The sequence below is a fragment of the Methylobacterium hispanicum genome (assembly GCF_022179285.1).
GTDB classification, from domain to species: Bacteria; Pseudomonadota; Alphaproteobacteria; order Rhizobiales; family Beijerinckiaceae; genus Methylobacterium; species Methylobacterium hispanicum.
This window is the reverse complement of sequence record NZ_BPQO01000021.1, coordinates 1-54,638: the sequence shown is the minus strand read 5'-3', so window position 1 is coordinate 54,638 and position 54,638 is coordinate 1. Positions and strand designations below refer to the sequence as shown.

55 protein-coding genes, 1 tRNA gene and 1 other RNA gene (1 of these 57 running past the window's edge) are annotated in these 54,638 nt (G+C 71.1%); 27 read left to right on the top strand and 30 right to left on the bottom strand.

Features of this window, described 5'->3' with window-relative positions:
- The 3 genes from MFF56_RS21540 to cysG form a co-directional block, all read left to right on the top strand.
- Window positions 1–793, top strand: partial view of a sulfite reductase subunit alpha gene (locus MFF56_RS21540; RefSeq protein ID WP_066920445.1) — the 3' end only. The gene continues 812 nt to the left of window position 1, outside the view; 793 of the gene's 1,605 nt are visible here — the last part of the coding sequence; its start codon lies off the left edge, out of view; it ends in the stop codon at window positions 791–793.
- Between the two features lie 310 nt (window positions 794–1,103).
- Window positions 1,104–3,770, top strand: coding sequence for a nitrate reductase (locus tag MFF56_RS21535; protein ID WP_066925136.1), 2,667 nt, complete (start codon window positions 1,104–1,106; stop codon window positions 3,768–3,770).
- Window positions 3,771–3,809: 39 nt separating this feature from the next.
- The gene (gene cysG / locus MFF56_RS21530; protein ID WP_238230994.1) at window positions 3,810–5,264 is read left to right on the top strand and encodes a siroheme synthase CysG; all 1,455 of its coding nucleotides are present in this window, start codon (window positions 3,810–3,812) and stop codon (window positions 5,262–5,264) included.
- Between the two features lie 299 nt (window positions 5,265–5,563).
- Here cysG and alaS read toward each other — a convergent pair whose 3' ends face one another.
- Window positions 5,564–8,254: an alanine--tRNA ligase gene (gene alaS, locus MFF56_RS21525; RefSeq protein WP_066923667.1), complete on the bottom strand. Its 2,691-nt coding sequence runs from the start codon at window positions 8,252–8,254 to the stop codon at window positions 5,564–5,566.
- Window positions 8,255–8,498: 244 nt separating this feature from the next.
- Between alaS and MFF56_RS21520 the strand changes: the two genes are divergently transcribed.
- From MFF56_RS21520 to MFF56_RS21505, 4 genes are all read left to right on the top strand, one after another.
- Window positions 8,499–9,683 carry a transglycosylase SLT domain-containing protein gene (locus MFF56_RS21520; RefSeq protein WP_066923669.1) on the top strand — a complete coding sequence of 395 codons (1,185 nt, stop codon included), beginning with the start codon at window positions 8,499–8,501 and terminating at the stop codon, window positions 9,681–9,683.
- A gap of 182 nt (window positions 9,684–9,865) precedes the next feature.
- Window positions 9,866–10,384, top strand: coding sequence for a response regulator (locus tag MFF56_RS21515; protein WP_066923704.1), 519 nt, complete (start codon window positions 9,866–9,868; stop codon window positions 10,382–10,384).
- Between the two features lie 74 nt (window positions 10,385–10,458).
- On the top strand, window positions 10,459–11,277 hold the full coding sequence (locus MFF56_RS21510) for a transglutaminase-like domain-containing protein (protein WP_066923670.1): 819 nt from the start codon (window positions 10,459–10,461) through the stop codon (window positions 11,275–11,277).
- A gap of 191 nt (window positions 11,278–11,468) precedes the next feature.
- Window positions 11,469–12,131 (top strand): L,D-transpeptidase, encoded by a 663-nt coding sequence (locus tag MFF56_RS21505; RefSeq protein ID WP_066923672.1) that lies wholly within the window; start codon window positions 11,469–11,471, stop codon window positions 12,129–12,131.
- A gap of 78 nt (window positions 12,132–12,209) precedes the next feature.
- Here MFF56_RS21505 and MFF56_RS21500 read toward each other — a convergent pair whose 3' ends face one another.
- From MFF56_RS21500 to MFF56_RS21480, 5 genes are all read right to left on the bottom strand, one after another.
- Window positions 12,210–12,629, bottom strand: coding sequence for a DUF2147 domain-containing protein (locus MFF56_RS21500; RefSeq protein ID WP_066923706.1), 420 nt, complete (start codon window positions 12,627–12,629; stop codon window positions 12,210–12,212).
- Between the two features lie 165 nt (window positions 12,630–12,794).
- Window positions 12,795–13,214, bottom strand: coding sequence for a DUF2147 domain-containing protein (locus tag MFF56_RS21495; RefSeq protein WP_066923674.1), 420 nt, complete (start codon window positions 13,212–13,214; stop codon window positions 12,795–12,797).
- Window positions 13,215–13,287: 73 nt separating this feature from the next.
- On the bottom strand, window positions 13,288–13,851 hold the full coding sequence (locus MFF56_RS21490; protein ID WP_156453803.1) for a hypothetical protein: 564 nt from the start codon (window positions 13,849–13,851) through the stop codon (window positions 13,288–13,290).
- A gap of 147 nt (window positions 13,852–13,998) precedes the next feature.
- Window positions 13,999–14,277 (bottom strand): hypothetical protein, encoded by a 279-nt coding sequence (locus tag MFF56_RS21485; protein WP_066923678.1) that lies wholly within the window; start codon window positions 14,275–14,277, stop codon window positions 13,999–14,001.
- Window positions 14,278–14,362: 85 nt separating this feature from the next.
- Window positions 14,363–14,767, bottom strand: a complete 405-nt coding sequence (locus MFF56_RS21480; protein WP_066923681.1) for an RrF2 family transcriptional regulator — start codon at window positions 14,765–14,767, stop codon at window positions 14,363–14,365.
- Between the two features lie 331 nt (window positions 14,768–15,098).
- Between MFF56_RS21480 and MFF56_RS21475 the strand changes: the two genes are divergently transcribed.
- Window positions 15,099–15,335, top strand: coding sequence for a DUF6894 family protein (locus MFF56_RS21475; protein ID WP_066923683.1), 237 nt, complete (start codon window positions 15,099–15,101; stop codon window positions 15,333–15,335).
- Between the two features lie 144 nt (window positions 15,336–15,479).
- On the opposite strand, the gene MFF56_RS21470 is transcribed toward MFF56_RS21475, so the two are convergent.
- Both MFF56_RS21470 and MFF56_RS21465 read right to left on the bottom strand, forming a co-directional pair.
- A tRNA-Ala gene (locus tag MFF56_RS21470) sits at window positions 15,480–15,555 on the bottom strand.
- 174 nt (window positions 15,556–15,729) lie between these two features.
- A complete protein-coding gene (locus tag MFF56_RS21465; protein WP_082773110.1) occupies window positions 15,730–16,113 on the bottom strand; it encodes a TIGR02300 family protein in 384 nt (127 codons plus the stop codon).
- 321 nt (window positions 16,114–16,434) lie between these two features.
- On the opposite strand from MFF56_RS21465, the gene aroA reads away from it, so the two are divergent.
- Genes aroA through MFF56_RS21450 form a run of 3 tightly spaced genes read left to right on the top strand, consistent with a single transcriptional unit; the run spans window position 16,435 to window position 19,652 of the window.
- The gene (gene aroA, locus MFF56_RS21460) at window positions 16,435–17,784 is read left to right on the top strand and encodes a 3-phosphoshikimate 1-carboxyvinyltransferase (protein WP_066923688.1); all 1,350 of its coding nucleotides are present in this window, start codon (window positions 16,435–16,437) and stop codon (window positions 17,782–17,784) included.
- A gap of 4 nt (window positions 17,785–17,788) precedes the next feature.
- Window positions 17,789–18,421: a (d)CMP kinase gene (gene cmk, locus MFF56_RS21455; RefSeq protein ID WP_066923690.1), complete on the top strand. Its 633-nt coding sequence runs from the start codon at window positions 17,789–17,791 to the stop codon at window positions 18,419–18,421.
- Window positions 18,422–18,476: 55 nt separating this feature from the next.
- Entirely contained in the window at window positions 18,477–19,652 is a 1,176-nt protein-coding gene (locus MFF56_RS21450; protein ID WP_280949087.1) for a multidrug effflux MFS transporter, read from the top strand.
- Between the two features lie 14 nt (window positions 19,653–19,666).
- Here the strand turns inward: MFF56_RS21450 and MFF56_RS21445 are convergent, their stop codons facing one another.
- From MFF56_RS21445 to MFF56_RS21425, 5 genes are all read right to left on the bottom strand, one after another.
- A complete protein-coding gene (locus MFF56_RS21445) occupies window positions 19,667–21,796 on the bottom strand; it encodes a M10 family metallopeptidase C-terminal domain-containing protein (protein WP_238230992.1) in 2,130 nt (709 codons plus the stop codon).
- A 234-nt stretch (window positions 21,797–22,030) separates the two neighbouring features.
- The gene (gene moaD, locus MFF56_RS21440; protein WP_066923695.1) at window positions 22,031–22,282 is read right to left on the bottom strand and encodes a molybdopterin converting factor subunit 1; all 252 of its coding nucleotides are present in this window, start codon (window positions 22,280–22,282) and stop codon (window positions 22,031–22,033) included.
- A gap of 29 nt (window positions 22,283–22,311) precedes the next feature.
- Window positions 22,312–22,911 (bottom strand): CDP-diacylglycerol--glycerol-3-phosphate 3-phosphatidyltransferase, encoded by a 600-nt coding sequence (gene pgsA, locus MFF56_RS21435; RefSeq protein WP_082773112.1) that lies wholly within the window; start codon window positions 22,909–22,911, stop codon window positions 22,312–22,314.
- 60 nt (window positions 22,912–22,971) lie between these two features.
- The gene (gene uvrC / locus MFF56_RS21430; RefSeq protein WP_066923698.1) at window positions 22,972–25,026 is read right to left on the bottom strand and encodes an excinuclease ABC subunit UvrC; all 2,055 of its coding nucleotides are present in this window, start codon (window positions 25,024–25,026) and stop codon (window positions 22,972–22,974) included.
- Window positions 25,027–25,071: 45 nt separating this feature from the next.
- Window positions 25,072–25,791, bottom strand: a complete 720-nt coding sequence (locus MFF56_RS21425; protein WP_066923700.1) for a protein phosphatase CheZ — start codon at window positions 25,789–25,791, stop codon at window positions 25,072–25,074.
- A gap of 253 nt (window positions 25,792–26,044) precedes the next feature.
- Here MFF56_RS21425 and MFF56_RS21420 point away from each other — a divergent pair, with 253 nt between their 5' ends.
- Window positions 26,045–26,920 (top strand): L,D-transpeptidase family protein, encoded by an 876-nt coding sequence (locus MFF56_RS21420; protein ID WP_066923710.1) that lies wholly within the window; start codon window positions 26,045–26,047, stop codon window positions 26,918–26,920.
- 48 nt (window positions 26,921–26,968) lie between these two features.
- Here the strand turns inward: MFF56_RS21420 and MFF56_RS21415 are convergent, their stop codons facing one another.
- From MFF56_RS21415 to pgeF, 3 genes are all read right to left on the bottom strand, one after another.
- Window positions 26,969–27,676 (bottom strand): DUF2076 domain-containing protein, encoded by a 708-nt coding sequence (locus MFF56_RS21415; RefSeq protein ID WP_066923702.1) that lies wholly within the window; start codon window positions 27,674–27,676, stop codon window positions 26,969–26,971.
- 234 nt (window positions 27,677–27,910) lie between these two features.
- Window positions 27,911–28,813 (bottom strand): outer membrane protein, encoded by a 903-nt coding sequence (locus tag MFF56_RS21410; protein WP_238230999.1) that lies wholly within the window; start codon window positions 28,811–28,813, stop codon window positions 27,911–27,913.
- 283 nt (window positions 28,814–29,096) lie between these two features.
- The gene (pgeF, locus tag MFF56_RS21405) at window positions 29,097–29,861 is read right to left on the bottom strand and encodes a peptidoglycan editing factor PgeF (protein WP_066927596.1); all 765 of its coding nucleotides are present in this window, start codon (window positions 29,859–29,861) and stop codon (window positions 29,097–29,099) included.
- Window positions 29,862–30,025: 164 nt separating this feature from the next.
- Between pgeF and MFF56_RS21400 the strand changes: the two genes are divergently transcribed.
- Window positions 30,026–30,226, top strand: coding sequence for a hypothetical protein (locus MFF56_RS21400; RefSeq protein ID WP_066927598.1), 201 nt, complete (start codon window positions 30,026–30,028; stop codon window positions 30,224–30,226).
- Here MFF56_RS21400 and MFF56_RS21395 read toward each other — a convergent pair.
- The 5 genes from MFF56_RS21395 to ffs form a co-directional block, all read right to left on the bottom strand.
- Window positions 30,223–31,320 (bottom strand): class I SAM-dependent methyltransferase, encoded by a 1,098-nt coding sequence (locus MFF56_RS21395; protein WP_066927600.1) that lies wholly within the window; start codon window positions 31,318–31,320, stop codon window positions 30,223–30,225. The two genes, MFF56_RS21400 and MFF56_RS21395, sit on opposite strands and share 4 nt — an antisense overlap.
- On the bottom strand, window positions 31,317–32,213 hold the full coding sequence (gene lgt, locus MFF56_RS21390; RefSeq protein ID WP_066927602.1) for a prolipoprotein diacylglyceryl transferase: 897 nt from the start codon (window positions 32,211–32,213) through the stop codon (window positions 31,317–31,319). Before lgt ends, MFF56_RS21395 begins: the two co-directional genes overlap by 4 nt.
- Window positions 32,214–32,307: 94 nt before the next feature.
- On the bottom strand, window positions 32,308–32,631 hold the full coding sequence (locus MFF56_RS21385) for a YbaB/EbfC family nucleoid-associated protein (RefSeq protein WP_066927604.1): 324 nt from the start codon (window positions 32,629–32,631) through the stop codon (window positions 32,308–32,310).
- Window positions 32,632–32,689: 58 nt separating this feature from the next.
- On the bottom strand, window positions 32,690–34,555 hold the full coding sequence (locus tag MFF56_RS21380) for a DNA polymerase III subunit gamma/tau (RefSeq protein WP_238230989.1): 1,866 nt from the start codon (window positions 34,553–34,555) through the stop codon (window positions 32,690–32,692).
- 82 nt (window positions 34,556–34,637) lie between these two features.
- An RNA gene (gene ffs / locus MFF56_RS21375) (signal recognition particle sRNA small type) lies at window positions 34,638–34,736 on the bottom strand.
- A gap of 119 nt (window positions 34,737–34,855) precedes the next feature.
- Here ffs and MFF56_RS21370 point away from each other — a divergent pair.
- Window positions 34,856–35,314, top strand: a complete 459-nt coding sequence (locus MFF56_RS21370; protein ID WP_238230987.1) for a DUF5991 domain-containing protein — start codon at window positions 34,856–34,858, stop codon at window positions 35,312–35,314.
- A gap of 233 nt (window positions 35,315–35,547) precedes the next feature.
- On the opposite strand, the gene MFF56_RS21365 is transcribed toward MFF56_RS21370, so the two are convergent.
- A complete protein-coding gene (locus tag MFF56_RS21365; protein ID WP_066925825.1) occupies window positions 35,548–35,808 on the bottom strand; it encodes a PepSY domain-containing protein in 261 nt (86 codons plus the stop codon).
- A 404-nt stretch (window positions 35,809–36,212) separates the two neighbouring features.
- On the opposite strand from MFF56_RS21365, the gene MFF56_RS21360 reads away from it, so the two are divergent.
- The 6 genes from MFF56_RS21360 (at window position 36,213) to MFF56_RS21335 (ending at window position 42,238) form a co-directional block, all read left to right on the top strand.
- Window positions 36,213–37,472, top strand: a complete 1,260-nt coding sequence (locus MFF56_RS21360; protein ID WP_238230984.1) for a tyrosine-type recombinase/integrase — start codon at window positions 36,213–36,215, stop codon at window positions 37,470–37,472.
- A 305-nt stretch (window positions 37,473–37,777) separates the two neighbouring features.
- Window positions 37,778–38,173, top strand: a complete 396-nt coding sequence (locus tag MFF56_RS21355; protein ID WP_238230982.1) for a hypothetical protein — start codon at window positions 37,778–37,780, stop codon at window positions 38,171–38,173.
- Window positions 38,174–38,296: 123 nt separating this feature from the next.
- On the top strand, window positions 38,297–38,548 hold the full coding sequence (locus tag MFF56_RS21350; RefSeq protein ID WP_238230981.1) for a hypothetical protein: 252 nt from the start codon (window positions 38,297–38,299) through the stop codon (window positions 38,546–38,548).
- Window positions 38,549–38,557: 9 nt separating this feature from the next.
- Window positions 38,558–39,178, top strand: coding sequence for a hypothetical protein (locus MFF56_RS21345; RefSeq protein ID WP_238230979.1), 621 nt, complete (start codon window positions 38,558–38,560; stop codon window positions 39,176–39,178).
- Between the two features lie 149 nt (window positions 39,179–39,327).
- Window positions 39,328–41,490 carry an AAA family ATPase gene (locus MFF56_RS21340; protein ID WP_238230977.1) on the top strand — a complete coding sequence of 721 codons (2,163 nt, stop codon included), beginning with the start codon at window positions 39,328–39,330 and terminating at the stop codon, window positions 41,488–41,490.
- A gap of 292 nt (window positions 41,491–41,782) precedes the next feature.
- The gene (locus tag MFF56_RS21335; protein ID WP_238230975.1) at window positions 41,783–42,238 is read left to right on the top strand and encodes a terminase small subunit; all 456 of its coding nucleotides are present in this window, start codon (window positions 41,783–41,785) and stop codon (window positions 42,236–42,238) included.
- Between the two features lie 6 nt (window positions 42,239–42,244).
- Here MFF56_RS21335 and MFF56_RS21330 read toward each other — a convergent pair whose 3' ends face one another.
- The 3 genes from MFF56_RS21330 to MFF56_RS21320 all read right to left on the bottom strand — a co-directional run bounded on the left by MFF56_RS21330 (window position 42,245) and on the right by MFF56_RS21320 (window position 43,583).
- Entirely contained in the window at window positions 42,245–42,457 is a 213-nt protein-coding gene (locus MFF56_RS21330) for a dodecin (protein WP_238230974.1), read from the bottom strand.
- Window positions 42,458–42,615: 158 nt separating this feature from the next.
- The gene (locus MFF56_RS21325; RefSeq protein WP_238230972.1) at window positions 42,616–43,209 is read right to left on the bottom strand and encodes a helix-turn-helix domain-containing protein; all 594 of its coding nucleotides are present in this window, start codon (window positions 43,207–43,209) and stop codon (window positions 42,616–42,618) included.
- Between the two features lie 158 nt (window positions 43,210–43,367).
- On the bottom strand, window positions 43,368–43,583 hold the full coding sequence (locus MFF56_RS21320; RefSeq protein WP_238230970.1) for a hypothetical protein: 216 nt from the start codon (window positions 43,581–43,583) through the stop codon (window positions 43,368–43,370).
- Window positions 43,584–44,425: 842 nt separating this feature from the next.
- On the opposite strand from MFF56_RS21320, the gene MFF56_RS21315 reads away from it, so the two are divergent.
- The 5 genes from MFF56_RS21315 to MFF56_RS21295 are packed head-to-tail and all read left to right on the top strand — an operon-like array spanning window position 44,426 to window position 51,299.
- Window positions 44,426–44,959, top strand: a complete 534-nt coding sequence (locus MFF56_RS21315) for a hypothetical protein (protein WP_238230967.1) — start codon at window positions 44,426–44,428, stop codon at window positions 44,957–44,959.
- Between the two features lie 3 nt (window positions 44,960–44,962).
- A complete protein-coding gene (locus MFF56_RS21310) occupies window positions 44,963–47,293 on the top strand; it encodes a hypothetical protein (RefSeq protein ID WP_238230965.1) in 2,331 nt (776 codons plus the stop codon).
- A 2-nt stretch (window positions 47,294–47,295) separates the two neighbouring features.
- Window positions 47,296–47,820 (top strand): hypothetical protein, encoded by a 525-nt coding sequence (locus MFF56_RS21305; protein WP_238230964.1) that lies wholly within the window; start codon window positions 47,296–47,298, stop codon window positions 47,818–47,820.
- Window positions 47,789–49,249 carry a hypothetical protein gene (locus tag MFF56_RS21300; RefSeq protein ID WP_238230962.1) on the top strand — a complete coding sequence of 487 codons (1,461 nt, stop codon included), beginning with the start codon at window positions 47,789–47,791 and terminating at the stop codon, window positions 49,247–49,249. Before MFF56_RS21305 ends, MFF56_RS21300 begins: the two co-directional genes overlap by 32 nt.
- Window positions 49,242–51,299, top strand: coding sequence for a hypothetical protein (locus tag MFF56_RS21295; protein ID WP_238230961.1), 2,058 nt, complete (start codon window positions 49,242–49,244; stop codon window positions 51,297–51,299). The genes MFF56_RS21300 and MFF56_RS21295 overlap by 8 nt, the downstream gene beginning before the upstream one ends.
- Window positions 51,300–51,447: 148 nt before the next feature.
- Here the strand turns inward: MFF56_RS21295 and MFF56_RS21290 are convergent, their stop codons facing one another.
- The 3 genes from MFF56_RS21290 to MFF56_RS21280 are packed head-to-tail and all read right to left on the bottom strand — an operon-like array spanning window position 51,448 to window position 53,438.
- Complete coding sequence (locus tag MFF56_RS21290; RefSeq protein ID WP_238230959.1) at window positions 51,448–51,993, bottom strand: hypothetical protein; 546 nt, start codon at window positions 51,991–51,993, stop codon at window positions 51,448–51,450.
- Between the two features lie 21 nt (window positions 51,994–52,014).
- Complete coding sequence (locus tag MFF56_RS21285) at window positions 52,015–52,572, bottom strand: hypothetical protein (RefSeq protein WP_238230957.1); 558 nt, start codon at window positions 52,570–52,572, stop codon at window positions 52,015–52,017.
- Window positions 52,569–53,438 carry a TIGR04255 family protein gene (locus MFF56_RS21280; RefSeq protein ID WP_238230998.1) on the bottom strand — a complete coding sequence of 290 codons (870 nt, stop codon included), beginning with the start codon at window positions 53,436–53,438 and terminating at the stop codon, window positions 52,569–52,571. Before MFF56_RS21280 ends, MFF56_RS21285 begins: the two co-directional genes overlap by 4 nt.
- Window positions 53,439–53,671: 233 nt before the next feature.
- Here MFF56_RS21280 and MFF56_RS21275 point away from each other — a divergent pair, with 233 nt between their 5' ends.
- Window positions 53,672–53,866, top strand: a complete 195-nt coding sequence (locus tag MFF56_RS21275; RefSeq protein WP_238230955.1) for a hypothetical protein — start codon at window positions 53,672–53,674, stop codon at window positions 53,864–53,866.
- A 35-nt stretch (window positions 53,867–53,901) separates the two neighbouring features.
- Here the strand turns inward: MFF56_RS21275 and MFF56_RS21270 are convergent, their stop codons facing one another.
- On the bottom strand, window positions 53,902–54,108 hold the full coding sequence (locus tag MFF56_RS21270) for a hypothetical protein (RefSeq protein WP_238230953.1): 207 nt from the start codon (window positions 54,106–54,108) through the stop codon (window positions 53,902–53,904).
- 79 nt (window positions 54,109–54,187) lie between these two features.
- On the opposite strand from MFF56_RS21270, the gene MFF56_RS21265 reads away from it, so the two are divergent.
- Window positions 54,188–54,427 (top strand): hypothetical protein, encoded by a 240-nt coding sequence (locus MFF56_RS21265; RefSeq protein ID WP_238230951.1) that lies wholly within the window; start codon window positions 54,188–54,190, stop codon window positions 54,425–54,427.
- 15 nt (window positions 54,428–54,442) lie between these two features.
- Here MFF56_RS21265 and MFF56_RS21260 read toward each other — a convergent pair.
- Window positions 54,443–54,638 (bottom strand): sunset domain-containing protein (locus tag MFF56_RS21260; protein WP_444543608.1); only part of this gene is annotated, 196 nt, incomplete at its 5' end.

The window sequence follows — 54,638 nt, the reverse complement described above, 5'->3', positions numbered from 1 at the left end:
GGCCCGCAAGAAGGCCCAGGCGCTCGCCTCCGGCGAGGATCCGGACGGCGACGCCCAGTATCTCGACGTGCTGGCCGCGCTCCACAAGTTCCCGGGCGCGCGCCCCGACGCCGAGGTCTTCCTCGAGGCGCTCGACGAGTTGCAGCCGCGGCTCTACTCGATCTCCTCCTCGCCGAAGATGGACGTCGGCAAGGTCTCGCTGACGGTCGATGCGGTGCGCTATAACCACCGCTCGCGGCTGCGGCTGGGCGTCGCCTCGACGCATCTGGGCGAGCGGCTCCCCGAGCAGACCAAGGTCCGGATCTACCTGCAGAAGGCGCACGGCTTCGCCCTGCCCGAGGATCTGTCGAAGGACGTGATCATGTGCGGCCCCGGCACCGGCATCGCGCCGTTCCGGGCTTTTCTCCGCGAGCGCGCCGCCACGCAGGCGCCGGGCCGCAACTGGCTGTTCTACGGCCACCAGCGCCAGGCCTCGGACTTCTTCTACCGGGACGAGCTGAACGGGCTGAAGGACGCCAAGGTGCTGAACCGGCTCTCGCTCGCCTGGTCGCGCGACGGCTCGGAGAAGACCTACGTGCAGGACCGCATGCGCGAGAACGGCGCCGAGCTGTGGAAGTGGCTGGAGGGCGGCGCCCACTTCTACGTCTGCGGCGACGCCAAGCGCATGGCCAAGGACGTCGAGCGCGCGATCATCGACGTGGCGGCCCAGCACGGTGGCAAGAACCCGGACGAGGCGGTGGCCTATCTGGCCGCGCTGAAGAAGGCCGGGCGGTATCAGGCCGACGTGTACTGATGGATGCCAACCCTCCCCCTCAGCGGGGGAGGGCCCACCAGACCGAGGACGGCGCGGGCTCGAACCGCGCCGCGCTCCCTCTCCCGTGCGGGAGAGGGTTGGGGTGAGGGATGAGAACTCGCAGGACAGAGCGAGACGCTGCCGCGGAACCGCAGCGCCTTTTCCGGATGGCTCCGGACCCCTCACCCTGTCCCTCTCCCGCACGGGAGAGGGGACCCACGCCTCGTCCGGCCCCGTTCGACCCGTCATGCACCGGCAGGCGGCCCGACTCTTGCTGCCGGCCACTCAACGACCGCCCGAGGAAGAGCCCATGACCGTGCCGGTGCCGGAGCAGACGGTTCGCACCACCTGCCCCTATTGCGGGGTGGGCTGCGGGGTGCTCGCGACGCCGGACGGGCAGGGGGGCGCCGGGATCGCGGGCGATCCGGAGCATCCGGCCAATCTCGGCCGGCTCTGCTCGAAGGGCTCGGCGCTCGGCGAGACCCTGTCGCTGGAGAACCGCCTGCTCCACCCGCAGGTCGATGGGGTGCGCCAGAGCTGGGAATCGGCGCTCGGCACCGTCGCGGGCGGCCTGCGCAAGGCCGCCGAGCGGCACGGGCCGGACGCCATCGCCTTCTACCTCTCGGGCCAGCTCCTCACGGAAGATTACTACGTCGCCAACAAGCTCGCGAAGGGCTTCATCGGCACACCGCACGTCGACACCAACTCGCGCCTCTGCATGTCGAGCGCCGTAGCGGCGCACCGCCGCGCCTTCGGCTCGGACACGGTGCCGGGCTGCTACGAGGACCTCGACGAGGCCGACCTCATCGTGCTCACCGGCTCCAACACCGCGTGGTGCCACCCCATCCTGTTCCGCCGCATGGTCGACGCGCGCACCAGGCGCGGCACCAAGCTCGTGGTGATCGACCCGAGGAAGACCCAGACCGGCGAGGAGGCCGACCTCTTCCTGGGGATCCGGCCCGGCAGCGACACCGCCCTGTTCTCGGGGCTCCTCGTGCATCTGGCGGATACCGGCGCGCTCGACGCCCGGTACGTGGCCGACCACACCGCGGGCTTCGACGCGGCCCTCGACCGCGCCCGGCTGATCGCGCCGAACCGCGCGGCGGTGGCCGCGCTCACCGGCCTCACGGATTCCGAGATCGGCAGCTTCTACGACCTGTTCACCCGCACCGAGCGGGTGGTGACCGCGTTCTCGATGGGCGTGAACCAGTCGGCGCAGGGCACCGACAAGGCCAACGCGATCCTGAACTGCCACCTCGCCACGGGGCGGATCGGGCGACCCGGCATGGGCCCGTTCTCGCTCACCGGCCAGCCGAACGCCATGGGCGGGCGCGAGGTCGGGGGGCTCGCCAACATGCTGGCCGCCCACATGCACTTCGCGCCCGAGGAGGTGGACCGGGTCCGCCGCTTCTGGCGCGCGCCCAACATCATCACGGGCGAGGGCATGAAGGCGGTCGCGCTGTTCGAGGCGATCCAGCGCGGCAAGATCAAGGCCCTCTGGGTCATGGGCACCAACCCGCTGGTCTCGATGCCGCGGGCCGACCTGATCCGGGAGGCGATCGTCAAGCTCGACCTCTACGTCGTCTCCGAGGTGATGGCCGATTCCGACACCGCCCGCGCGAGCGGCCGCAAGACCGTGCTGCTGCCCGCGCTCGCCTGGGGCGAGAAGGACGGCACGGTGACGAACTCGGAACGGCGCATCTCGCGCCAGCGCCGCTTCCTCAAGGCGCCGGGCGAGGCGCGGCCCGACTGGGCGGTGCTGGCCGATGTCGGGCGCCGCCTCGGGCACGGGCAGGCTTTCAGCTTCACCAGCGCGGCGGCCGTGTTCCGCCAGCATGCCGGCCTCTCGGCCTTCGAGAACAACGGCAGCCGCGACTTCGACATCGGCGGGCTGGCCGACATCTCGGACGCCGCCTACGAGGTGAACCGCCCGGTCCAGTGGCCGCTGCCGAAGCGCGGCGGCACCAAGGCCCGGCTCTTCGCGGACGGGCGCTTCTACACCTTCGACGGGCGCGCCCGCTTCGTCGCGGTGCAGCCGCCGGCGCTGGCGCAGGCCGTGAGCGAGGCCCGCCCGCTGGTTCTCAACACCGGCCGCATCCGCGACCACTGGCACACGATGACGCGCACCGGGAAGAGCCAGCGCCTCTCGGCCCACCGCGCCGTACCGTTCTGCGAGGTGCACCCGGACGACGCCGCCCGCTACGGCCTCGCCGACGGCGGCATCGCGGCGGTCTCGACCGAGCACGGCTCGGCGGAACTCGAGGTGATGGTGACGCCCTCGGTCGCCCCCGGCAGCCTGTTCATGCCGATGCACTGGAGCGATTCTACCGCCTCCAAGGCGCGGGTCGGCGCCCTGGTCCGCGGCGTGCCGGACCCGGTCTCGGGCCAGCCCGAGCTGAAGGCGACCCCGGCCTCGGTCGCTCCGGTCGCCTACCGGGCGCGCGGCTACCTGCTCACCCGCGAGGGCGTCGCCCCGCCCGAGGGCTGGTGGTGGGCCCGCGCGGCGGTCACCGGCGGCTGGGGCCTGCTCTTCGCCACCCAGGAGGGCTCACGCGCGGTCGCGATGCTGATGCGCGGCCTGTTCCAGGGCTACGAGCTCGCCGAGTACGCCGACCACGCCCGCGGGCGCTACCGCTGCGCGGTCTACGACGGCGAACGGCTCGTCGCCTGCCTGGCCTACGCGCCGGCAGAGCAGAAACCCGACTGGGAGGCCGCCAAGGCGCTCTTCGCCGCCGACGCGCCCGACGCCCCTGAGCGGCGCGCCCTGCTGTCGGGCCGGGCCGCCACCGCGGCGGCCGGCCCGGTGGTCTGCGCCTGCCACGGCGTCGGGCTCGACGCGATCACGGCGGCGATCGGGGCGGGCGCCCACAGCGTCGAGGCGGTCGGCGCGGCCTGCCGGGCCGGCACGAATTGCGGCTCGTGCATCCCAGAGATCCGCAAGCTGCTCCCCGCGGCGCTTGCGCGCTCGGCGGCCTGACCGCACTTTGGACGGATTCCCGTGTCGAAGCCCACACTCATGCGCACCTCCAGAGAACCCCGCGAGACCAAGGCCGGCCTGGAGCCGCTCGCCGTCCTGCCCGTCTTCGTGCCGCTCCAAGGCAAGCGCGCGGTGCTGGCGGGCTCGAACGGCGGCGCACCCTGGAAGGTGAAGCTGCTCGCCGCCGCGGGCGCCGAGGTCGACGTCTACGCGGAGGATCCCTCCGAGGAGCTGCGCGCGGTGCCGGGCGAGGTGGTCTCGGGTCGCGTCACACTTCACGAGCGGCGCTGGACGCCGGACGACCTCTGGGGTGCGGCCTTCGCCATCGGGGCGATGGAGGACGAGCGCGACTGCGTCGCCTTCGTGGCGGCGGCGCGCGGTGCCGGCGCCATCGTCAACGCGGTCGACCGGCCGCATCTCTGCGACGTGAAGTTCGGCGCCATCGTCAACCGCTCGCCGCTCGTCGTCGGCATCTCCACCGAGGGCGCCGCCCCGGTCTTCGGCCAGACCGTGCGGGCGCGCATCGAGGCGATGCTGCCGCGGGGCTTTGCCCGCTGGGTCGCCGCCGCGCGCGACTGGCGCGAGGCGGTCACCGGGCGCTTCCACGGTTTTGCCGAGCGGCGCTTCTTCTGGGAGCGCTTCACCGACCGCGCCTTCGCCGAGCCCGACCGGGCGCCGGGCGCCGACGACCTCGCCGGGCTGCTCGCCCAGACCGAGGCCGCGCCGAAGGGCGGCGCCGTGACGCTCGTCGGCGCGGGGCCGGGCGACGCGGAACTCCTCACGCTGAAGGCGCTGCGCGCTCTGCGGAACGCGGACGTGATCCTGTACGACGACCTCGTGGCGCCCGAAATCCTCGACTACGCTCGCCGCGAGGCCCGCACGATGCTGGTCGGCAAGACCGGGCACGGCCCCTCCTGCCGTCAGGACGACATCAACGCGCTGATGGTGCAGCTCGCCCGCTCGGGCAAGCAGGTGGTGCGGCTGAAATCCGGCGACCCGCTGGTCTTCGGCCGGGCCGGCGAGGAGATCGAGGCCTGCCGCGCCGCGGGCATCCCGGTGGCGGTGGTACCGGGCGTGAGCGCGGCGCAGGGGGCTGCCGCCACGCTCGGCGTCTCGCTGACCCACCGCGACGCCGCGCGCCGCCTGCAATTCGTCACCGGCCACGACCGCCGCGGCGCGCTCCCCGACGACCTGAACTGGGGCGCGCTGGCGGATCCCAGCGTCACCACCGTGGTCTACATGCCCAAGCGCACGCTGCGGGCGTTGCTGGAGCGGGCGGTGGCGGAAGGGTTGGCGCCCGCGACGCCCGCGCTCGTGGTGTTCAACGCGACGCGGCCCGCCCAGGCGACGGTGCGCGGCAGCGCTGCCGACCTCGCCGACCGGATCGAGGCGGCGGGGCTGGAGGGGCCTGCGATCCTGATGGTGGGCGAGGCCCTCTCCGAGGCGCGCGGCGCCGCGCTGGTGGAGGAGGCGGTGGGGCGGGTGGCGGTTTGAGCCCGAACCTCGGGCCCGCTCTCCCCGCCTGAGGAGCCGCTGGCGTCACACAGTTCAGGCGGTCATACCCGCGTCCTCCCTCTCCCCTCTGCGGGAGAGGGTGGGCCGGCCGTCAGGCCGGGTCGGGTGAGGGGAGCGACGGTGCAGATGCGGGCGTTGCCCTGCATGAAGGTTGCGCCCGGGCCTGAAGCGTTCACCTCTCTCCCGACCCCTGCTGACGCAGGGGCCACCCTCCCCCGCAGAGGGGGGAGGGGGAAGACGCGGCGGGCGCCGCCCTAAGCTCTTGAAGGTCGTCTGCCTCAGGCCGCCTCGGCCTGCGCCAGCGCCTCGGCGATCGCGTCGAGCGCCGCCTGCGCGCCGGCCCCGTTCGGGCCGCCCGCCTGGGCCATGTCGCGGCGACCGCCGCCGCCCTTGCCGCCGAGGTGGCCCGCGCCCGCGCGCACCAGCCCGACCGCGTCGTAGCGGCCGGTCAGGTCCTCGGTGACGCCGACCACGAGGCCGGCCTTGCCGTCCGCGGCGACCCCCACGATCGCCACGATGCCGGAGCCGAGGCGCGTCTTGCCCTCGTCCGCGAGGCTCTTGAGGTCGCGCATCTCGACGCCCTCGACCACCCGCGCCATCAGCTTCACGCCCGCCACCTCGCGGGCCTCGTCGCCGCCGCCCGCGGCACCGCCGCCCATCGCGAGCTTCTTGCGGGCGTCGGCCAGTTCCCGCTCCAGGCGGCGGCGGTCCTCGAGGAGCGCGGCGAGCCGGTCCGGCGCCTCGGCGACCGGCGCCTTGAGCTGGCCGGCGAGCGCCGCGAGCGCCCGGCCCTCCTCGGCGCGGTAGCGGCGGGCCGCGTCGGCGGTCATGGCCTCGATGCGGCGGACCCCGGCGCCGACCGCGCTCTCGCCCACGATGGTGATGAGGCCGATATCGCCGGTGCGCGCCGCGTGCGTGCCGCCGCAGAGCTCGATCGAGAAATTCGGCAGGCGCACTTCCTCGGCGGGAGCACCGGCCTCGTCCACGGGCCGGCCCATCGAGACGACCCGCACCTCGTCGCCGTACTTCTCGCCGAACAGCGCGCGGGCGCCCGACGCGATGGCGTCGTCCACCGCCATCAGCTTGGTCACGACGGCCTCGTTCTGCAGCAGCACCGCGTTGGCGATGTCCTCGACGCGCTGCAGTTCGGCCGCCTCGATCGGCTTCGGGTGGCTGATGTCGAAGCGCAGGCGCTCGGGCGCCACCAGCGAGCCCTTCTGGGCGACGTGGTCGCCGAGCACCTGCCGCAGGGCCTCGTGCAGCAGGTGGGTGGCCGAGTGGTTGGCCCGGATCGCCCGGCGGCGGGCGTGGTCGACCTTCAGCTCCACGGCGCCGTCGCGCGCCAGCGTGCCCTCCTCCACCGTGACGTGGTGGACGAAGAGATCGCCGAGCTTCTTCTCGGTGGCCGTCACGCGGGCGCGCAGGCCCGGACCCGCGACGAGGCCGGTATCGCCGACCTGACCGCCGGACTCGGCGTAGAACGGAGTCTGGTTCGCGAGCATCAGCCCGCTCGCGCCGGCCTCCAGCGCCTCGACCTCGGCGCCCTCGCGCAGCAGCGCCACGACGATGCCCTCGGCCTCTTCCGTCTCGTAGCCCAGGAACTCGGTGGCGCCGACGCGGTCGCGGACGGAGAACCACACCGTCTCGGTCGCGGCCTCGCCCGAGCCCTTCCAGGCCTCGCGCGCCGCCTGTTTCTGGCGCTGCATCGCGGCCGTGAAGGCCTCCGTGTCCACGCCGATGCCGCGGGCCTTCAGCGCGTCCTGGGTCAGATCCAGCGGGAAGCCGTAGGTGTCGTAGAGGGTGAAGGCGGTCTCGCCCGAGAGCTGGCCGCCCGCCGTGAGGTCGCGGCTCTCGGCGTCGAGGATGGCGAGGCCGCGCTCCAGCGTGCGGCGGAAGCGGGTCTCCTCCAGCCGCAGGGTCTCGGAGATCAGGCTCTCGGCCCGCATCAGCTCGGGGTAGGCCTGGCCCATCTCGCGCACCAGCACCGGGACGAGGCGGTACATCATGGGTTCCCGCGAGCCGATCAGCTCGGCGTGGCGCATGGCGCGGCGCATGATCCGGCGCAGCACGTAGCCGCGGCCCTCGTTCGAGGGCAGCACGCCGTCCGCCACCAGGAAGGATGAGGCGCGCAGATGGTCGGCGATGACCCGGTAGGAGGCGAGCGTCGCGGGCTCCGGCGCGCGGGAGACGGCGTGCGCCACCGCGTCGATCAGCGCCCGGAACAGGTCGGTCTCGTAGTTCGAGTGCACGCCCTGCAGGATCGCCGCCATGCGCTCCAGGCCCATGCCGGTGTCGATGGACGGCCGAGGCAGGGCGAGGCGGTTGCCCGGCTCCACCTGCTCGTACTGCATGAAGACGAGGTTCCAGAACTCGAGGAAGCGGTCGCCGTCCTCGTCCGGAGAGCCGGGCGGGCCACCCTGCAGCGCCGGGCCCTGGTCGATGAAGATCTCCGAGCACGGTCCGCACGGGCCGGTGTCGCCCATCTGCCAGAAGTTGTCCGAGGTGCCGATGCGGATGATCTTGTCGTCCGAGAAGCCCGCGATCTTCTTCCAGAGGGTCGCGGCCTCGTCGTCGTCCGCGTAGACGGTCACCAGCAGGCGGTCGGGCTTGAGCCCGAACTCCTTGGTGATCAGGTTCCAGGCCAGCTCGATCGCGCGCGGCTTGAAATAGTCCCCGAACGAGAAGTTGCCGAGCATCTCGAAGAAGGTGTGGTGGCGCGCGGTGTAGCCGACGTTGTCGAGGTCGTTGTGCTTGCCGCCCGCGCGCACGCATTTCTGCGCGGTGGTGGCGCGCTGGTAGGGCCGCTTCTCGACGCCCGTGAAGACGTTCTTGAACTGCACCATGCCGGCGTTCGTGAACATCAGCGTGGGGTCGTTCTTCGGGACCAGCGAGGACGAGGGCACGACGGCGTGGTCGGCCGCTGCGAAGTAGTCGAGGAAGGTCGACCGGATCTCGTTGACGCCGCTCATCGAGGACTGACTCTGCTGGGAACGTTCGTGCCGTGCGCCGCGGCCGGAGCCGGCGCGTTCGCGCCCTCTTAGCCGAGGCGGACCGATTAAGTCACGGGTGACATTCTACGACTAAGCTCGCCGCCGATCGGGCGGGGTTTGCCACAGGATCGTCGCAAGCGCGGCCGTGTTGTCGCCACATCTGTCAAGCCATCTCACGGGGAAGGCGCCGTCACCGGCGCGTGATCAGAGCACGTGAGTCGCAATGCAGGGCCGCACCGCCGGAACGTCGCGCAACGCCTACTCTGCCTCTGCCAAGGCGCCCACCCGCTTCGGCGCCGGCCCGGCCGACGCCATCACGGCCGAGACCCGGGTGGGGCGCGACCACGGCAGCCGCCCGGCGCTCGCCCGCTCGCTGCTCTCCGTCACCCTCGTCGCCGGGGGCCTCAGCGCGGTGCTGATCGGCTCCGGGGCCGAGCTCGGCAAGATCGGCCTCGACAACGCCGTCTCGACCGCGCACGCCGCCACCGAGATCCAGATGCCGCGCCCCCGGGTGCAGACCGTCTCCCTCGCTCCGCGGGCGGTCGAGAACCCGGCGCCACGCGCACCGCTGCGCGCCTCGACGGCCTTCGCGCACGTTCACGATCTCGATACCGACCTGGGCTCGAACAGCGTCGATCGGGTCTCGTACGACTTCCTGCTCTCGGAGAGCGCGGTCGGCGACCCGAACGACGTGCTGGAATTCGGGCCGATGAAGATCCGGCGCCACCTCGTCCAGACCATCGTGCGCGCCGCCCAGGCCGTGCAGACCGACCCCGTGCTGCTGATGGCGGTGGCCGACAAGGAGTCGAGCTTCATCACCGCGGTGCAGGCCAAGACCTCGTCGGCCACGGGCCTCTACCAGTTCATCGAGCGGACCTGGCTCGGCGTGGTGCGCGATTTCGGCGCCAAGTACGGGCTGGAGAAGGACGCGGCCCTCGTGGTGGCCGACGCCAACGACCGGCCCGCCGTGCAGGACCCGGCCGAGCGCGCCCGCATCCTGGAGCTGCGCCGCGACCCCTACCTCTCGGCCCTGATGGCGGGCGAGATGCTGAAGCGCGACGCCGCCCGCATCGCGCTGCGCATCGGCCGCGAGCTGACGCTCGGCGAGGTCTACCTCGCCCACTTCCTCGGGCCGGACGACGCCGAGGAGTTCCTGGCCAAGGTGGTGAACACGCCGGGCGCCGCCGCCGCCGCGCTGCTGCCCGGCCCGGCGCGGGCCAACCGCACGATCTTCTTCGCCTCCGCCGCACAGCGCGGGCGCCGGGCCAAGAAGGCGGTCAGCCTCTCGGTCGCCCAGGTGCACGAGAAGTTCGAGGCGATGATGAGCGCCCGCGGCGCCCGCTACCAGAACGTGCGCGCGGTCTCGGGCGTGATGGCCTTCGCGGACGCCGACGCCGCCACGCCGTAGCAGACCAGGGATTCGTACCGCCCGCGCAACTGACGCGCGGTTCCCGACTTCTTTCCACGGGCCCCGCCCGGGGCAGGCAGGAGTTTTCGGGAGGTCTTGTGAGCACAGCGGACCGCGACGGGGCCGGCGCGCGGCGTTTTCCCGCCCAGGACACGCTCACGCCGGGCGTTCCCCTCGACCAGATCGGGCAGACCCTGGCCTCGTTCTACGACGACCTCGTGGCCGAGGGCGTGCCGGAGCACCTCGCCGCCCTGGTCCGGCGCGTGCGCCAGGCCGAGCCCCAGGCCGACGCCGCGGCGACGCCCGCGCCCGCCGCCGCCGAGCCGAGGCGCATCGCCCTGGTGGTCGAGGACGAGCCCCAGATCCGCGCGCTCGCCGAGACCCTGCTGGAGGAGACCGAGCTCGCCGTCGTCGGCTGCGACAGCGCGGAGGCCGCCCTGCGGGTGCTGCAGGAGCGCGGCGGCGACGTCGCCCTGGTCTTCGCCGACGTGCGGCTCGCCGGCGCCATGGACGGGCTGCAACTCGCCCACGCGGTCGCGACCCTGTGGCCCCGCGCGCGCCTCGTGATCACCTCCGGGCACGGGGTGAGCCGGCCCGACCTGCCGCCCGAGGCCGTGTTCATCCAGAAACCCTGGCGCCCGCTCGACGTTCTGGTCGAGGCCGAGCGCGCGAGCGGCGAGCCGCCGCCGCCCGTGCTCTGATCGCCCCGATCCGAACCCGGAGGCGGGGCGCGGCTCTTGCATCGCGCCCGGTCCCTCTCCCAGCGGTGTGCCCCATGAAGATCAGGACCGGTTTCGACATCGCCTTCGATTCGGGCCAGGCGACGCCGATGATCCTGATGCTCAGCGTCCATCCCTCGCGGATGCCGGACGTGCTGACCCCGCACGTGATCCGCCTCGATCCGCCGGTGCCAGTGCACGAGTACCGCGACCGCTTCGACAACATCTGCCACCGCATCCTGGCCCCGCCCGGCCGCATCGCGATGTCGGCCTCCTTCGTGGTGCAGGATTCCGGCCTGCCCGACGCCTACGCCCCCGAGGCGCGCCAGATCCCGGTGCAGGACCTGCCGGACGAGGTGCTCGTCTTCCTGTTGGGCTCGCGCTACTGCGACACTGACAAGCTCGCCCAGACCGCCTGGAACCTGTTCGGCAACGGGCCGGAGGGCTGGGGACGCGTCCAGGCGATCGTGGACTACACCCACAACCGCATCCGCTTCGACTACATGCGGGCGGACGCGACGCGCTCGGCCCATGACGGCCACACCCAGCAGGAGGGCGTCTGCCGCGACTTCGCGCATCTCGCCGTCACCCTCTGCCGCTGCATGAACATCCCGGCGCGCTACTGCACCGGCTATCTCGGCGACATCGGCGTGCCCGCGGTGCCGGACCCGATGGATTTCTCGGCGTGGTTCGAGGTGTTCCTGCACGGGCCCGAGGGCCCGCGCTGGTACACGTTCGACGCGCGCCACAACCGGCCCCGCATCGGCCGCATCGTCATGGCCCGCGGGCGCGACGCCACCGATGTCGCCATCACGACGAATTTCGGCTTCCAGAGCCTCGCCCGCTTCGACGTGCACACCGACGAGATCCTCTGAGGACGTCCGGCCGCCCGCCGGGGCGACTCACGCATCCGTGAATAACCCGGGACAAACCGGTGCACGGATGCGGCGAACGTCCTGGGACGCCCCGGTATTCCGCCACAGAGCAAAATCTTCGCGACCCTGTGGAACCCTCTGCCTACGCTCACGCTTGTAATGGCAAAGGTTATTGCTCAGGCAGGTTCATCATGAAGACCTCCGCCACTGTGCTCGCCGCCCTGTTCGGCGCATCGCTTCTTGCAGCGGTTCCGGCGCACGCCGCCTCGTCCTACTACGACCCCTTCGGCGCCAGCGACGCCGAGGACGCTTATGGCGACGACCAGCCCTACGGCTACCAGGGCACGCCGGGCCGCGCCTACCAGCCGGGCTACGGCCAGGGTGTGCAGGCCGCGCCGCAGGCGCAGGTCCAGCCGATCCCGCGCGAGGTCGTCGCCTTCAACGCCCCCTACAAGCCGGGCACGATCGTGGTCTCGACCTCGGAGCGGCGCCTGTACTTCGTGATGCCGAACGGCGAGGCGATCCGCTACGGCGTCGGCGTCGGCCGCCCGGGCTTCACGTGGTCGGGCACCAAGACCATCACCGCCAAGCGCGAGTGGCCGTCCTGGACCCCGCCGGCCGCCATGCTGGCCCGCCGCCCCGACCTGCCGCGCTACATGGCCGGCGGCATCGAGAACCCGCTCGGCGCCCGCGCCATGTATATCGGCTCGACCGAGTACCGCATCCACGGCTCCAACGAGCCGGACACGATCGGTCAGGCCGTCTCCTCGGGCTGCATCCGCATGACCAACGAGGACGTCACGGACCTCTACGAGCGCGTGAGGGTCGGGGCAAAGGTCGTCGTGCTGAACTGATCGGGGCCGATAGGCCCGCAGGAACGCCGCGTCATCGCAGGATGGCGCGGCGTTTGCGCTTTCGTTCGGTCCAAGAAATCAGTTCGCGCGCTTCCAGGTCTGGCTCTTGCAGAAGACGCTCATCACGCAGCCCGAGACCACGACGGTGTTGGGACCGGTCATCTTGAGGGTGCCCGAGTAGGTCTTGCCGTCCTTCGGATTGTAGAGCGTGCCCGCGTAGCCGTCCCCGGAGGCGTTCGGCGCGTTGACGATCTGGACGCCGACCACGCTGCGGGTGCGCAGCGCCGGGTCAGGATTGTTCGTGTCGAGGCCCTTGCCCGCGGCGCTGACCAGCGTGCCGCAATAGCCGCCGCCACAGCGGGCGAGCCGCACCTTCGATTCGCCCGTCTCGGTCAGCCAGATGCCCGCTGGGTCGCCGGCGGCGTGGCCGGAACCGGCCGCCAGCAGCAGGGCCAGCAGGCCGGCGGCGCGGAGCGTGGAACGGCGGCGCGATGTCATGGTGTCCTCCCGGTAGATGGTGTTGCAGGCCCGGACCATCGGGCTTCTCTGCTTAACATTCGATCGTGCAGCCTGCCTCGGGCGCGCCCGGATCCCGAAGTGCGCCCGGTCGGCGCCCGCCATCGCGATCCGCCGCGCGGGCTTGCCGGGCCTTGGCCGGCGAGGTCATCTCGTCCGTTGCCACGTCTCGCTCTTGCAGAACACGCTCATCACGCAGCCCGAGACCGAGACGCTGTTCGGGCCCGTCACCTTGAGGGTGCCCGAGTAGGTCTTGCCGTCGTCGGGATTGTAGAGCGTGCCCGCGTAGCCGTCCCCGGAGGCGTTCGGGGCGTTGACGATCTGGACGCCGACGAGGCTGCGGGTGCGAAGCGCCGGGTCGGGATTGTTCACGTCGACGCTCTGGCCGACGACGCTGACGAGCGTACCGCAATAGCCCCCGCCGCAGCGGGCGAACCGCACCTTGGACTGCCCGTCCGCGGTCAGCCAGACGCCGGCGGGGTCGCCGGCGGCGTGGCCGGCGCCGGCGGTCAGCAGCAGGGCCAGCAGGCCGGCGGCGCGGAGCGTGGGACGGCAAAGCAAGGTCATGGACCTCTCCCGAATCCAGCACGGCACGGCCGGATGGGGATTATTAGCCTAGCACCCGATCAGATGCCAGGCCTCAGAGGGCCCCCGGTCCCAGTACCGCGCCGAGGTAGGTCTCCGCCACCTCGCAGACGGGCTGGCCCGCAGCGCTCGCGAGCACCGCGTCCACGGCGAAGAGCGGCGTGTCGCGGCCCGGCCGGGCGGCGTGCTCGAGGAGGCGCAGCCCGATGTTGCGCCGGACGGGCGCGAGCGGCCGCACGACCCGGCCGAAGGGCGCGTCGGTCTCGTCGAGGGCGCGGTTCATCTCGGGCGTGAGGCGGGACGGCACGTACCAGTTGTCGGCCTCCGAGAGGACATGCGCGCCGCAGGCGAGGCGCACCCGGCGGTAGCGCACGGGCTCGTCCGGGCCGACGCCGAGGCGGCGGCGCTGCTCCGCGCTCGGCGGCTTCTCGGGCGCGGGCAGGCGCTGGGCGACGAGGCGCGGCTCCGGCGCGAGGCCGCGCTCGGCGCACCACGCCTCCAGCACCGCGGTCGCGCTCGGCGCCGCCAGGATGCGGGCCCGGAGCGCGGCGGCGAGCCCCGCCGCGTCCGCCCGGTCCACGGCCTCGGCGGGGTCGGCCCTGGCGGGAGAGAGAGGCATGAGCACCGCGAGGCAGGCCAGGACAGTCGCCGGCAGGGTTGGCGGGAGGCGCATCGGACGAGGGCCGGACGGGACGGATCCCGGGGATCGCCGACCGCCATAGCGGGCGCCCGCCGGATCGTCCATCGGCGCGGACCGCGCCGGAGGTCAGCAGCCGATGCAGATGTCGCGCACCGCGCGGTCGTGCATCGGCCCGGTCCGCTGGTTCGGCAGACGGTCGCCGCGCGGCGCGGGCTGCGCCTCGCGGAGGTGGACGGGGCGGACCCGCTCCGCCGCGGCGGGCGCGCTGAAGGTGGCCGCGGAGGGCGGCACGTAGGGGGCGGCCCGGTAGAACGGGCTGCCGCGCTCGAGCCCGGCCGCCGCGGTCCCGGCCGGCGGAAGGGCGATCAGGGCGGCGACCAGGACGGCGCGGGCGAGCACGGGCATGCGGACCTCCGCGGGAGGGCGTTCCCCTCGGTCAACGACGGCGCGGGGGATTCGTTACGGCCGCGCACGGATCCGGGCCGGCGCCTCAGGCCGAGGACGCCTCCTGCCGCGCCCGGTCGGCCGCGATCAGCCCGCCCAGGACCGCGCCGGTCCGGTGGTCCATCACGTCGGCCAGGGTGAAGCGGTCGAGTTCCCGGATGAAGCCGCGCTCGGCGGCGTCGAGCGCGTGCTTGATCAGGCAACCCTCGGCGAGCGGGCAGGGGCCCCGCCCGCAATCGATCAGGCAGCCGGTGCCCTCCAGCTCGGCCACCACCGCGCCGAGCCGGATCGCGGCCGGATCGCGCGCGAGGCGCACCCCGCCGGCCCGGCCCTGCTTGGCCACGACGAAGCCCGCCCGCACCAGCCCCTGGACGGCCTTGTGCAGATGGTGCGCCGAGATGCCGAAGGTCCGGGCGATGTCCGGTGTCGTGGCCCAGCCGTCCGCCCGCACCGTGCCGAGATACAGCAGCAGCCGCAGGGAGAAGTCCGTGTAGAGCGACAGGCGCAGGTCAGCCCCCGATCGAGAGCGCCCCGAGAGGCCCGAAAATCAGTCGTCCGGCGTTTCTACACCAGGCAGGCCGCGTCGCCCATGCGGGCCACGCGGCGATTTCGTCGCCGACACCCTGAAACGCCGAAAACTCGCAGACAAGTTACTTGTATGTCCTGCCTCCGGCACGGCCTACAACATGGGCGCCCGCCCCCGTCGTCGGCTGCCGCGCCCCGCGCGACCCACACAGGCGCCGACCGGCGCGACGACCGACACCTCACCTCACGTCCCCGAGATGCCGCACTTCTTCTTCGACATCCACGACCACGAACTCTCGCACCGGGACGAGGAGGGCAGCGAGTGGCCGGACACCGCCTCGGCCCAGGACCAGGGCAGGCGCCTGCTGGCCGACATCGCGCGCGACGAGGCGTTCCGCCACGATCCGCTCCACCTCTCGGTGAGCATCCGCGATGCAAGGCGGCGCGTGGTGGCGACCTGCGCCCTCTCGCTGGCGAGCACCCTCGTGGGGTGAACCGGAGCGGGGGCGAGCCCCCGCCGCACGGCGAGCGCGGTCACGGCACCCACGGTGGGGATCCCGGTCCGGCCAAAGATCTGTGATGGCGAGGCGTCAGTCGCTCCGACGACGCGGTCCCCGCAAACGAGCCGGGGAGGGTGATGGTGGAGCCTAACGGGATCGAACCGATGACCTCTTCCATGCCATGGAAGCGCTCTCCCAGCTGAGCTAAGGCCCCACTGTCATCATCCATCCGGATCTGGTTCCGGATGGCGTCTCGCCGGTGCACCGGGTGTGCCCAGGACGTCGGCGAGGCCGGTTCTATAAGCGGAGGACGGTCCGCGCTCAACCCCTTTTTCGCACCGACCGATCATTTTCGGGTCGGCGCCGCCCGCGGCTCGGGCGGCCGAGGTCAGCTCTCCTCGTCGTTCTCGATATCGCCGTCGATCAGGTCGGAGACGTCGTCGTCGCCCGAATCCTCCTCCTCCAGGAAGGTGTCGGCATCGTCGTCGCCGGCCGCGTCGTCGCCGGACTCGTCGTCGCTCGTGGTATCCGCGTCGTCCTCGGCGGCCTCGACCTCATCGAGGGAGACCATCTCCGGGCCCTTCTCGTCCGTCTCGTCCTCGTCGTCGGTGGCCGTGCTGCGCGACAGGGCCGGGGCGGCCACGCGGCTCGCCGTCGTCGCCTGGTAGACCGAGCCGCATTTCGGGCAGACCGCCGGGTCGCGGGCGAGATCGTAGAATTTCGCGCCGCAGTTCATGCATTGGCGCTTCAAGCCGAGTTCCGGTCTGGCCACGGGCGAAAACCTCGTCAGGGTGCTGTCAGGGGAGGGGCCCCGTTAGTCGCGGCGTGGACGGCTGTCAAATGGTGCGCGGCGCGGGCCGAATTCCGCCCGAAGCTCAGCGGCTTCCAGGTCGCCGGACGACCGCGCGACGATCTCGGCGGAGCGCGCCGTCGGCCCCGGATGGCGGCAGGGCAGGATGCCAGGAGGGATGGCCGGAGGGATATCCGGAGGCGACGGCCGGCGGCTCAGGATGACGCCGGGGCCCATTGGTGCTAACCGGCCCGCCATCCCCGTGGGCGCTCGTCGGCCCGCCGCCTTCCGGACCCGAATCCCGTGTCGCACGATCTCGAACCCCAGCCCCTCACCGCCTCGCCGGGGGCGCCGCTGCGCGGCTCGCTCCGGCCGCCGGGCGACAAGTCGATCTCGCACCGCGCGATGATCCTCGGCCTCCTCTCCATCGGCGAGACCCGGGTCGAGGGCCTCCTGGAGGGCGACGACGTGCTGCGCACGGCCGCCGCTGCGGAGGCGCTGGGCGCGGGCGTCGAGCGGCTCGGCGAGGGGCGCTGGCTGGTGCGCGGCGTCGGGATCGGCGGGCTGAGCGACCCGGCCCGGACGCTCGACTTCGGCAATGCCGGCACGGGCTCGCGCCTGATGATGGGCGTGGTCGGCGGCCAGCCGGTCACCGCGACCTTCGACGGCGACGCCTCGCTGCGCAGCCGGCCGATGCGCCGCATCCTCGACCCGCTGGTCAGGATGGGCACCGAGGTTGTCGCCGAGGCCGAGGGCGGGCGCGTGCCCCTGACCCTGCGCGGGCCCCGCGAGGCGATCCCGATCACCTACGAGACGCCCGCCGCCTCCGCGCAGATCAAGTCGGCCGTGCTGCTCGCCGGCCTCAACGCGCCCGGCACCACGACGGTGATCGAGGCGGCGGCCACCCGCGACCACACCGAGCGGATGCTGCGCCTGTTCGGCGCCGAGGTCGCGGTCGAGGCCCACGGTCCCGGCGGCCACGGGCGGCGCATCGCGCTCACCGGCCAGCCCACCTTGCGCGGCACCGACGTGGTGGTGCCGGCCGACCCCTCCTCGGCGGCCTTCCCGCTGGTGGCGGCGCTGATCGTGCCGGGCTCCGAGGTGACGATCCAGGGCGTGATGATGAACCCGCTGCGCACGGGGCTGATCACCACGCTCCTCGAGATGGGCGCCGACATCGAGCGCCTGCGCGAGCGCGAGGAGGGCGGCGAGACGGTCGCCGACCTGCGGGTGCGGGCGAGCCGCCTGAGGGGCGTCGCGGTGCCGGCCGAGCGCGCGCCCGCGATGATCGACGAGTACCCGGTGCTCGCCGTCGCCGCCGCCTTCGCGGAGGGCACGACCCGGATGAACGGGCTGCACGAGCTGCGGGTGAAGGAATCGGACCGCCTCGCCGCGGTCGCGGCCGGCCTCAAGGCCAACGGCGTCGCCCACGTGGTCGAGGGCGACGACCTCGTGGTGCACGGCGACGGCACGGCGCCCCGGGGCGGCGGCACGGTCGCCACCCATCTCGACCACCGCATCGCCATGGCGTTCCTCGTCATGGGTCTGGCCACGCGCGAGCCCGTCACCGTCGATGACGGCGCGATGATCGCCACGAGCTTCCCGAGCTTCCTGCCGACGATGCGGGCGCTCGGCGGCGGGATCGCGGAGTAGCCCGATGCCGATGGTGATCGCGATCGACGGCCCGGCGGCCTCCGGCAAGGGCACGCTCGCCCGGCGGCTGGCCGCCCATTACGGCCTGCCGCATCTCGACACGGGGCTGCTCTACCGCGCGGTGGCGCTCACCCTGATCGATGCGGGCGCGTCCCTCGACGACGAGGCGGCCGCGGCGCGCGCGGCGGCCTGCCTCATCGCCGACCGCCTCGCCGACCCACGCCTGCGCGAGCGCGCGATGGGGGAGGCGGCCTCGCGCGTCTCCGGCATCCCGGCGGTGCGCGCCGCGCTGCTTGCCTGGCAGCAGCGCTTCGCCGGCACGCCGGACGGCGCGGTGCTCGACGGGCGCGACATCGGCACGGTGATCTGCCCGGACGCGCGGGTGAAGCTCTTCATCACGGCGAGCGCCGAGGAGCGCGCCCGCCGCCGCCACCGCGAGCTGGAGGGCCGCGGCGAGGCGGTCTCGCTCGCGGCGATCCTCGCCGACATCCAGGCCCGCGACGCCCGCGACGCCTCGCGCAGCGCCGCACCGCTCCGGGCCGCGGCCGACGCGGTGCTGCTCGACACGACCGAACTCGACGCCGATGAGGCCTTCGCCGCGGCCCGCGCCGTGGTGGATCGCGCCCGCACGCAGTGAGCCCCGGCCGCGACCTCCCGCGCCACCCTCTCCCGCGCGGCGGCGGGGCGGCGCCGTGAGCGAGTCCGCCGGGCCGGGGCGGCGGGCCTCCTTCCCGCTCCTCGTCGCCGTCACCATGACGGGGACGCTCGCGCTGCACATCTTCGTGCCGGCCCTGGCGGACGCGGCGGCCGAACTCGGCACCAGCCCGGCCGCGGCCCAGCTCACCATCACGCTCTTCCTCGTGGGTCTGGCCGGCGGCCAGCTCGTCTACGGGCCGCTCTCGGACCGCTACGGGCGCCGCCCGGTGCTGATCGCGGGGCTCGGCCTCTACCTCGCCGGGTTGCTCCTCGCGATCCCGGCCCCGAACATCACCGTCCTGGTCGTGGCCCGCATCCTCCAGGCGCTCGGCGCCTGCAGCACGCTCGTGATCGGCCGCGCCATGGTGCGCGACGTCTCGGGCAGCACCGACGCGGCGCGCCGGATGGCGCTGCTCACCATGGCGATGACGCTGACGCCCGCGCTCGCCCCGGCGCTCGGCGGCCTCGTCGATACCTGGCTCGGCTGGCGGGCGGTGTTCGGGGTGCTGGCCCTGCTGGTCGGGGTGCTCGGCACGCTCGTGGTCGTCACCCTGCCGGAGACGAACCGGCACCCGGTGGCGCTGCCGGGCCCGAGCGCGATGGCCGCCGCCTACCTGCGGCTCCTGCGCATCCCGGTCTTCCGGGCCTATCTGGTGGCGGGCGCCTGCGCGGGCACCAGCCTCTACGCCTTCCTGGCGGTCGCGCCCTTCCTGCTGGTCGATCGGCTCGGCCGCTCGTCCGGCGAGGTCGGGCTCGACTGCCTGATCGTGGTCTTCGGCATGGTGGCGGGCGCGGTGGCGGCCAACCGCCTCGCGGGCCGCGTGCCGATCCGGCGGCTGGCCCGCACGGGCAACCTCGTCTGCCTCGCGGGCGCCGGCACGCTGCTGGCGATCGATCAGGCCGGGCTCCTCGGCGTGGTCGGCCTGATCCTCCCGCTCATCGTCTACGCGGTCGGCGTCGGCCTCGTCGGGCCGAACGCGGTGGCCGGGCTGATGAACGTCGATCCGCGCGCCGCGGGCGCGGCCTCCAGCCTCTACGGCTTCACCCAGATGGCCTTCGGCGCCGTCTTCACCGTCGCGGTCGGCCTCTGGCACCAGGGCAGCGCGACCCCGGTCGCCGCCACGCTGCTCGGGGCCGCGGCCGTCGCGGGCCTCGCGCTGCGGCGGGCCTGAGGAAGCGGCGGGCCTCAGGTCGCGAAGAACCCGGCATCCACCTGGTCGGGACGGACCCCGGACAGCTCGATGCCGCCGCCGCCCGACAGCGCGAGGACCGCGCTGCCGTCCCGTCCCGCCGAGACCGCGTAGCTCTGGCCGCCGAGCACGATCCGGTCGCCGGCCTGCCGGTCGAAGCCGAGGACGAGGTCGCGCCCGCCGGGATCGATCCCGAAGACGTAGCGGTCCGCGCCGAGCCCGCCGACCAGCATGTCGCTGCCGAGGTTGCCCGCGAGGACGTCGTCGCCCTGGCCGCCGTAGAGGATGTCGTCGCCCTGGCCGCCGAACAGCCGGTCGTCGCCGAGGTTGCCGTAGACGATGTCGTCGCCGAGGTTGCCGTAGACCTGGTCGTCGCCCTGGCCGCCGAAGACGGTGTCCGCGTCCTGGCCGCCGAAGAGCGTGTCGAGCCCCTGGTTGCCGTAGATCAGGTCGCGGCCCTGGTTGCCGTAGACGAGGTCGGCGCCCGCGCCCGCGCGGACGCTGTCGGCGCCCGCCCCGGCGGCGATCCGGTTGTTGCCGGCGTTGCCCGTGAGGACGTTGTCCGCCGCGTTGCCGACGAGCCCGCCGTCGGCCGCCCCGCCGAGCGCCGCCGTGGCGATCCCGGCCGGCAGGGCAAGCGTGCCCGCCCCCGTATAGATCACCGCGTCGATGCCGGCGTCGGCGAGCGCCGCGGTGACCTGCGCGGCGTCGTCCGTCCGGAAGGTGCGGTCCCCGCCGGCCGAGGTCCCGCCGCCACTTCCGCCGGTGCCGCCACCACCGCCACCGGGGGACGGAGCGGGTGCCGCGACGGCGATCTGGTCGAGCGCGAAGGTCCCGTCGGCGAAGCGGACGCCCTCGACGCCGACGAGCGTGTCGCGGCCCTCCGGAGCGCCCGCGCGGGTATCGGCAACCTGCACGCTGCCGTCGCCGAGCCGGGTGACCGCGTAGGCCGAGCGGGCGCCCGCGTAGACGGCCACGTCGCTGCCGTCGCCGCCGGCGAGCCGGTCGTCGCCCATGCCGCCCGCGAGGGTATCGTCGCCCGCGCCCCCGTCGAGGACGTCGTCGCCATCCCCGCCATCCAGGCTGTCGTTCCCGCCGAGACCGCCGAGGTGGTTGGGCGCGTCGTTCCCCACCAGGATGTCGTCGTTGCCCCCGCCCGTCCCGTTCTCGATCGTGACGCCGTTGGCGATGGTGTAGCCGCCGGTCAGGTCCTGCCCGGTCGAGAGCCGGCCGCCGCCGCCGACCTCCGCCCGTAGCGTCGCGGCGCGCAGGTCGATCTTGGCGCGGCGCGTGCCGGTGTAGCGGATCTCGTCGGTGCCGCCGGTGTCCCAGATCGTGGTGTAGCCGCGGTTCGCGTCCACGTCGTCCCCGAAGGTGTAGACGTCGTTGCCGGTGCTGAAGGCGCGCGCGCCGTAGATCGCCTGCAGCGCGGCGATGTCGATCGCGCCGAAGGAGCCGGGCTGGGCGTTCAGGGCCTTGTTCGGGTCGGCCTGCGGGGTGAACGGGTCGTCCTCGCCCCAGAACGGGTAGGTGTAGCCCATCACCGAGTAGATCTGGGAGTTGAGGTTGCCGGTCCCCTTGGACCCCGGGTCGCTCACGCCGGGCAGCGTCGGCGTGCCGCCATCCGTGTCGTGCGTGTGCTTCAGGCCGAGCGCGTGCCCGAACTCGTGGAACCACGTCTGCGAGTAGGTGCCCAGGCGCACGATGGCCGCCGAGCCGGCCACGTCGGGGTCGATGCGCACCACCGAATCGACGGTGACGACGCCGGGCCCCGGCCCCCCGGCCTCGCCGCCGCGGCCCGGTTCCAGGCGGAAGTTGATCATGCCGGTGCCGCCGACCTCCTGGAAGCCGACGCCGGCGAACGAGGCGATGTCGCCGACGATCTCCCGGTAGAACGCCTTCCAGTCGCCCTCGTCGAAATCCTGGATCCCGTTCCGGTCCATGTCGCCCGCGGCGAAGCTGTAGGTGATCGTCGCCGTCTTCCAGGCTCCGCCGCCGACGACACCGTCGATGACGGCGTTCCCGGTTGGTGGAACGGTTCTGTAGAGGTCGGCCATCGCGGTCACATCGATGCTGAAGGTCAGTGGAACGGCCGCGCGGGTCACGGCCGCCGCTCGACAGTCCATCGCCACGCATCGCGCGGCCCTGGTCCGGGAACAACGGACGATATGCGCGGATTTCAACAGTACAACCTTCGGTTATACCGCTCTTCAGCAGGATAGATTGTGGACGAACATGGTTTTTCGGCGGCCGGCCGCGACTGAATCGAAGGCGTCGCGGCGCGGCGGATCCGCCGGATCGCCGGTCGGTGTGCCTCGGCCCGGCACGCCCCGAGCGGGGACGGAATGCCGCCCGCGCGCCTACCCGCCCGTCATCGGCGGGAAGAAGGCGATCTCCGCGGCGCCCGCGATCGGCGCGTCGGGCTTGGCGTGGACCCGGTCGATCGCGGCGCGCACCACGCCGGGATTCTCGAAGGCGTAGGCGTATTCCTCGCCGCGCCCGCGCAGCCAGCCGACGAGGTCGGCGACGGTGCGGATCTCGGCCGGCGGCTCGACCTGCTCCTCGGGGCGGCCGACGCGCTCGCGCACCCAGGCGAAATAGACGAGCTTCATCGCTGGCGAACTCCTGCGGCCCGGCCCGCTCAGCGCGGGTCGTCGATGGCGTGCTTCACGCCGGCCCTCATGTAGTCCCACCCGGTCCAGAGCGTGAGGGCGGCGGCGAGCCAGAGCAGCACGGTGCCGATCTGCCCGGTGCCCGGCAGCACGGTCTCGCCCGCGGGGCCCGCCACGAGGAAGCCGAGCGCCAGGAGCTGCACGGTGGTCTTCCACTTGGCCACCCGGCTCACCGGCAGGCCGACCTTCAGCTCGGCGAGGTACTCGCGCAGGCCCGAGACCAGCACCTCGCGGCACAGGATCACGATGGCGGCCCAGGTCGAGGGGCCCGCGATGGTGCGGTCGGCCACCAGCATCAGCAGGCAGGCGGCCACCAGGAGCTTGTCGGCGATCGGGTCGAGCATGCGCCCGAGCGCCGAGGATTGCCCGTAGGTGCGGGCAACGTAGCCGTCGAGATAGTCGGTGATCGCGGCGGCGGCGAAGATCCCGAGCGCGGTGAAGCGGGCGGTGATCGAGTCGGGCCAGAACAAGAGCCCGACCATCACGGGCACGGCGACGAGGCGTCCGTAGGTGAGGCAGTTCGCGAGCGTCCAGGCCTGCGACCGGCGTCGGGGGAGGACGGCGTTCATCGGCGCGGTGAAATCACGGCTTCCCTCGGGCGTCAACGGATCCATCCCCTCGCGCGCGCCTCAAGAGCCCGCATGGAAGAAATCGTAGACGGCGCGCGCCGTCGCGGCGTTCACGCCGGGCGTCTTGGCGAGGTCCTCCAGCGCGGCGCGCTGGATCGCCTTCACGGTGCCGAAATGGTGCAGGAGCGCGCGCTTGCGAGTGGGGCCGATGCCGGCGATCTCGTCGAGAGGGTTCTTCACCATCTCGCGCTTGCGCTTGGCCCGGTGCGAGCCGATGGCGAAGCGGTGCGCCTCGTCGCGCAGGCGCTGCACGAAATAGAGCGTCGGGTCGCGCGGCGGCAGGCGAAACGGCGGCCGGCCCGGCACGATGAAGGTCTCGCGCCCCGCGTCCCGGTCGCGGCCCTTGGCGACGCCGACGAGCGGCACGTCGGTGACACCGACCTCCTCGAGCGCGGTGCGGGCCGCGTCGAGCTGGCCCTTGCCGCCGTCGATCAGCACGAGGTCGGGCCAGGCCGGGAAGACGTCGGAATCCGCCTGGGGCTCCGGCACGGGCTCGGGCGTGCCGCCCTCCAGCGCCGAGGCCGCGGCCTCGCCCGCGGTGCGGGGCGCCTCCTTCACCAGCCGCTTGAAGCGGCGCTGCAGCACCTCGCGCATCATCCCGTAATCGTCGCCCGGGGTCAGCTCCTCGGAGCGGATGTTGAAGGTGCGGTAATGCGTCTTCATGAAGCCGGTCGGGCCCGCCACGACCATGCCGCCGACCGCGTTCGTGCCCGAGATGTGCGAGTTGTCGTAGACCTCGATCCGGCGCGGCGCCCGCTCCAGCCCGAAGGCTTGGCCGAGAGCGGCGAGCAGCTTGCCCTGCGAGGCGGTGTCGGCCAGCCGCCGCGCCAGCGCCTCCCGGGCGTTCCTCTGGGCGTAGTCGACGAGGTTCTTGCGCTCGCCGCGGCGCGGCCAGTGGATCTCGACCCGGTGCTCGACGCGGCTCGACAGGGCGGCGGCGACGAGCTCCGCATCCTCGACCGCGTGGCTCGTCAGCACGGTGCGGGGCGCCGGCTTGTCGTCGTAGAACTGGCCGATGAAGGAGCCCAGCACCTCCTCCGGCGTCATGGAGCGGTCGGCCTTCGGGAAGTAGGCGCGGTTGCCCCAGTTCTGGAAGTTGCGGAAGAAGAACACCTCGATGCAGAACTGGCCCGCCTGCTCGTCGAGTGCGAAGACGTCGGCCTCCTCGACCCCCTGCGTGTTCACCCCCTGCACGCCCTGGATGGCGGAGAGCGCGGCGATGCGATCGCGGAAGCGGGCCGCGCGCTCGAACTCCATCGCGTCGGAGGCCTCCTGCATCTCGGCGCGCATGCGGTCCTTCACGGCGTTCGACTTGCCGTCGAGGAAGTGCTTGGCCGCCTCCGCCATGCCGCGATACTCGGCCTCGCCGATCTCGCCCGTGCAGGGGCCGGAGCAGCGCTTGATCTGGAACAGCAGGCAGGGCCGGGTGCGGTTCTCGTAGTAGCTGTCCGTGCAGGTGCGCAGCAGGAAGGCGCGCTGCAGGGCGTTGACCGTGCGGTTCACCGCCCAGACGCTGGCGAAGGGCCCGTAATAGCTGCCCTTGCGCCGCCGCGCGCCGCGGTGCTTCACGATCTGCGGCGCCGGTCCGTCGTCGGTGACGAGGATGTAGGGGAAGGACTTGTCGTCCCGCATCAGCACGTTGAAGCGGGGCTTCAACTGCTTGATGAGGTTGGCCTCGAGCAGGAGCGCCTCGGTCTCGGTCGCGGTGGTGACGAACTCCATCGCCGCCGTCTGCGAGATCATCCGGGCGATGCGATTCGAGTGCGCCTGGCCCCGGGCGTAGGAGCCCACCCGCGCCTTCAGGTTCTTGGCCTTGCCGACGTAGAGGACGTCGCCCTTCTGGTCGAACATCCGGTAGACGCCGGGCGAGCTCGGCAGCGTCGTCCAGAAGCGCCGGATCACCTCGGTGCCGGCCTGGACGGCGCCCGGCTCGAAATCGAAGTCGATCTCCTGGCCGTCCTCGGGCAGGAGGTCCGGGGCCTCGTCGTCGCGGGCGTCCTCGGAACCGTCGTCGAAGCGGTCGGGCGGAAGGTCTGACGGGGCGCGCCGGCTCATGCGGCTGATCTAAGCGCCCCGGAAACCCCGCGAAAGGGGGCCGCCTCAGTCGAACAGCGCGTCGATGTCGGTCTGATCGACGTGGCCCGGATCCTCGTCGAGCTTCGGCCCGTTGAGGAGCGCCGACTCGTCGTCCGGATCCGCGGCATCGACCGGGCCGAGGATGTCGCGAAAACTCTCCAGGCTGCTCCAGGCCGCGAGGACCCGGTCGAGATGGTCCTCGACGAACTTCATCACGCCGACGATCTTGCTGATGCGCTGGCCGGTCAGATCCTGAAAGTTGCAGGCCTCGTAGGCGACCACGACCCGCTCCAGGATCGCATCGACGTTCTCCTGGGCCGACTTGCCGAGGTTGCCCGCCCGCAGCATGTTGGCGTTCTGCTCGATCTCCTCCATCACGGTGAGCAGGGTCGAGGTCGCGCTCTCGGTCGATTCCACCACCGCGTCGAGCTCGTCGGCGGCGCGGCGCATGCCCTTGCCGGTGTTCTCGGAGCGGTGCAGGGCCGCGATCTCGGACTTCGTCCGCGCGATCGCGTCCTTCATCACGTCGAGTTCGGAGCGCATGGCGAAGGCCTCGGCGAGTTCCCGCCGGCAGGCATCGACCGTCTCGCCGGCGCTCGCCTGCGTGATGCGGCGCAGGTCCTGGATCGCGCCCAGGATCTCGTCGAGCCGGGCCTTGTCGGCGGGCGCCGCCTCGGCGGCGGCGGGGGCCTGCACCGAGGCGATGCCGAAACTCTCTTCGATGCGGTAGCGCTTCTGGATCATCGCGGCGGGTCGGCCTTCTGCACGGTCCGCGAAGACTAGCCCGGAGGAGTTTTCAAACGGTTTCCGGACCGTCACCGCGAACCGGCGCTTCCGATCCTTAAGGGGCGGTTCACGCTGATTCCGGCGCGCCCGGGGAGATCGGCGGAGCGGGGGGCGATTCACCATCTTCCTTCACCGGATTCGCCGATGCGCGGCCGGATCCTCGGGGTCGATCGGGCCGACCTTACGGCCCTTCGGGCGCGGGGCGTTGACGATGGCTGGGCGTGTGCGGTGGGGATTGTGCGCGGTGGCGCTCGCCGCGGCGGGGATCGCGCCGGCGGCGGCGCAGAGCGGACGGTACGCGGCGCAGCAGCCCCGGTACGCGGAGCCGGGCGCCTACGGGGGCGGCCTGATCGAGTACCTGATGACGGGCAGCGTGCCCGGCGGAGGCGCCCCGGCGCCCTACGCCGATCCGCGCGCGCGCGTCTATCCGAGCGCTCATCCGAGCGCCGCGGCCTACCCGAGCGCCGCCTACGGCGCGTCGGCCCCGGGCCGGGCTTGGCAGCCGGAGCGCCACGCGGCGCTGCCGCAGGCGCCGACCGCGCCGCGGGCCGAGGCGTGGCCCTATCCGGGTGCCGCCGACCCCATGGCGTCGTCCCCCCCGCAAGGGGCGCCCCGCGAGGAGGAGCGGATCGGGCGCGGCCTCGATCCGCGCTTTCAGCGCCAGGAGGTGGCCTTTCCGGGGCCCCAGCGGCCGGGCACCATCGTGGTCGATACGCCCAACAAGTATCTCTACCTCGTCCAGCCGGGCGGCCGGGCGCTGCGCTACGGCATCGGGGTCGGGCGGCCGGGCTTCGCCTGGGCGGGATTGAAGACGGTCAGCCGCAAGGCCGAGTGGCCGGACTGGACGCCGCCGAAGGAGATGCTGGCCCGGCGCCCCGACCTGCCGCGCCACATGGCGGGCGGGCCGGAGAACCCACTGGGCGCGCGCGCGCTCTATCTCGGCTCGTCGCTCTACCGCATCCACGGCACCAACGAGCCGCACACGATCGGCCAGTCGGTCTCCTCGGGCTGCATCCGCATGATGAACGCGGACGTGGTCGATCTCTACGAGCGCGTGCCGGTCGGCACCCGCGTCGAGGTGCTGTGATCGGGATGTGATCGGCCGGCGCCCCGGAGGGCGCCGGCCTGTCGAGCCTCAGGCCCAGTCGCTGTCGTCGCCGCCGTCCATGTCGCCGGCGAAGTCGTCGCCGCCGCCCGCGCCGCCGTCATCGTAGCCGCCGCCGAGCGGGGCGCCGAAATCCTGCGTGTTGGCGGAGAGATCCTGCGTGCCGCCACCGAGGCCCGCCGCCGCGGCGCTGCCGAGTTGCGAGTGGCCGCCCGCGAAGGCGTTGGAGAGGGCGCTGCCGAGCAGCATGCCGCCCGCCGCGCCCGCCGCCATCGGCAGGGCGGTGGCCATGAAGCCGCCGCCGCGCGCCGCCTGCTGCGGCTGGCCGCCCCACGGGCCGCCCTGCTGCGGGTAGCCGCCCTGCTGCGGATAGCCCTGCGGACCCTGCGGCGGGTAGCCGGGCTGCTGGCCGTAGCCGGGCTGGCCGCCCCAGTTGCCGCCCTGCGGGCGCGGCGGCTCCTGGCGCTGGCCGCCGCCGAAGATGCTCGACAGGAAACCGCCGCCGCCGGAGCCCTGCGGCTGCGCCTGCTGGCGGCGCGCCTCCTCGAGCTGCTGGTTGAGGCTCTTGATCGCCTCCTCCTGCACGTAGATCAGCTGGGCCATCGCGTAGGGCGCGTAGGGCTGCTGGCGGAGCTTGTCGGCGATGAAGCGCTCGGCATCCGCGTCGCGGGGTTGGCTCGCGGCCTGCTCCAGGCGCTGGAAGATGCCGTTGATGACGTCGCGTTCTTCGCTGTTCATGGAGTCGTCCTCCTCGAGTCACGACCCGCGGGCGTTCACGGGCCGCGCGGACGCCAGCGCAGATGGGGAGGAGCCCAAGCCTTTGTCAGGGGCGGTCGCGAAAACTTCGCCGTTCAGACGAGTAAGATTTTCGGGATTAAAGCCGAAGGCAGGAACGAGAAAAGCCCGGCCTGGGGCCGGGCTTTCGAGCGTGTCAGGACGCCGGTCGCGAGACCGGCGTCCTGGGCCTCGATCTCAGTACGAGCCGAACTTGTAGTTCACGCCGGCGCGGACGACGGCGAACTCGGTGTCGCGGCGGGCATTGGCCAGACCCGAGACCAGAAGGGTGTTCGGGCCGCCGGCGACGTAGGTCTGCCCGGCGAAGTTGGTGGCGAAGGCGCCGTTGTTGCGGTTGCCCTGGTCGAGGTTCACGTAGAGACCTTCCACCTTCAGCGTCACGGCCGAGGAGCGGAAGAAGTTCAGGAAGGAGTCGGTGGGCAGGGCGTACTCGATGCCGCCGCCCACGGTCCAGCCGGTCTGGAAGTCGTCGCGGCTGGAGTTCGGCAGGCCGAAGTCACGGCCGCCGCCCGAGCCGTAGGCGAAGCCGCCGGTGGCGTACACGAGGGTGCGGTCGAAGGCGTAGCCGAGGCGGCCGCGCACGGTGCCGAAGTAGTCGAGGCTCGAGAGGCCGTTCGGGTTGTAGACGAGCGAGCCGGGCACCAGGGTGCTGCCGGCGGGCGCGGCGAAGGCGAAGCGGTTCCGGTTGCGGCCGAAATCGGCGTACTGCGCGTCGGCCTCGACGCCGATCACGATGCCCGAGCCCGGGGTGAACTGGTAGTTGTAGCCGATCTGGCCACCGCCGACGAAGCCGTCGGAGGACCGCTCACCGCCGAAGGCGAGAACGCCCGAGGTGAAGGTGTTGCCGGCGGCGAAGAGGCGGGTGCCCGGCGAGACGGCGACGACGGTGGGCGCGCGGTCGTTACCGGTGCCGAAGCCGTAGCCGGCGTTGAAACCGGCGTAGAAGCCCGTCCAAGTGAAGACCGGCACCGGCGTGAAGACCGGCGGCGGAGCGGCGCGACGCGGAAGGTCGGCGGCGAAGGCCGAGCCGGCGGCGGTGACGGCAACGAGCGCGGTGGCGCTCTTGAGCAGGGTCTTCATCATCTGGTCCTCACACTCGACGCGTGCCGCCGCGCGCTCGCGACAGGTCGGCACTGGGCCTCGATCGTTCAGGCCTCCTTCGGGTTGGCTTGATGCCGTGCCGCGCACCGACCGTCCGTGACGGCCCCTTGTGGCGCGCTGCCGTTGTTCCCTGAGGATACCTTGACCGTAAAACACGCCGCCAATGGTCAAGGTTCCGTTGCCGACACGTTTTTTTTCGGCGACCAGTTTGACAAAGTGTCGCAGGCGTCCGGGCGCGGTTTCGGCCGGTCGCGGCGGCGCTTCAGGGCAGCAGCGCGATCGCCGAGATCAACCGCCCGTAATCGGGCTCACCCCGGTGGGTGGTGCGGCGGAAGCTGTAGAAGCGGTCCGGGTCCGCGTAGGTGCAGAGGCGCAGGGCCGCGGCCTCCCCGATCCCCGCCTCCGCGAGGCGGGCCAGGATAAAGCCCGGCAGGTCGAACCGGGCGTGTCCGGGCCGCTCGGCCGGCCCGAGGAAGCGCTCCATGCCGGGCGCCTCGGCGGTGAAGCGGGCGACGAAATCGGGCCCCACCTCGTAGCTCGGCTGCTCGATCGTCGGCCCCAGCACCGCGACGATGCTCCGGCGCTCGGCCCCGAGCCGCTCCATCGCCGCGACCGTGGCGCCGACGATGCCCGTGAGCGCGCCCTTCCAGCCCGCATGCGCCGCGCCCACCACGCCGTTCTCGGGATCCGCGAACAGGATCGGGCCGCAATCGGCGGTGGCGATGCCGAGCGCGAGGCCCGGCACCCGCGTCACCATCGCGTCGGCGCGCGGGCGCTCGGCGAAGGGCGCCTCGACGGTGACCACCGCAGCGGAGTGCACCTGATAGAGGCCGACGAGGCGGTCGTCGGGAAGCCCGAGCTGCGCGCACATCCGGGCCCGGTTCTCGGACACGCGCTCCGGCACGTCGCTCGATCCGGTCCCGCCGTTGAGCGAGGCGTAGATCCCCTCCGAGACGCCGCCCTGCCGGGTGAAGAAGGCGTGGCGGATGGCGGCGTGCCCGCTCAGTTCCGGCGCTTCGATGACCATGGGCGAGTGTCCCGGCAACGTATGAGGCGCCTCGGCGCCGGCAGACCGCCTCGATAGCCGAACCGGAAGCCCGAGACGACGGTTGATCGCGCAGGAACCGCGAGGCCGGAGCCGCATTTCGCTGCGGCCGGACCGCCGGGGTCCGACTTCGGAGGAGGTGGACGATGTCTCAGAGGATCAAGCCCGACCGCCCGATCTGGCCGCCGCTGCCGGACACCGAGGTGAGAGCCGTGCCGTCGCCCGGGCCGGCCAAGGCGCCCCGCGCCGCGCCGCCGCAGGGCGGGAGCGGCCCGGGCACGGCCGGACCGCGAGCCCAGCGGGTGGCGCCGGCCACCGCGGAGGCCTTCGGCTCACTGGCCGGCTAGGCCGCCGGAGCCGGAGCCCCGGCCTCCGGGGCCGCGAGGGCCGGCAGCGGGCCCAGGCGCGGGTCGGCCACCCCCAGGACCTTGAACAGGCCGCCCATGCCGCGCTCGGCCGGATCGGTCAGGCGCGCGGCCGCCGCCTCGATCGCCCGAGCCTGCTCGGCGCCGGCCCGGGCCTTCAGCCGCTCGGCGCGCTCCGCGAGACCCATCGCCAGCAGGAAGTCGCGCTGTGTGACGGGCCCGTGCACCGCGGCGCCCTCGGCCGCGGCGGCGCGGGCGAGCGCGGCGAAATCGACGTGGACGGTGAGGTCGGCCGCGCCCGGCGCCGCCAGCGGGTCGGCGAAGGCATGGCCGGCGAGCGCCTGGAACGTGTCGCCGAAGCCCGGCCGGACGTGGCCGTAATCGATCGCCAGAAGGGCGCCGCCCGCGGCGCGGAAGCGCCGGCCGAGGGCGCGCACGAGGCCGAGCGCGGCGGAGGGCAGGGTCATCAGGGCGCCTTCGGGCGCCTCCGCGGCGATCTCGGGCACCGGATCGGGCGCGAGGCCGAAGGCGAGCCGCCCCTCGACGAGGCCGACGACCCGCTCGCACCAGCCGCGCCCGGTCCGCGCGAACTGGCGCGCCGGCAGGCAGTCGAGGAACTCGTTGGCGATCACGATCGCCGGGCCGGGGGGCAGGGTGTCGATGCCGTCGTGCCAAGTCACGTCGGCGCCGACGAGCCGCGCTTCCTGGGCCGCCCGCAGCACCGGGCTCGTCTCGACGAGGTGGACCGCGAGGCGGGCGTCCGGAGCGGCCGCCCGCAGCGCCCGGAGCGCGTCGGCCATGAGCGTGCCGCGGCCGGGGCCGAGCTCGACCAGGACGAGGTCGTCCGGCGCCCCCATCCGCCGCCGGACCAGCGCCACCCAGACGCCGAGGAGTTCGCCGAACATCTGGCTGATCTCGGGCGCGGTGGTGAAGTCGCCCCGCGCGCCCAGCGGGTCGCGGGTCCGGTAATAGCCGTGCACCGGGTGGCCGAGGCAGAGCGCCATGTAGCGGTCGATCCCGATCGGACCGGTCTCGCGGATCAGCCCGGCGATCTCCGCGCCCAGCGGCGTGCTCACGCCTGCACCGCCCGGTCGGCGACGGCGGGCGCCTCGACGGGATGGCGCGGCCGGGTCCAGCCGCGGGCGGCGAGCACGATGTAGGCGAGGCCGACCAGCGCCATCGGCACGCAGAGCAGCATCCCCATGGTGATGCCGCCGCCGAGCGGCCCGAGATTGTCGCCGAACAGGAAGCCGAGCTGCCGGTCGGGCTCGCGGAAGAACTCGCAGGCCGTGCGGGCGAGCGCGTAGCCGAGCACGAAGAGGCCGCCGAGAAGCCCCGGCCGGCGGAAGCCGAAGCGGCGGACGGCGAGCGCCATCACGATGAAGAGCAGCAGGCCCTCGGTGGCCGCCTCGTAGAGCTGACTCGGGTGCCGGGGCAGGGGCCCGCCGCTCGGGAAGACGACGGCGTAGGGGAAGTCCGGCGCGACCCGGCCCCAGAGCTCGCCGTTCACGAAGTTGGCGATGCGGCCGAAGAACAGCCCGATCGGCACCACCACGGCGCCGATGTCGAGGAGGTTGTAGCCGTTGAGCCTGCGCACCCGGGCGAAGAGCAGGAAGGCCAGGATGGCGCCCAGGAAGCCGCCGTGGAACGACATGCCGCCGTTGCGGATCGCGAAGATCTCGACAGGGTCGGAGAGGTAGAGCGGCAGGTTGTAGAACAGCACGTAGCCGATGCGCCCGCCCAGCACGACGCCGAGCGCCACCCAGACCACGAGGTCGTCGATGTCGGCGACGCTCGGGCGCCGCACCACGCCCCAGAGGGAATCGGCCATCACGAGGCGGCGGGCGTAGTACCAGCCGCCAATCAGCCCGGCGATGTAGGCCAGCGCGTACCACTTGATGGTGATCGGCCCGATGGCGAGGGCGACCGGGTCGATCGCCGGGAAGGGCAGGGCGAGGAGCGGCGGCATCGGCGCGCTTTCCGGCTGTGTCGGGAGCGCGGGCTGTGGACCCGCGGGCGGCGCAGCGTCAACCCACGGCCCCGTGGGGTGGCCGCGCCGCCTCCTAGAACGGCAGCTTCATGCCGGGCGGCAGGGGCAGGCCCTTGGTCAGCTCGGCCATGCGCTCCTGCGCCACCTGCTCGGCCTTGCCGCGGGCGTCGTTGATCGCGGCGACCACGAGGTCCTCCAGGATCTCGCGCTCGTCGGCGACCATCAGGCCGGCGTCGATCTGCACCGCCTTGGCCAAGCCCTTGGCGGTCATCGTGACCCGCACGGCGTCGCCCCCGGCGGCGCCCGTGACCTCGACGCCGTCGAGTTCGGTCTGCAGGTTGGCCATCTTCTCCTGCATGGCCTGGGCCTGCTTCATGATGCCCATGAGGTCGCGCATGCGGCTCGTCCCGTCTCGCTGATGATGGCTCGGATGTAAGGCGCCGCCCCGCGCGGCGCTACGCCTCGTCGTCGGCGCCCTCCGCCTCGGCGGCGTCGGCCTCGCCCAGGATCTCGGCCTCGGCGGTCGCCGGCCCCTCGGGGGCGAGGTCGCGTACGTCGACGATCTGGGCGCCGGGGAAACGGGCCATCACCTCGCGCACGAGCGGGTGCGCGGCGGCGCTCTCGCGGCGGCTGGCGTCGGCGGCCCGGCTCTGCTGGTCGAGGGTGGAGGCGCCCTCCTCGCGGGCGAGCGTGACCACCCAGCGCTGGCCGGTCCAGGCCTCGATCGCGCGGGCGAGGTCGGTGGCGAGGGTCTTGCGCCCGCCCTCGGCGAGGCGGAACTCGATGCGGCCGGCCTCGAAGCGCACGAGGTGGACGTCGCGCTCCAGCGCCGCCTTCAGCAGGATGTCGCGGCGCTCGCCGGCGAGCGCGACCACGTCCTCGAAGCGGGCGAGCCGCGGGCCGGCCGCCTCGACGGCGCGGACGGGCGGCGCGGCCGCGACGGGCGGCGGGGCCGGCTCCGGCGCCGGTACCAGCGGCTGGCGGGCCGGGGCGGCCCCGCCGCCCATCGCGGCGCGGGGCGGGGGCTCGGAACTCAGGGTGGGGGCGGGAGGCAGCGCCGGACGCGCGGACGGCGCCTCGCCGCCGGCGGCGAGCGCCTCCGCGCGCAGCTGGCGCAGCGCCTCGTCGGGGGTCGGCAGGTCGGCCGCGTAGGCGAGGCGCACCAGCGCCATCTCGGCCGCCGCCAGGGGGCGGGGCGCAGCCTGCACCTCGGGCAGGGCCTTGAGCAGGATCTGCCACGCCCGCGAGAGCGCGCGCACCGAGAGCCTCTCGGCGAAGGCCGCGCCGCGCGTGCGCTCGACCTCGCTCAGCGTCGGGTCGGCGGCGGCCGCCTCCGGCACCAGCTTCAGGCGGGTGACGAGGTGGGTGAAGCCGGCCAGATCCGAGAGCACCACCGCGGGGTCGGCGCCGGAATCGTACTGGCCGCGCAGCTCCGCGAAAGAAGCCGGCACGTCGCCGCGCATCGCCGCCTCGAACAGATCGACGATGCGGCCGCGGTCGGCCAGCCCCAGCATGTCGCGCACGCTCGCGGCCGAGACGGTGCCGGCCCCGTGGGCGATCGCCTGATCGAGCAGCGAGAGCGCGTCGCGCACCGAGCCCTCGGCCGCGCGCACCAGGGCGGCCAGCGCCTCGTCCTCGACCGCGACGCCCTCGGCGGCGCAGATCTTCCGGAGATGAGCGGAGAGCACGTCCGCCTCGACCCGGCGCAGATCGAAGCGCTGGCAGCGCGACAGGATCGTGACCGGGACCTTGCGGATCTCGGTCGTCGCGAAGACGAACTTGGCGTGGGGCGGCGGCTCCTCCAGGGTCTTCAGGAAGGCGTTGAAGGCCTTCTCCGAGAGCATGTGGACCTCGTCCACGATGTAGACCTTGTAGCGGGCGGAGACCGGCGCGTAGCGGATGCCGTCGATGATGCCGCGCACGTCGTCGATGCCGGTATGCGAGGCGGCATCCATCTCCAGCACGTCCATGTGCCGGGATTCCATGATGGCCTGGCAGTGCTGCCCAAGCTCCGGCATCGTCACGGTCGGCCCCGTGTCGGGCACGCCCGCGCGCAGGTAGTTCAGGCCGCGGGCCAGGATGCGGGCCGTGGTGGTCTTGCCGACGCCGCGCACGCCGGTGAGCATCCAGGCCTGCGGGATGCGGCCGGCCGCGAAGGCGTTGCCGAGCGTGCGCACCATGGCGCCCTGGCCGATCAAGTCGTCGAAGTTCTGGGGGCGGTACTTGCGGGCGAGCACCCGGTAGGGCGCGGCGGCCGCGGGGGCGGCCGGAAACCCGGGAAGCCCCGGCTCGTCGTCAGGGGTGCCCGTGCGCGCGTCCATGCGACCATCTGGGGAGGCGCCGGGCGACCGCTCCCGACCGCGCGGGTGGCAGCGGTCCGCGATGCGCGGCGCATCGGAGAAAGGGTGGGAGGCTGGACGAAGACCCGCTCGGGCTCGTTAGGGCTGCTTCCTTCCGGACCTGACCCGGTTGGCGAGTGATACGTCCCTCACCAACCCCCCGCCGCCTATATGGCCGGACGGCCCGCACGATGCAAGCCGGGCGCGCGGCGCGGCCGCGGTTGAGCCCGCGCGCGGGCGCGGCCATGCTGCACCGGGGACACGGTCGGGGAGGGGACGGCGATGCGGATGACGGGTGCCGCGCTGGCGGCAGGGCTGCTCACGACCGCGGCGCTGGGCGCCGGAGGCGGGGAAGGCTGGCAGGGCCGCTATCGCTGGGAGGCGGAGGGCGGCCGGACCGCGGGCGGCACCGGCATCGTCGTCACCTACGACCTCACGATCGGCCCGGCCGGCGCGCGGGGCGGCTGCGTGCTCACGGCCCAGGGCTTCCAGACCGACGAGCGCATCCTCTGCAAGGCGGAAGCCGGCGCCCGCAGCCTGACGGTCGCCTTCCACAGCTACGCGGACGGGCGGACGCTGAACCGCTTCGGCGTGGCGGTGCACAAGCCGGGCGAGCCGCTGTTCACGCTGACGCGCGAGGCGACGACCGGGGCGGGCGGGTTGACCACCCGCCTGCAAGGCCTGCGCCCCCTGAACGAGGACGCGCCGGTGTCCGGCGGCTTCTTCGCGCGGGTGCCGTAGGGCATCCCATCTCCCCGCCGCGCGGGGAGAGGGCTTCGGCGACCTCGTCGTCGCTGAAGCGAGGCGGCGCATCGATCCCGAAGGGATCGACCCGAAGGTGAGGGGGCTTCTACGGAGGAGCCTCCCCCGGAGCCGCCCCCTCACCGCCGCTCCGGCTACGCCTGCGCTTCCTGTCTGCACGACAAGGTGCAGACAGGCCTCTCCCCGCAAGCGGGGAGAGGGAGGAGGCCGTCTCATTCGGCCTTGCGCTTGACGATGGCCAGGCTCTGCGGATCGAGCTTGAGGTCGAACTTCTTGCCGGCGGCGTCGATCGCGTCGTCCACCTCGATCATGCCGTCGTCCAGCTCGATCTCGTCCCACTTGGTGAATCCCTCCTGCCGCAGCATGGCCTCGACCTTGGCCTGCTGGTCGGGCGGCAGCTTCTGGTCGGCATGCGCCAGGGTGCCGAGGCCGAGCGAGAGGGCGAGAGCGGCGAGGATGAGGGGCGGGCGCATGCGATCGTCTCCTGGCGTATCGGTTCGAGCGCGGATCCCGCGCAGGTCGCGCAGGTCCGGAACCAGTGAACGGACCGGCGGGCGGCGTGTTCCTGAGCCGGCTCGCCGGGCTTCACCCCAGATTGTCAGCGGGCACGCCCAAGCCTAGGCTTATCCTCCCGGCCTGAGGATCTTCGCGCATGGTCACCCGCGTCGCCACCGTCGCGTTCGAGGGGATAGTGGAAGCCATTTTTCTGGCCGACCCTCGAATTTGAAGCTTGTTACCGTAGCCGACCGGAGTTTACCAACCCACTCAGATCGCTTATTTTCTCGTCACACCTCGACGAGCCCTCGGCTTACCGGCCTATTCCGGAGCTTGCCGACAGCCGCTTCCGTGGTGCTTCCGCGGAGGCGGGGAGGGCAAATTGGCTAGGATCACCAAGCGGTTTGTGGAGGCGGCGGAGCCGCAGGACAAGGACTATTTTCTGTGGTGCGAAGAGCTACCTGGCTTCGGCGTTCGCATCTTCGCCTCTGGCCGGCGCAGCTACCTCGTCCAGTACCGCAGCGCCGGACGGACACGCCGCGTCACGATTGGGTTGCATGGGCCAGTGACCGCGGAGCAGGCTCGGAAGGAAGCGTTGTCGCTGCTTGGGCAGGTAGCGAGGGGTGAGGATCCGGCCGAGGAGAAGGCGACCCGGCGCAAGTCGCTAACCATGGCGCAGCTCTGCGCCAACTATCTGGCAGCAACGAAAGCGGGCCTGATTCTCGGGCGTGGACGGCGTCCGAAAAAGCCTACGACGCTGGTTTCGGACCGCGGAAGGATCGAACACCACATCGTGCCGTTGCTCGGCAATCGGCTGGTTCAGGATCTGACCACTGCGGACGTGCATCGCTTCATACGGGACGTCCAGACCGGCAAGACAGCCAAGAGCTATCCGACGAAGGCACGGGGGATGGTGCGGGTCGGGGGTGGAGCGGGCGCAGCCGCGCGCTCTGCGGGACTGCTCGGCGGGATCATGACCTTTGCCATCAGGGAAGGGGTCATCTCGACCAACCCGGTCCAGGGTGTCCAGCGACCGGCGAACAATAAGCGCGACCGCCGCCTCTCGCCCGACGAGTTCGCCGCACTCGGGCAGGTGCTCACGCAAGCTGACCTCGAGGGGGAGAGCTGGCAATCCACGGATGCGATTCGCATGCTGTGTCTGACCGGCTGCCGCCTCCGTGAGATCACCAACCTGCGATGGGTCGAGGTAGACCGAGCCGCATCTTGCCTTCGGCTGGACGACACAAAGGAGGGCCGCTCGATACGGCCCCTTGGTCGCGCCGCCGCGCAGCTCTTGAGCCAGATCGAGCCGCGAAGCACGGGTGTCTTTGTCATCCCGACGACTCGCGGAGAGGGCGGGTTTGGTGGTGTGCCCGATGCGATCGAGCGCTACGCCAAACGCGCCGGGCTCCAACGCGTCAGCGCGCACACCCTCCGGCACTCGTTCGCCAGCATGGCAGGAGACATGGGGTTCAGCGACAGCACCATCGGCGCCATGCTCGGTCACGCCGGCAACACAATGACGAGCCGGTACGTGCATCACCTCGACACCGTGTTGGTCGCAGCAGCCGATCGGGTCTCGGAAGCGATCGCGCAGGCGATGAGCCGCCCGGCGGCCGTGCTGAGTGAGGTAGCGGCGTGAGGCGCCGGGCAAACGTCGCCGAGCGCTGGACGCTGCTTCAAGCGCTGGCGTGGGTGCTCACACGCGACCAGCAACTAGTCGACGAGGCAGGGGCAGCTCCCGGGGCACACGCACCAGCGCGCACACCGATCTGGCTGATAGTTTGCGCTGCGCCGCTCTTGAAACGTGATGCTAGCCCCGGGTTGGCTTGGCGCGAGCTGTCTGAAAGAATTGTCGCAGGGCGGGTCCGCTCGGACGGTCTACCGCAAAGATCCGACGAATCAGTCGAAGAGCGGCAGCTACTCTCAATCAAAGCTCGAGACCTCGTGCTCGATAGCGAGCCTTCCGCTCCCGGGCGGGAGTGCTTCCTTGCTCCACAAGCGCCAGGGCAGCGAAGCTGGCTGAACGTCGAGATCAACGCGCATGACGTGCAGAAAGTATTTCCAGCAGCAGGCGTGCGGGTCCGACGAGGGGGCCGCAAGCGGGTGTACGACCAGAACAAAGAAATAACCAATCAGATATTGTCGTTGATCAAGCAACACGGCACACCGGGACCAAACAACAAGTTCCTTAAATCGGAAAATGCCCTTGTTGAGAAGGCAATGGATTTTTCAGCAACCCTTTACAAACAGGCGCCTGCGCGCTCTACCCTCCAAAGCATAGTTAGGAAAGCCATCGGCAGCTTTCCCGAGCGACACGGCACAGGCGGCCGGATCGGCTGACGACCCACCGGCTGTCTGATGTGTCTGACGGTTGTCGGTCAATCCGGCATACACGTCAGACAGTTTCCGAAATGATCCTCGCGACCCCGGCGATTGGCCGGGCTAACCGACCGCGAGGCATCCATGAACTACGATCCCTCTCGCGCCGCCGAGACCGGCCCCAAGAAGCGCCGCGTTGCCGCGGCGCAGTACATCGTCGACCGACACGGCATCCCCTGCAGCCCGAAGACGCTTGCCAAGCTCGCCTGCGTCGGCGGGGGGCCGGCCTTCTACAAGGCGGGGCGGATCCCGCTATACGCCGACGCTGACCTCGACGCCTGGGCGGCCTCGCGCCTGAGCCGCCGCGTAACCTCGACGTCCGAACTCGCGGCCTGAGGTGGCGTGATGCACGCCCTCTCGCTCCTCTTACGGCATCAGGTCGAGCCGACCGGCGGCCGGGCCGTCGCCGACGAACTGGCCCGCCGAGTCGGCCAGCATGGCCTCCGCGCCTACTCGCCGGCACTCCACAGCATCGCGCACTGCTGCGATGGCCTGCTAACCAACCCCACGGCCATGCCGGCTGGTGGCCGAGTTCAGGGCGGGTCGATCGCGGATACCGTGGTCTCGGGCGAGGCGCTCGTCGTGTTTGCCGACGCGCACCCGCGCCGCGGGCACGCCGCCGCTCAGGTCTGGATCCGGGACGTCGTCGCGGCTCACGCAGCCTTGAGCCCCGGACCCCGTGCGGCGCGGGCGGCAGCCACGGCGAGGCGCATCAGCCGCGCCACCGTGGCAACGCCAGATGCGCGTCCGTCGCTTGAGCATCAGCGCCAACTGATCGACCTCGCCGCGCTGATCCTCGACGCCGCCGAGGTCGAGCGGCTTCAGGCCCTGTCTGACTGCGTGCCCGTGGTGGCGATCATCGGCGACACGCGGGCGACCGGCCAGACGGGCGGGCGCTTCTACCGGACCGTCATGCGCCTGCCCGGCGCCTGGCTCGGCACCGCGCCGACTGCCGGCCGCGCCTGACCGCAGGCGCACCAAACCGACCCGACCCTGAGATCCCGCCGACCCTGGAAAGCGAAACGGCGGCCTACCCCGCACCACCAGGGGAAGCCGCCGCTCCATCAACTCTATGGCCGGGCGCCGCTCACGACAGCGTCCGGCGGGAAATCATCATGACCGACAGCAGTGTAGGCCACGGCGGCGAATCCGTACAGTCGTCGGCGAACCGCTTCCGTATACTCTGGGATCTCGGGTATCGCCGCCTCGTCCCGATCGTGCCGCCCAACGCCGAGCTCTCGCCGCACTCGCACCTGGCGGCGAAACCGCAGTGCCGCGGCAAGGCCGTGGGCGAGCTTGGGGCTTACGGCTGGAAGAGCTTCCCATGGCAGCAGCACGAGACTACCGAGGTTGATCTGGAGCGCTGGCATGGCATGGGTGCCGGCGTCGGGATCAAGCTCGGCGACGGGCTGACCGCCATCGACATCGACAGCTTGGCGCCGAAGCTCGCCGAGGCTGCCGTGGAGGCGGCGTACGAAATCCTGGGGCCGGCACCGCGGCGCATCGGGCGCTGGCCCAAGGTGCTGCTGCTCTATGCGACCTCCGAGGACATCCCCTACGAGCGGGTCGATCTCTCTGGCCTCGATGGGAAGACGGAGCGCGTAGAGGTTCTCGGTCCTCGGCATCAGATGGTGGCACGGGCAGTCCACTCCTTCACCGGCAAGCCGTACGTCTGGCCGGAGGGCGTACCCGCCCGAGACGAGCTGACGGTCGTCAACCGGGAGCAGGTCCGGGCCTATCTGGACCGGCTCACCGAGATCCTGCCGGACGCGCACCGGCGGGCAGCACCGAACAGCCTCGACCGCAGCCAGGTCGATCAGCGGGCGCTCGAAGGACCGATCGAGGCCGTGCGCGCCGCGGTCGATGCCATCCCGAACGATCGATCCGACCGAGCGTGGTTCCTGCGCATGGGCTACGCGATCAAGGCGGCTGTGCCCTACGATCCCGACGAGGCCTTCGACATCTTCTGGTCTTGGTGCCTGCGCTGGACGGTGCGAGAGAAGGACTACGACGACGCGTGGTCTCACTGGGAGAGCCTGCAACCACCGTTCGGCGTCGGCGCTCCGTACCTGTATGCCGAAGCCGCCAAGCACACCGGCCGCAACATGGCGCCGCCAGAGGCCTTCTTCGACCGCATCGAGGATGACGGCACTCCCCCCTCTGCGGAGGAGGGAGAGGCGGCAGTCGCTGGGCCGGCGCGGCCGCCGCTCGCATTCGTCCGTCTCGACGATTGGGCCGGCGCGGCACTCACGGATCGGGCAAAGCCCCTCGTCAAAGGTCTGCTCGACGAGAGCGCCATGACGGTGCTGTACGGCGAGAGCAACGCCGGCAAGACGTTCGTCGCAATGGACCTCGCGCACCATATCGCCCGCGGCGCGCCGTGGGGCGGCATGAAGACAGCGCAGAAGGTCGTCGCATACGTGGCGGCGGAGGGCGGCCAAGGGGCTGCAAAACGAGGTGTTGCGCTGGCGCGGAGGTACGGCGCCGCCGCCCATTTCCACATCCTCGCAGCGCCCGTCGATCTTCTGAGCGACAAAGGCGATCTGCAGCCGCTGATCGCCGCCTTAGGGAAGCTGGGGCCGAACCTCGGGCTCGTCGTCATCGACACCTTGTCCCGCGCGATGGCGGGCGGCGACGAGAACAGCTCCATCGACATGGGGAAGCTGGTTCGGCACCTCGACGCCATCCGCGCGGCTGTCGCGGCGCACGTGCTGGTTGTGCACCACTCGGGCAAGGACAAAGCCAAGGGCGCGCGCGGCCACTCCCTCCTGCGCGCGGCGACGGACACCGAAATCGAGATCAGCCCCGGACAGATCGCCGTCACGAAGCAGCGCGACCTCGACAAGTCCTGGTCGTCGGCGTTCGCGCTCGACGTGGTGCACCTCGGACGGGATGACGAGGGCGACCCTGTGACGTCGTGCACGGTGCGGCTGGTCGCCAGCAAGGCGGAACTGCCGGTAGAGGCGCCGACGGCGACGGAGCGAAGGGTGCTGGAGGCTTTGGCGGCTTGTGCGGCCGAAACAGGCGATCCGAAGGCGGGGGTTCGCCAAGTGGACCTTGGCGATTTCCTCGACAGCCCGGAATTCAACCAAGAGAAGCTCCGCTTCCATCTCCGTCAGCTCGAAAAGAAGCGCCTCGTTGTGCGCTCGAAGCGTGGTGTCTGGCAGGTCACAGACCCGGCACGGCTGGATCCCCGCGCTTGGTTCAAAGCGGAGGCCTCCGAAGATCCCAAAGGCCAAACCGGAGGAGCGGGATTTATCGACGGCGTTTTTGGTTAGGCGCATGAAATTCGTGCTGCTCGGACCGGAGGACGAACCGGAGAAAAGAAAATCTAGTGCTACCAGCCGCTTAGCCGAACCGGAGGAAAGCGGAGCGGACCGGAGGATGGCAAGGCACAAACCGGAGGGCTCCGGAGGGGGGTCTAGAGACCCCTCCGGTCTCCGGAGAGCCGCATGGGAAACTCGGATCAGAGGAAAACCACGCACCACCGGCGAGAGCCGAACGGCCGAATTGCGGAATGTCTCGGCGCCTCTACGGCGCTGGTGGGACAAGTTGTCGGAGAATGGCGGAATGCCCCTAAAATCGAAGCGTCTCACGCGACAGGAACACGCCTTCGTTCAGCAGATGGTGCGCAGCGGCGACGCCACCGAAGCGGCTCATCGAGCAGGGTACGCGCAGCCCTCGTCGCGCGGCGGCGCACTGATGCGGAAGCCGGATATCGTCGCCCGCGTCCAGGCCGAGCAGGCGTACCTGCTGAAGACCGAAGGAGCCCGCGTCGGCGTCGGCACGCTCATTGAAATCGCTGCCAACAAGCAGGCGCCGGCCGCCAGCCGTGTCATGGCCGCCCGGGAGCTCGTGAAACTGTCCGGCGTGGCCGCGGGCGACGACGCCAGCGACAAGCCCCTGCACACCCTCTCCCGGGCCGAGCTGATCGATGCCGCGGCCAAGGCCCGGGACGCCCTGGCAGAGCTCGACGCGCCCGTGATCGAGGGCGACGTGGTGCTGGCCGGCGGCGTGTTCGACTGAGGCCGATCAGGCGCCTTCCATCGTGAAGCCGACCTTCAGCGTCACCTGGTAGTGCTGCACCTTGCCGTTCTCGATCTGGCCGCGCGTCTCCAGCACCTCGAACCAGCGCAGGTTGCGGACCGTCTTGTTCGCCCGCTCGACGGCGCCCTGGATCGCGTCCTCGATCGACGTTTCGCTGGAGCCGACGAGCTCGATGACCTTGTAGACGTGATCCGACATCCGGCCCTCCTCAGCGCGAGAGGCTGCGGATTCTGGAAGCGGGGTCGCTCGGATCAAGCATTCTTCGGGGCTGGAAATGGCCGCCGGGCCGCGAGTGCGCTGAGGCTGTAGGTGCCAAAAGAGACGAGATACTCGATGCCGGCGCCTATCACTCAGCCTTACCGGGCTTGGGCGGCCCGCCGTTGCAGCCAGATCAGCCGGGCGAGCTGTACGCCGCTCAGGCCGCCGGTGCGCTTCTCCTCTGCGGCAGCCGCGGCCGCCCTCTGTGCCTTCCTCAACGTTGGGCGGGTGCGTGCCCGCCGCTGCTCCTCCACCTCCAGGAAAGCCCTGAACGCCGCATCGGTGACGAGCACGGGCCGTCCCGGGATGAAGGCCAGGCGGCCGTCGTAGCGGAGCTTGCGCACCTTCGAGACCGAGCAGCGCAGGCGCTCCGCTACCTCCGCCTCAGTCATGAGCTTGTCGCGCTGCGGCGCGGGGGCCGGCGGCGCCATCCTGGCCGGCCGCTTCGGCACACAGTCCGGCCGCTTGGCTTCAGTGAGACCGAGGGCCTCCCAGTCCAGCATCTCGGGCGTGATGACGTCCGGATCCGGCGGCGGCTCGCTCCGGCCAGTCCGGTCCATCCAGATCTCAAGGTAGCGCTCTGCCCTCGCGCGATCCCTCTGGCGGGTGCTCATCCGGTGGCTGCGGCGCCCTTCGGACCAGTGGATGTAGAAGAACCCGTTAGGTTGCGCCCGCAGGGCGTATTTCGGCATAGGCGTGCTCCGAATGAAGCCTTAACGCATATGCCGCAAAGTTTTTGCGCGCGTCAACTAAGTATTTGTCTGATTTGTCTGGCAACAAAACGTCGGGCGATCCAAACAAAAAAGGGCGCCCCTCGTAGGGACGCCCTTGGTTAATAACGGCGGATGAATCAGGCCGCTCGCATCTGATTGTAGAAATCTAATAACCGGATCGCTTCGGCAGCGCTGAGGTCGTAAGCTCGGAAAGAGAACGGCTTCGGGTTGTCCTCTTCGTAGGCGTCGATCATGTAAGACGACACGGGGCATCGATCTTCTGCTGTCTCAGCGTCCTTCGCGATGTACGCGACGGTGGTGTCTTGATCGAAAAACCTGATGTCTCCGGTCATTGTTCTGCGCTCCAGAGACTGCTTTGCCTAGCAGCCGGATTGATCCAGGGGAGGCAAAACCGCGCGCAACGGCTCCTGCACGTCTTTAGGCTTGCGCCCTGGACATACACGTGAGGACCCTGGACCTGATCGGGAACGCATCGGCTTCACCCTGCCGGGCGAGCCGCGCTGTGCGCTACGGGTTTTGCCTAACCCGAGCAGAAAGTAAGGGCGCCGGATTCGCGGCGTCAACCCCGCCAACACAAATATTCGCAAAATTAGCGCGCCGCACCGCGCCGACGCGACAACCCCGCTAATTCGGGGTCCGCCAACCCCGCTAAAAGGCCCGAGTGCGCAACGACGGGCGCCGCATAGAGGCTAAGCGATTGGTGCTAAAGCACTGCGCCTGTTCATTGAAAACAGGCGCGTCGGTTCGGCGAGCCCGGGAGGTGCCGGGTGCCTGCCGGGTCGGGGGCAGCCCCCCCCCCCGGTATGGGCCAATCGCGCATCGCTGACGCCCGTCAGACGTTCACACAAAAATTCTGCTTGAAAAACAAAGTGGACATTTTGTCCTCGAAGACATTCTGTCTGATCTATCAGACAAGCCAGACAACCCCGCCAGCGCTCTCGCGCGCGCATAGCAAACCTTCGCTTGCCAGTCGATCCGCCCTGCGCTACTTTCTAGCCGCTCAGGGCGCGTCGCGCTCTGGGACGTCGATCAAGCGGACTCGACACCCGCATCGCCCCTCTCGCCAGCCCGCGTGGCTGCCGAGGCTCCGCAGCTTCAGGAACGACGTCGGCTCACTCCGCGCAGGCGCTCAGCGCCATCGCCGCCGTTGTTCCTCCGCAGCTCGATCGACGCGATGCGACAGACCTCCTCGACCGCTCAGGCGGCGTGCCCCCAGCACGACCCGATCTTCGCCGCTCAGCTTTTCGAGCAAGCCGGCGCCAGCGAGACGCCCGACACCTACGTCTGGGCCCTGGAGCTCGCCGCCGGCATCGTCTGTAGGGGTGTGGGCGACAGCACCATCAGCGAGACGGCGCGCGAGATGCTCGACGCCTGCCTCGACGGCGCGGCCGAGCCCGGCCAGCGCCTGCTCCGCAGCGTCTACAACCTCGGGCATCTCTCGAGCGGTATCGCGGCGATCGGAGAGCTGCTCAACTGCTGGACGGTGCCGCTGGAACAGCGGGACGCCGCGTGGATGCGGGAGGCGCTCGCCGCCCACACCACCGCCGTGCTGCTCTTCGGCGATCTGAAGGCCCTGCGCCGAGGCGACCAGAGCCGCCGGCGCCAGCCGACCGTCCGCCGAACGATCCTGGCCGACAACGTCGTGCCCTTCCCGACGCCGCCGGGATGCCCCGCAGATCCCGCCTGCGCGCCGAACGGGGAGGCGTGAGCGATGAACGCCCCCTACACCCGAGCCTTCAGCTTCTCCGGCTTCCAGTCCAACCGGCCCAACCTCCCGTTGCCCGGTCAGCGCGTCGACATTGAGCTCGACAACATCGCGCAGGCGATGGGCTCTCTCGTGTCGGGCCTCGCTGCCAACGGCCCCCTCAAGCCCACCCCGCCCGGCACGCTGCTGGCGAACCTCACCTCCTCCACCGCCATTCCGACGGCCGTCACGGTCGGCGCGCTCAAGGGCTCTCTCGGCCTCGGCACGGCCGCGTCGCTGAACGTCGGCGAGCCCGGCGGCGTCGCGGCCTACAACGACCCGCGCTTCGGCTCCAACGCCGACGTCAGCGGCTTCCTCACCAAGGCCGGCAACCTCGCCGGGCTCACGGACCTGCCGACCGCGCGGCAGAACCTCGGGCTCGGCACGGCCGCCACACGCCCGGTCGGCATCTCCGGCGGCGTCGCGGCCTACGACGACCCGCGCTTCGGCCAGGGCGGCGGGGGCGTCCAGATCCCCACGATGTACGTCAGCGTCGCCGCTTTCGCCAAGGACAGCGACGGCGAGCTCAAGTGGGACAACGCCTACAAGGCAGCGTCCGCCGCCCTGCCGATCACGGGCGGCGTTCTGGAGTGGCCTGCGGGTAAGCTGACGCTCAAGAACAAGATCTACGAGGAGTTCCCGAAGGGCTCGCAGCAGGCCCGCACGATCACCAACCGCGGCCAGGGCACAGATGCCACCATCCTGTACTGGCCGAATGCCGACGGCGGCATCCAATACGACTTCAGCTACTTCGCCCACTCGGCGCACATCAGCGACATGACGCTGAGCACCGGGTACGACAGCCCAACAGGCAGCGGCAGCGCCTACCGCCTGAACGTCACCTCGCAGTTCTACTCTGCTGGCTTTCGACACCCGCCCTACAACACAATCTTCAGGGTTGTGACACGCGGCGACGATGCACCTTTCAACCAAAAATATTGGAACAAGGGCATCGACATCCGCGGTGCTACCATCGTGGATATCGGCTTCGTCGTCTGTGCGGGCGGCTCAACCGCTGGGGAGAATACCGGTCCGCTCGGCGACGGCATCAGCATCGAGGGCGCTACCTTCGGGGGCGATTTCTCCTACACTGTGCTGGTTAACATCGCCAACTTCCAGTTCGTCAGCCTTGATCGCGGACTGTACTACGGTGATTTCATCCAGGGCGTATCGGCAGTAAACGGCAACGCTGTCTATTGCCGGGCCGGCATGGCGACCGTTGACAATGCAGCCCGCAAGGGCGTGCTCGCTCAGCTCTACGTCGAGAACTTTCAGTACGGCATCGGCACGGGCACCGGCATTGAGATCCTGACTGAGCTTTTCACCTTCGCGGCCGTCAACTGCACGTTCTTCACGAAGCGGAACCTTGCGGGCATCAAGATCGACCACCCGGTTCCCTTCCAGATCTCCAACTGCTGGTTTCAGGGCGAGGCCTACCGTGAGCCACCCGGGACGGCCGTCCCGCCCGGATCGAACGGCCTGATCATCGGTCCGGCGCTCATCCCGGGCGGCATCGTCACCGGATGCGTGTTCAACGCGCTCGCGGCTGGCCTCCTCCTTCAGGAAGGCTCGTCGGGCATCACAGTCGACGCCTGCCGGTTCAGGACGAACGCCGTCAACGTCGTCGACCTCGGGTCGCGCAACAACTTCGGCATAGCGAACAGCGCCGAGGACGGCACGCTGCCGCCCGCGACCCTCCCGGAGCTGTCCGGCGCGGCCGGTACGGGCTCGCGCGCGTTCCGGCTGCGCAGCATCAGCGACGGCGGAGCCTCGCTCTACACGAACTTCGTGCAGGACAAGGCCGGCAACCTCCTAGTGAACCAGGCGACCGGAGGCGGAGCGCCGCGAGCGGGCCTCTTCAAGTTCGATGACCAGGTGCAACTCGCGGTCGGTTCCAACTTCGCCAGTGCCCGGCACAACGGCGCGTCGCTCCCCGCCAACACCGCCACGAACGTGACGTGGGCGACGATCGAGGACACCGGCGGCTATCGCAACGCCGGGGCCCAAGGCCGCTTCATCGCGCCTGCTGCGGGGCTTTACACCTTCACGGCGTCGGTCCGGTTCGACACGACGTCTGCGGGCACCCTACGCCAGATCCTAGTCCTGAAGAACGGAGCCAGCGCCGACCTGCCGAGCGACACCCGCGCTCCGGCCGGCGGCGGTGCGAGTACGCAGTGTAACCTATCATGCACCGTGCGCCTGAACGCCGGCGACTATCTCACGGTGCAGGCATACTCCGACGTGGCCTGCTCGACGGTCGGCGGGACGGGCTACGCGTCCATGATGCGGGTGAGCTGACGATGTCGCCCGGGGCACACCCGATCCGGCGCGGCGCCCTCACGGCTGACGTCGGTGACGCCAGCAACTTCGCGCTGGCGGCCTTCCGGCAGGCGATCACGGATTGGGATCCGTCCGGCACCTTTGCCGCGGGCATGCGGGCGATGTGCGAGGGCTTCGAGTACGGCCCGCTGCCGCCGGAGGATCGAGCGCCGCTCGCGGCCCTGATCCTCTGCGCCGAGCAGGCGCTGGCGCGCGCCGCCGTGCCGCTGCTGCTGACCGAGCGGACCTTCGGCAACGTGCAGGCGCGGCTCGCGGACCTGCTGCGCCTCTGGGCCGAGCCGCGAGAGGTTCAGGTCTCTTGGCACCCGGAGTTCGCTCCGGGCTTCCGGGCGATGGTCCGCATGCTCGCCAACGAGGTCGAGAACGTCTCGCTTCAGATCACCGCCTACCGCGGCCTGCCGGAGGTCCGGCGCGCCATCGACGCTTTCACCACAGAGCAGCAGGACGGATTCCATGCCGATGTACCGGGCCCGACGCGGCATTGATACGAGCCAGATCGAGGCGGGCTTCGACAGCCTCGCCAAGGTCTTCGCTCCGGCCTCGCCGCAGGAAATCCTCGCTGGACAGAAGGCTCGCGAATCCGCCGCGCAGCAGGGGCGCATCGCCGAGCTGTACGCGATGGCGGGCCAGCCCAACGTCGATCAGCCGCGCCTCGATCGGCTCGCCGGCATCGCGCAGCTCTACAACCCGAACGCCAGCCTCACGGCGGTGCGGATGAACAACGATACGTCCGTGCGCACGAACGCTGCCGACAACGCGCGGGCGCTGCAGCAAACCCGCATGCAGCAGCAGGGCGAGACCGAGCGCGCATTGCTGGCGCCGGTGGCGACGGGGGCATCGCGGTTCATCCCGGAGCGTATCGCCAACATCTACGGCGTGCCGCAGACGCAGACGGGCGTGGTCGAGCTGAACCAGGGCCAGACCGCGACCCTGCCGGACGGCCGCACGCTCGCCGGCGCGCCGAAGCCGCTGTCGATGGACGAGGTCAAGGCCGCCGTCTTCCAGGGCATGCCGATCGAGCAGCAGCAGGCCGCCACCTTCGGCAACACGCCGCTCCAGACCGTGATGGGTGAGGGCGGTCCCACGCTCGTAACCGGGCCGCAGGCGATCGGCCGGACGCCCGCGCCCGCGCAGCAGGCGCCGTCGAGCCTCGCGCGGCTGCAGGCTGAGCGGGCTGGCCTGCCGGCCGGGGATCCGCGTCGGGCGGAGTACGACAGCGCCATCGCTGCCGAGGGCCGCGGCGCCGTCGCCGACTCGTTCCGCAACCAAGCGGACACCGACGCGGCCAAGGCCTACGGCGAGATGGCGAAGGGCGGATTGCGAGCCCGCAGCTTCGGCAGCGACATCGACATGCTCGACGCGCTGCTAGTCGACGCCCCGACCGGCGCCACCGCCGAGACCCGCCTGCGCGTCGCGGGCTATGCCAAGGAGCTCGGTCTGGACGAGGTCGCCAACGGCCTGACCGGCGGCAAGATGGATCGGCTGACCGCCGCCAACGCGATCGCGCAGCGCATCGCTCCGGCGCTGCGCGTGCCGGGATCGGGCGCACAGTCCGACCTCGAGCTCACCAACTTCCTCGCCAGCCTGCCGTCGATCCTGAACCAGCCCGGCGGTAACCGCCTGATCCTGGACACGCTCCGGGGCGGCGCGCAGTACCAGCAAGCCGTCGGCGACATCGCGGCGCGGGCGCTGCGCGGCGAGATCAGCCGGGCGGAGGCCGACGCACAGATCGCGGCCACACAGACGCCCTTTGCCCGCTTCAGCGCAGTCGACCGCGGCGGCCCCGCCGGCACGGGGGCGCCCGCCGCCAGCACTGCGCAGGCGGGTGGCTACTCCGAAGGCACGATCATCGAGAACGACGCCGGCGCACGGATGATCCGGCGCGGCGGCAAGTGGGAGACCTACAATGGATGATCTGCCCGCCGGCTTTCGAGTCGTCACGCGCTCGCAGCCCGCACCGGCGGATGACCTCCCGCCCGGCTTCCGCTTCGTCCCGGCGGCCGCAGCCGGCGCGCCCGAGCAGCCGAGCGTCGCGGTCGATGTCGCCAAGGCCCTGCCGACCGGCGCGGCCAAAGGCGCCATCGGTCTCGCGGGCCTGCCGGGCGACGTGCAGCACATGGGCAGTAGCCTCGTCGACGACATCATGCTCGGCATCGGGCACAAGGTCATGGACTGGACGGGGCTCGGTCCGCAGGCCGGGACGCCGGAACGCGCCAACTTCGACCGGATGTACCGCGGCATCGGCTCGGGCGGCGGGCTGCCGGGCTCCGGCGCGATCCGCCAGGGCGTCGAGACCGTCACGGGGCCCCTCTACGAGCCGAAGACGACGGCCGGGCAGTACGCGCAGACGGTCGGCGAGTTCGCCACCGGCGCCGCAATCGGACCGGGCGGGCTCGCGCGCAAGGCTGCCGAGACCGTGATTCCGGCCGTCGTCTCGGAGACCGCCGGGCAACTCGCGAAGGGCAGCAAGGCCGAGCCCGTGGCGCGGCTGGCCGGAGCGCTCGCCGGCAATCTCGGCACGGCCGCGGTGGCGGCGCGCACCGACGCACCCGCCCGCGCCATCGGCACGACCGCTGGCCGCCTGACACCCGAGCAGTTCAACCGGGCGGAGGCGCTCGCCGAGACAGGTCGGCGGCTCGGCATCCCGCTCACCGGGCCGGAGGCGATTCAGCAGGCCACGGGCGGCGCCACGAAGCTCGCCGATGTGCAGCGCTTCGTCGAGGGCTCGCCGCAGAGCGTCGTGCTCGCCGAGATGATGGCGGCGCGCCCTGGTCAGATGCGGGCCGGAGCCGACGCCGCCTTCGACACCATCGCCCCTCAGAGCCTGCAGCCCTCGACGCTCGGGCCGCGCGCGGCCGCGGCGGCGCAGGGCGCCATCGACGACGTACGCGCCGGCATCAACCGGGCCACGCGCCCCGCCTACGACGAGGCCGGGCGGCACGTCCTTGACCGGGCGGACTTCGAGCCGATCGCGGCGGATCCAGCCTTTCAGGCGTCGCTGCGGCGGCTGCGCAGCGACGAGGTGCTCGGCCCGGCCTATGCGGGCCAGCCCGACAACTCCGTGGCCGTGATCGACGCCGTGACGAAGGACATGCGCGACCGCGGCGTGGCGCTCGGCAACCGAGCCAATCCGGGCTTCAGCTCACAGGCTGCAGGCCTGTACGAGGGCGGGGCCGCCGAAGCGCGCGCCATCGCTCGGGACCCGTCCCGCGGTGGCGTCCAGGCCTACGACGACGCGCTCACTGCACAGGCGCAGGCGCGCCGGCAGAACCTGGAGCCGCTGGAGCAGGGACCGCTCGGCGCCATCGCGGGCGCCAGCGACACCAGCGCTGCGACGGCCGCCGTGCTGCCGCGCCGCCCGCAGGTCGGCGGCGAGGGCGAGCTTGCCGACGCCATCACGCGGCTGGCGGCGCGCGATCCCGACGTGGTCGGGCCGCTGATCCGGCAGGCGCTCGCCAACCAGGCGGACGCCAGCATGACGCGGCTCGTCGGCGGAGAGGCGCAGGGCGGTGGCGCCCGGTTCGCGAAGGACGTCGCCGGGACGGAGCAGCAGGGGCGCAACCTCGACGCGGTGCTGGCGGCGATCGAGCGCGGGCGCGCGCCGTCCGCGTCGCCGCGCAAGGCCGTGAGCGAGCTGCTCGACGTCCTGCGCGCCACGGGCACTCGCAAGCCGCAGGGCAGCCCGACCGACTTCAACGCGCAGTACCGGGCGGAAATCGGCGGCGAGACGCTTCCGCAGCAGGGCCTGACGGCGCTGCGCACCGGCGGCCGCTCCATGCTGGCGAACGCCGGCGACGCGGCGCGCCGGGCCTATCTCGGGCGCAACAACGCCACCCTGGCCGACCTCTTCGCGGCGCCCGACAGCGTGCAGCAGATCCGGAGCATCGTCGCGCAGCGGGCTCAGACCCCTGTGGCCGATGCGGTGCTGCGGGCTGCCGTACAGGGGCAGGCGGCACGGCGCTGATGACGGTTCGGTGACGAGTGCCGAAGCACACACGGGGGCTGGCATGCCAAATGCTAGACGCCGCATGTGCCCGCTTCGGCGGTGTTTCCTCCCTAGACTCAGCCCGCCCGGCTCAGCGCCGCGGCGGGCTTTTTCGTGTAGTCGCCGGTCAGTCCGGCCGAGAGTCAGAGGCTTGTGACACGCCCTGCCCCACCTGATCGTCGTTGCTTGCGTTCCGCACGTACTCTTCCAGGGCAATGAAGCGCTGTAGGTGCGGTATCAGCAGCATACGGATCTTGCGTAAGCCCGCCTCTCCCCGAGGGATTGCGCTCTTGATATGCGCATGAGCTGGATTGGCCGGCTGGGCTTCTGTAGCGATGACGGGGGACGCCTCGATACGGAAGGCGACTTTCCCCTCCGCATCGGTCTCGCCACAGACCGGCCCGCATTCGAAGCGTGATAGGTAAGAGACCTTCCGGTCGTCAGGCCTGTTCGCTGCATGGCTCTTAGCCCGGTCGGCGACGATCCTGATGTCGACAAGGTGCTCGCGATCGACGCTGTAGCCGCGCGACTTCAGATCGGTCAGACTTACGGCTGACGGCACGACCTCATTGCCGTGAATATGCTCCGGATTGAAGTTGAGCCGGAGCAGCCATTCCTCGTGGGGAACGGCTGCAACCGGCTCAGGGGCATCACGCGCCTCGGCGACGCTCATTCACGACCTGCAGGAAGGCAGTTAGGCGCGCAGGACGGCGATCAGGTCGGGAGGCAACGGCTGGCCGATCTCGGCGCCATCCTCCGCAAACTCGGCGCCGTCCGGCGTTTCGCCATAATAGGAGTACCGGCCCGTTCCCGTGAAGCCGAGATCCAAGGCGAGTCGAGGCGTTTTCCAATAGAAGTTGATCTCGCCATCGTTGGCGAGGCTGACGTAAGGCTGCGCGACGTCGCCGAGCGCCTGCAGCTGACGCGCGAAATCGATCGCCTGCTTTACCGTCTCTATGGTGGGTCCGACGCTCTCCGGTCCGTCCCAGCCAACCTGATAGGTCGCCAGTTCACGGATGCGCTTGATGAGCGCGCATTCCCGGAAGGCCGGCAGCGTCGGACGGGTCGTCAGGGCCGTGCTCTCGAACCGATGAGGATCGATGGCGCTTGCTGCGGGCGGCGTCGTCGTCAGCAGGGCGGACAGCGCGATAAATGGCATGAGGTGGCGTCGGTCGCGCGACGAGAACACGCCTACGGCCAGCACAGAGCTGCCGGGCGTCGTCGTTCTCGTTGCTCGGCGTTCCGAGATCATTCCGCTCGCTCCAGTCCCAGACCGATCCGGGTACTCATTGATTCGGTCAGGAGATTCCTCAGAAGGCGCTTGTTGCCATCATGTAAGGCCTCCATCAAGGCGGACAACGCCTCAAGCCCTGACGGATTTCCCGGTACGAAAGGAGCCAACTCGTCGATGGCCTGATTGGCGCGCAGTATCTGGGCGTGCCCGATCGTCACGGCGGTTCGCATGGCCCCCTGTACGTTCACAGCGCCCGCATCCAGATTGACCTGATTAAGGATCTCGTAGCCCCGAGTCGTGTCTGCATCGAACCATCCCGTATGGCAGTGCCACCGGGTTCCGGATGTGAAGGCGCGCGGATGCAGGTAGGCCGAAGTCGGGTCGAGAAGCTCGTGGGCGTCGTAGGCCTCGTCCTCGCCCTCATAGATGAACTGGTCTGTCCAGCGCATCCCGACGCCTGTCATGAACGAGGGGGTGCCTGACATCCGAGCGAAGATCTTCGCGATGTGCTCGCGCTGGCGCGGCCACACCTCGTGCCAGCGCGTGTATCGATACTCGTCCAGCGTCACAGTTTCCTGAGCGATGGATATGGTGCTCGCCAGCGTGCCATCCGCGTCGAAGCGTTGCATGTTGATGCCCGCCGCTTCGTTGACGCGGGGTTGCGTCACCTGCGGTTGGCTCTGGTTCTGCTGGAAGACCTGAACCTGCATCATGTTCAGGATCTCGTGGGATGGGAAGTCGTGCCGCAGCTCGTCCTTGAGCGAGATAAGGGCCGGCATTGCCTGCTTAAGCGGCGGCATGAACTCGAAGAAAGTGCTTTCCTCGACGATCGCGTGGGCGTCGTGCACCGGGCGGAAGCGAGGTTCAGGCATGGCGGCGGGCATCAGCTTCAAGCTTGGCGGTTTCTCACCGGCGACCAGAGCAAAAACCGGTGGACAACGTCTTAATCGGCCTTGCCGGGATCGGGGAAGGGGATGGCCGTGGAACTACCCCAGAAGCGACGTTCGCACTCTGCGCTGCCGCACGCTAGGTGCCCGATTCACCCAATCCCAACCCGGCGGCCGCAAGGATGCGTCCGACGCGGCCGTGTCGTGTTCCAGGCCGGGCGGGAGGCACGATGACCGAGCGAGAGGCGGGCTACGTCCAGGCGCTGGAGCGGATGGTGGCACACTGCCGCCGGCAGATGCTGGATCGCGAGACGCCGTCAGAGGGCCGCGAGGAGCACCGGGCGCTCATCGACTACATGGAGGGGCAGATCGAGCAATTGCAGGAGCGGGCCGACGCAGCGCCGGAGCTCCGCGCCGCTGGCTGAGCTTCTACCGACTGCCAACGTGGGAGTGTAGCGGCTCACGGCCACCCGACCACCGCCCGCGACAGGCCGGCGAGGATGACGGCCCAGAGCGCCAAGCCGACCGCGAGGGCGATCGCGCGCTGCGGCCAGGTCGAGCGCGGGCCGGTAGGACGACGGGGCTGCGCCGCCTCCCGCGCCTCAACCTCGCGGATGTACGCCTCAAATTGGTCGGCCGGCGTGGGGTCGTTGCTCCGGGGCCGCATGATCTACGACGCCACCCCCTAGCTTCCAGATTCGACACAAGCTTTACCTTAAGGCATATTTCCCTTTAGCGGGAGCAGAATGATGCGGAAGATCGGCGTTCTGATCGCAGTGGCAGGCATAGCTGTCGCGGTCATACCTGTAGCGTTGTGGGTCGCGGCAGGTGTCGGGTTTGGCCGTGCCGAGCACGTCGCCATTCAGAGAAACGAAGTTGACCTATGCGCGGCCGAGGCCCTGCCGCCGGGCGATTACATGTCGCTGTCGCAGCGATGCAAGGATGTGCTCGAAGCTAGCGAGCGTAGCCGCACAAGAAAGCTCTGATGCTCTCAGGCGCGTCTATCCGCGCGGCGCCCGCCATCCAGCCGCCTTCGCTTCGTCCTCTGAGCAGAACATGCGCTCGCCCGCCTTCTCGTCGATGACGGTGCGTGCGTAGTCCCGGCTGCCTGGCAGGTGGTAGACCTTCTCGCCCGAGCGGCTGATGTTGCCCTTGATCGCGCAGTTGAGGGCCGGGTGCGAGGGCACGGGGTCGGGC

Bases quoted from the DNA above. Each gene is read 5' to 3' on its own strand.
- MFF56_RS21495 (WP_066923674.1), bottom strand. From the start codon at position 13,214: ATGACCTTGCTTTGCCGTCCCACGCTCCGCGCCGCCGGCCTGCTGGCC.
- MFF56_RS21385 (WP_066927604.1), bottom strand. From the start codon at position 32,631: ATGCGCGACCTCATGGGCATCATGAAGCAGGCCCAGGCCATGCAGGAG.
- MFF56_RS21520 (WP_066923669.1), top strand. From the start codon at position 8,499: ATGCAGGGCCGCACCGCCGGAACGTCGCGCAACGCCTACTCTGCCTCT.
- MFF56_RS21335 (WP_238230975.1), top strand. From the start codon at position 41,783: ATGCCCCTAAAATCGAAGCGTCTCACGCGACAGGAACACGCCTTCGTT.
- cysG (WP_238230994.1), top strand. From the start codon at position 3,810: ATGCGCACCTCCAGAGAACCCCGCGAGACCAAGGCCGGCCTGGAGCCG.
- MFF56_RS21285 (WP_238230957.1), bottom strand. From the start codon at position 52,572: ATGATCTCGGAACGCCGAGCAACGAGAACGACGACGCCCGGCAGCTCT.
- MFF56_RS21300 (WP_238230962.1), top strand. From the start codon at position 47,789: ATGCCGATGTACCGGGCCCGACGCGGCATTGATACGAGCCAGATCGAG.
- MFF56_RS21535 (WP_066925136.1), top strand. From the start codon at position 1,104: ATGACCGTGCCGGTGCCGGAGCAGACGGTTCGCACCACCTGCCCCTAT.
- MFF56_RS21425 (WP_066923700.1), bottom strand. From the start codon at position 25,791: ATGATCCAGAAGCGCTACCGCATCGAAGAGAGTTTCGGCATCGCCTCG.
- uvrC (WP_066923698.1), bottom strand. From the start codon at position 25,026: ATGAGCCGGCGCGCCCCGTCAGACCTTCCGCCCGACCGCTTCGACGAC.
- MFF56_RS21490 (WP_156453803.1), bottom strand. From the start codon at position 13,851: ATGCCTCTCTCTCCCGCCAGGGCCGACCCCGCCGAGGCCGTGGACCGG.
- MFF56_RS21380 (WP_238230989.1), bottom strand. From the start codon at position 34,555: ATGGACGCGCGCACGGGCACCCCTGACGACGAGCCGGGGCTTCCCGGG.
- MFF56_RS21330 (WP_238230974.1), bottom strand. From the start codon at position 42,457: ATGTCGGATCACGTCTACAAGGTCATCGAGCTCGTCGGCTCCAGCGAA.
- MFF56_RS21485 (WP_066923678.1), bottom strand. From the start codon at position 14,277: ATGCCCGTGCTCGCCCGCGCCGTCCTGGTCGCCGCCCTGATCGCCCTT.
- MFF56_RS21370 (WP_238230987.1), top strand. From the start codon at position 34,856: ATGCGGATGACGGGTGCCGCGCTGGCGGCAGGGCTGCTCACGACCGCG.
- MFF56_RS21305 (WP_238230964.1), top strand. From the start codon at position 47,296: ATGTCGCCCGGGGCACACCCGATCCGGCGCGGCGCCCTCACGGCTGAC.
- MFF56_RS21270 (WP_238230953.1), bottom strand. From the start codon at position 54,108: ATGCGGCCCCGGAGCAACGACCCCACGCCGGCCGACCAATTTGAGGCG.
- MFF56_RS21275 (WP_238230955.1), top strand. From the start codon at position 53,672: ATGACCGAGCGAGAGGCGGGCTACGTCCAGGCGCTGGAGCGGATGGTG.
- lgt (WP_066927602.1), bottom strand. From the start codon at position 32,213: ATGCCGCCGCTCCTCGCCCTGCCCTTCCCGGCGATCGACCCGGTCGCC.
- alaS (WP_066923667.1), bottom strand. From the start codon at position 8,254: ATGAGCGGCGTCAACGAGATCCGGTCGACCTTCCTCGACTACTTCGCA.
- MFF56_RS21500 (WP_066923706.1), bottom strand. From the start codon at position 12,629: ATGACATCGCGCCGCCGTTCCACGCTCCGCGCCGCCGGCCTGCTGGCC.
- MFF56_RS21280 (WP_238230998.1), bottom strand. From the start codon at position 53,438: ATGCCCGCCGCCATGCCTGAACCTCGCTTCCGCCCGGTGCACGACGCC.
- MFF56_RS21475 (WP_066923683.1), top strand. From the start codon at position 15,099: ATGCCGCACTTCTTCTTCGACATCCACGACCACGAACTCTCGCACCGG.
- MFF56_RS21510 (WP_066923670.1), top strand. From the start codon at position 10,459: ATGAAGATCAGGACCGGTTTCGACATCGCCTTCGATTCGGGCCAGGCG.
- MFF56_RS21320 (WP_238230970.1), bottom strand. From the start codon at position 43,583: ATGACCGGAGACATCAGGTTTTTCGATCAAGACACCACCGTCGCGTAC.
- MFF56_RS21290 (WP_238230959.1), bottom strand. From the start codon at position 51,993: ATGAGCGTCGCCGAGGCGCGTGATGCCCCTGAGCCGGTTGCAGCCGTT.
- MFF56_RS21345 (WP_238230979.1), top strand. From the start codon at position 38,558: ATGCACGCCCTCTCGCTCCTCTTACGGCATCAGGTCGAGCCGACCGGC.
- MFF56_RS21310 (WP_238230965.1), top strand. From the start codon at position 44,963: ATGAACGCCCCCTACACCCGAGCCTTCAGCTTCTCCGGCTTCCAGTCC.
- MFF56_RS21400 (WP_066927598.1), top strand. From the start codon at position 30,026: ATGTCTCAGAGGATCAAGCCCGACCGCCCGATCTGGCCGCCGCTGCCG.
- MFF56_RS21340 (WP_238230977.1), top strand. From the start codon at position 39,328: ATGACCGACAGCAGTGTAGGCCACGGCGGCGAATCCGTACAGTCGTCG.
- MFF56_RS21420 (WP_066923710.1), top strand. From the start codon at position 26,045: ATGGCTGGGCGTGTGCGGTGGGGATTGTGCGCGGTGGCGCTCGCCGCG.
- cmk (WP_066923690.1), top strand. From the start codon at position 17,789: ATGCCGATGGTGATCGCGATCGACGGCCCGGCGGCCTCCGGCAAGGGC.
- MFF56_RS21295 (WP_238230961.1), top strand. From the start codon at position 49,242: ATGGATGATCTGCCCGCCGGCTTTCGAGTCGTCACGCGCTCGCAGCCC.
- MFF56_RS21415 (WP_066923702.1), bottom strand. From the start codon at position 27,676: ATGAACAGCGAAGAACGCGACGTCATCAACGGCATCTTCCAGCGCCTG.
- MFF56_RS21265 (WP_238230951.1), top strand. From the start codon at position 54,188: ATGATGCGGAAGATCGGCGTTCTGATCGCAGTGGCAGGCATAGCTGTC.
- pgsA (WP_082773112.1), bottom strand. From the start codon at position 22,911: ATGAACGCCGTCCTCCCCCGACGCCGGTCGCAGGCCTGGACGCTCGCG.
- MFF56_RS21365 (WP_066925825.1), bottom strand. From the start codon at position 35,808: ATGCGCCCGCCCCTCATCCTCGCCGCTCTCGCCCTCTCGCTCGGCCTC.
- MFF56_RS21315 (WP_238230967.1), top strand. From the start codon at position 44,426: ATGCGACAGACCTCCTCGACCGCTCAGGCGGCGTGCCCCCAGCACGAC.
- MFF56_RS21445 (WP_238230992.1), bottom strand. From the start codon at position 21,796: ATGGACTGTCGAGCGGCGGCCGTGACCCGCGCGGCCGTTCCACTGACC.
- MFF56_RS21350 (WP_238230981.1), top strand. From the start codon at position 38,297: ATGAACTACGATCCCTCTCGCGCCGCCGAGACCGGCCCCAAGAAGCGC.
- MFF56_RS21410 (WP_238230999.1), bottom strand. From the start codon at position 28,813: ATGAAGACCCTGCTCAAGAGCGCCACCGCGCTCGTTGCCGTCACCGCC.
- moaD (WP_066923695.1), bottom strand. From the start codon at position 22,282: ATGAAGCTCGTCTATTTCGCCTGGGTGCGCGAGCGCGTCGGCCGCCCC.
- MFF56_RS21325 (WP_238230972.1), bottom strand. From the start codon at position 43,209: ATGCCGAAATACGCCCTGCGGGCGCAACCTAACGGGTTCTTCTACATC.
- MFF56_RS21505 (WP_066923672.1), top strand. From the start codon at position 11,469: ATGAAGACCTCCGCCACTGTGCTCGCCGCCCTGTTCGGCGCATCGCTT.
- pgeF (WP_066927596.1), bottom strand. From the start codon at position 29,861: ATGGTCATCGAAGCGCCGGAACTGAGCGGGCACGCCGCCATCCGCCAC.